The organism is Rhodococcus sp. IEGM 1372, assembly GCF_030056835.1.
Taxonomy (GTDB): Bacteria; Actinomycetota; Actinomycetes; order Mycobacteriales; family Mycobacteriaceae; genus Rhodococcoides.
This window is the reverse complement of record NZ_JASHKS010000030.1, coordinates 1-57,671: the sequence shown is the minus strand read 5'-3', so window position 1 is coordinate 57,671 and position 57,671 is coordinate 1. Positions and strand designations below refer to the sequence as shown.

The window sequence follows — 57,671 nt, the reverse complement described above, 5'->3', positions numbered from 1 at the left end:
AGTACGGCAGACCCGAACATGTCAGTGCCTACAGCTGTCAGGACATGATCAACAAGATGCTGATCTCTCAGCTTGCCAGCGTCGAACACTACGGTTTCCCAACGCGTTGGATGCTGCAAGGCCTAGATGGAACAAAGAGTGACCTAGTAGACGACAACGACGAGCCGAATCCGCTCAGCGGTGCACCAGGGGTCGTATGGGACCTTGCGGGAATCGTGAAGGTCGGACAGTTCACACCAGCCGATCCGAAGTCGTACATCGAGCCCTATCGAGAGTACGTACGTGCCATGGCATCCGTTACAGATACGCCGCTGCACTATTTTGAAAACACTCAGACCAACGTGTCCGGTGAAGCTCTGAGAGCATCCGAGGCACCTCTGGTCAAGAAGTCACGTACCCGACAGCTAGCAATCGGCAACACGTTACGTCGTGTCTTCATGTTCGTGCTGAAGCTCAATGACATTGACGAGGACGTACAGATTCAGTGGCGACAGCTCGAATCGATCGACACAAAAGAGCAGTGGGAGATTGCATATAAGAAGCTACAAGCCGGTTTGCCAGTCGAGCAGATCCTTATTGAACAAGGCTATGACGCTGAAGTAGTAGCTCAGTGGAAAGCAAACGGGCTATTAGTACAACCACAACTGAATACCGAAACTAACCCAATAGAAGGAGATAACGCCGCATGAGCGACAACGAGAACGAAAATGAAGTACAGAACAACGAGGAAACCGTAGACGTAGAAAGTCTACGAGCAGCACTGAAGGCCGCGAACACCGAGGCCGCTAGTCATCGTCACAAGGCATCCGAGCTGGAAACGCAGCTAGTCGAGGCCAGTAAGGCGGGGGATAGGTTCAAGTCGGCCTATGTCACCAGCAAGGCCGCTAACACGCTATCGAGTCTAGGAGTAGCGAATACAAATGTATCCAAGTTCCTAGACTTCAACAAGATCGATGTGGATGAATCGGGGGAGCTGGTAGGACTAGACGAACAGATTACTGAGCTACAGACAACTCTGCCGGAACTATTCGATCCTAAGCGTCGTGCACCGAAGATCGATGGTGCCGACAAGCCAGTTCAAAAGAAAGCACTGACAAGCGCCGAGAAGCTAATCCAGCGCGCACGATAATCGATAAATTGATACAATATAGTTACAAAGCGGGATGCTTTCTCACGGATGAAGCGAGATGCCTAATTCGTACACAGTCTATGCAAGACTCTAAACTGTAAATTCATTTAGAAAGCAAGTGTTTCAAATAGCAAGAGTAAATGCAGATAGCTGGGTGCCGGAAGAGTACGGTTCCGAAGTTATCCAGACAGTAGAGCAGTTTTCCGCTGTAGAAGCGGTAGGCCGTAGGGTCAATATGACCTCAAATATCTTCTCGACCCCACGATTGGGCGATGTAGATGTGGTGGTCATTCCCAAGGGTGGAACATACCCAGAAGATCAGCCACAGATGGACGATGTAGAGCTAAAGGCAGCCAAGTTCGCTAACCGCGTGATCGTTGCCGAAGAGGATCTAGCCGATGCAAACGTAAATGTCATCGTAGAACTTCAGAAGGGTTGGGCAACCAACTATGCACGAAAGTTCGACAATGCATGTCTAGGCACGACAGCCGTAGCAAATGGGGTAACAGTTCCGTTCACCTCTGTCTACAAAGAAGCAGGTACAGCAGTTATTAAGACTGCCGGTGCACTGACCTACGCCGATGTATCCGAGGTTCTAGGCCTAGCCGAGAACGGACGCTACTTTGCCGATCCCGACACAATCGTGATTGCGCATACCAGCTTCAAGGGCCAGCTACGAGGACTCGTTGACGGCAATGGTCGTCCACTGTTCATCGATCAGGTTTCAGCAACTCAGCCAGCAACCCTGTTCGGATATGAGATCCGATTCTCAGACGGTGCCAAGACGAGCGCTACAGCGCAGTGGAACCCAACCGGTAATCCGTTGCTGATCGTAGGCAACCGTAAGCACCTAATCGTGGGTGATCGTTCACCAATCGAGTCATTGATTAGTTTCGATGCCGGATACGGTACCGATGAGCCGCATATCAAGATGCGTACCCGTAAGGCGTTCGCGGTAGGTCGTAAAGAAGCGTTCGGCGTGCTGGAAGTTACATCAGCCTAAGTAGTACCCCTAAATGAATAGTTCATATTTGAGATAGCGGCTAGGTTCAAATCGAGCCTGGTCGCTATTCTCATATGAACATGTATAGCAAATTTGATAGATGAAAGGATTTAGATGTACGCAACTATAGAAAGAGTATTGGAACTAACCGGCTACACGGTAGATTCCTCTGACCTCTTGCAGGCACAAGCAATCGTAGAACTTGCCAGCGGCAGACCGGAATCAGCAGTATCGAAAGAGTCGGATCGAGGTTGGTTGGAATACGCCGTGTGCTGGCAAGCTGCCTATATGCACAACACAGATGTATTCGAGCAAGCAAATGTATCCAAGGTTACTCAGGACAGAAGTACTGTCGAGTTCGGTGATCGAGTGTTCGCACTCAGTCCACTGGTGGTGGAGGCAGTCAAGCGATTGTCATGGAACAAGTCGAGAGGCATTCAGCTGCGAGGCTGGAACTTCAGAAAGAACACACTTCCCGATTGGTGGTACTGGTGAAGCTGATTACCAAACGATATCCGAGTCTGGTCGATATATACGAGAAGATTGAGGTATTCAACGAGGAACTGGGTACATATGACTCCTATTGGGACTACGACAACCCAATAAGCGTGGCGTGCAATGTCACAAGCCTAGAGCCCGATAATTCGTTGGAACAGTTCGGTGCCGAATACACCAACAAGATATTTGTTAAGATCGAGTATGCGACGAACGATATAACACTCAGGCACCAGGCGGGAAACCTCCGAAGTAAAGATGGACTATCTAAGTACTACTACATCGATGACGATGCGCCGGGAAACTACTCATTTAATGTATCGGGCGTCAATGCACAAATCGATGCGCTCGGTAACTTGGTCTGCCATGTGGCGTATCTGGAACTTGCCGGAAACTGAAAGCGGAGTATCGTAGAAATTGCTATAATTTAGTGGAACGGTTTTGCTACTCTCTTTTCCCGTTCTCTTCAAGTAAATGTATTTGTGCAGAATGATCCCCCGATGAGTTATGGACGATTGGTAGCGTCTTCATCGGGGGATCGTCTCGTTCGGCGGTAGAAACGGCGTTTGGTGCTCATTTTCGTTTCGAGACGAATTGCGTCGATTAGATCAATAGTCGTCTGAGCTAGGCCATTAAAGTCTAGTCCGGTCACAATGTACTTCAGTTCCCCAAGGTCGACCTTCTCGATCTCGCCCTCGAAGTCGAGATGCATTCGGTACAGCTTGTTTGCAATTTCATAGAGATGGTCTGATCCATGTATTTGTATTCTGATCAGCTCGAACTTCATTTCGTGTCGCAATTTGAGTAACGAGTTCGTTAATTCGTTGTCCATATCGTATGTTCCATTGTATCGCCCGTTTGTGGCGACCAAGCTATTCACGGTCTCGGACTTCTCGATAAGGCTTGTGACCGCACTGGAAAGTATCTCACGACGAGTCTTCTCGATTTCGCGCTTATCTGCACGGCGATTCGTTATGTAGGCGACTGTGATTGCTACCGCACCGGCAATGATCGCGGTGAATACCAAATATGAGGGGTTGCTTGTGGGGCTAGAGAGATTTTGTGCTGTGGTTTGAGTCAGATAAATACGCATCTCTACGGGGACTTCTTTCGTCTATCACGCTGAATAGGATTGTTTCGTTTCTCGAATCGTTCCTCTAATATCTTCGCTGCGTATTGGTGTAATCGATCAGTTCTGCTCTTTTGTAGCTCTCTCCGCGCCGACAGGATCAGCTTGCTTTGTAGCTGATTGATTCTATGTGTTCGTTTCTCGTTTATATCCGTTGTCATTTTGACGGGTACTGCCATTTCTTCGATTATGTCGATGACGGTTGCAGCGAACCAATCCGACGATACGAGCTGTATCCGGTACACATCATCTGTTGTGGAGCGCAGCAACGTGAGTAGCTGATCTCTGTTGAGATTCGGCAGGTGGTCTATGCCCCGTTTGATCTCTGCGAACTTGTCGTGAACGGACGAAACTGCCACGCCGAGCTGTTCTCTACGCCAGCTCTGGTACTCACGTTGGTCGGCCCGTCGATTGGTGATCAGGGCGATGATCAGAGCACCCACGGCACCGATAGCCGCGCCGATGAGCAGATAGGTTGGATTGCTAGTCGGCACAGTTACCGAAGGATCGACGGCAAGTAGGTACATGCGGGTATGTTGCCACAAGCAAGAGATACCCTTCAGAGGACCGTAAGAGGATCCGCGGGAACGGGGATACCCCGCGCTTGCCGTCGGGCTGGTGGTGTTGACCGTCGCTTTCGCGCTCATGGCGCTGGCAGTGAATGCTCTCGGACGGCTCGCGGGACGGTGGAGGCACGGATCGGTCTCGAGCGAAACGGACTCCACTACTGTGTAGCGCATGTCTTCCGACCTCGATCCAGCGGCCACCACACACTCCTCCGCGCTGTGGCACGGCTTCGCCGACATGGGCAACGTCACTGCCAGCGGGCCGTTCGTCGTCTCGCGAGGCGAGGGTGCGTACATCTTCGACAACAAGGGAACGAAGTATCTCGACGCGACCGCCGGTCTGTGGTTCACCAACGTCGGTCACGGCCGACGCGAGATCGCCGATGCCGTTGCCACACAGCTGAGCTCGATCGCTCACTACTCGAACTTCGGCGACTTCGTACCCGAGACCACGCTGGCCTTGGCCGATCGTCTCGCTGCCATCGCGCCGGTTCCGGGTAGCAAGATCTTCTTCACCTCCGGTGGCTCGGACTCCATCGACACCGCCGCGAAGCTCGCGCGCCGCTACTGGGTCGAAATGGGGCAACCGGCCAAGAAGATCATCGTCGGACGGCAGAAGGCCTATCACGGCATGCACGTCGCCGGCACCGCGCTGGCCGGTATCCCGGTCAACAAGGAGAACTACGGTGAGCTGATGCCCGACGCCAGGACAGTGGCGTGGGACGACGCGAAGTCGCTGCTGGCGCTGATCGAGGAGGTCGGTGCCGAGAACGTGGCCGCATTCTTCTGCGAGCCGGTCATCGGTGCCGGCGGAATCTACCTGCCGCCGGAGGGCTACCTGCGCGAGGTGCGGCAGATCTGTCGCGACAACGACGTGCTGTTCGTCGCGGACGAGGTCGTCACCGGATTCGGTCGTATCGGCGGCAGCTGGTTCGCCTCCACCCGGTTCGAGCTCGAACCCGACCTGATGACGACCGCCAAGGGGTTGACGTCCGGGTACGTACCGATGGGTGCTGTCTTCATCGCCCCGAAGATCGCCGAGCCGTTCTTCGCGGGCGGCGTGTGGTGGCGCCACGGGTACACCTACGGCGGCCACGCCGGAGCGGCCGCGGCAGCGATGGCCAACCTCGACATCATCGAGCGCGAAGAGCTGCTCTCGCACTCCAAGCGCATCGAGGCGGCCCTGCACACCCACCTCGCGCCACTGGCCGCACACGAACGAGTATCGGAGATCCGCAGCGGAATCGGTGCTGTTGCCGCAGTGCAGCTCGCCGACCCGGCCGAAGCATTGCCTTTCGTCAAAACGCTTCGGGCACACGGGGTCTCCGGCCGCGCCGCCGGCCAGGGTGCGATGCAGATCTCGCCCGCATTCGTCATGACCGACGCCGAGATCGAAGAGCTGGCCGCGCGGATCCTCAGCGCGCTCGGCTGAACCGAAGTCTGCCGAGCAGCTGCTTCCCTCGCGACAGCGGGGGAGCGGGTGCCGGTATCGGCTCGTCGGAGACAGCCGCGAAACGACGGTGCAGCTGCTCGCGCACTTCCTCGGGCGCGTAGGCACGACGCTTGCGCTCGGATCGAACCACCAACGCCCCGGTGGCCGCGACACCGACCATCCCGGCGAGACCGACAGCCTTCCACACGTTCATCCGGCCACCGTACCGTCACGAGATCTAGGGTGTGGACCATGAATCCGTCGCGAATCAGCCTCGATACCGCAGTCGAGGCCACCAGAACGGGGGACATCTGGATCTTCCGCGGACAGTCGAACGCCGATCGCGCAATCCAGGCACTGACCAACAGTCCGGTCAATCACGTCGGCATGTCCGTCGTGATCGACGACCTGCCTCCGCTGATGTGGCACGCCGAACTGGGGAAGTCGTTGCAGGACATGTGGACCGGCAACTTCCAGCGCGGAGTGCAGCTGCACGATCTGCGAGCGGCCGTGACCCAGTGGGCCACGAAGTACGAACAGCGGTGCTGGCTGCGACAATTGGACGGATACGCGGGTCGTTCCGCAGGCTCCACCCCGTCCGTGACGAAAGAGCAGGAGGACGCCCTGCTTCGCACCATCGCCCGCTTGGACGGCACAGCCTTTCCGACCACCGCTTCTCTCGCCGGTCGTTGGTTCCGGGGCCGAGTCCCCACACTGCGTCGCAGCCAACGTGAGGGAGCAGCCCTCGAAACCGCCTACTGCGCAGAGGTGGTGGCCATGACCTACGACGCGATGGGTCTGCTCACCGGCAACAAGAAAGCCAACTGGTTCGACCCAGGAAAGTTCTGGAGCGGCGATCGACTCCCACTCGCCGACGGTGTTCGTCTGGGCGAGGAAATCGAGGTGGACGTACCCGTCACAGGCTGATCGACGCGTCCGCCGCGGTACGTCCGCCCAGCTCCACCCATCCGGCTTCGAAGGTGGTGTGCAATCGAGACCCGGCTCCCTGCACGATGTTCAGGCCCCGGCCGAGTTCGCCGGTCAGCCGGACGGCGGCAGCGCCGGTCGCTTCGTCCTCGGCGATGCCCATCATCGGTGCGAACATGCGCGATCGCAGCGCGCCGTGCTTCTCGTCGGTCCAGGCCCAGACGTAGTGGTGCCCGCTGTCGTACGCACTCGGGTCCGCTGCCGTCACCTCGGCCGCCTCCTGGACCTGGTGGAAGGTGAAGTGCGGAGTCCAGTCGGCTCGGGCCCGAACCCAGGTGTGCTCGCCCTCGTAGCGGATGTTCAACGGTGCGGCAGGAACTGTGAGTACTTCGACCGGGTGTCCCTGCTCGCGCAGCCACCACGAGAGTCCGACCGTGGGATGCCCGGCGAAGGGCAATTCCACGGCGGGGGTGTAGATGGTGGCCGAGGCCGTACCGGAGCCGGTGAGATCGACGAACACCGTCTCGCTGAAGCCGAGGTCGGTGGCGAACTGCTGTCGGTCCGCCTCGGCGACGTCATCCGCGGCCACGATGCCGAGGGGGTTGCCGAACCTGCCGTCGGCATCGGTGAACACTCGGACGACGGACACGTCGGTAGCCATGCCCGGACGGTACCAAACGCCGAACGAGGGACCCGCGGTCGCGGATCCCTCGTTCGGTGATCAGGTCGGGTCGACGCTCAGACGGCGGCACCGTCGAGGATTCGCCCTGCTTCGATCGCTTGCGCGACACCCGCGACGATCGACGCGGCGCGGATGGCCTCGAAGATCTTCTCGCGGTCGACGCCCTCGGCGCGCAGCGTCTTCTCGTGTGCCTCCAGGCAGTGGTTGCACCCGTTGACGGCCGAGACCGCGAGCGACCACAGCTCGAAGTCGGCCTTGTCCACACCGGGGTTGCCGATGATGTTCATGCGCAGACCGGCGCGCAAATCGTCGTACTTGCCGTCCAGGTATCCCTTGGTTCGGTAGAAGACGTTGTTCATGCCCATGATCGACGCGGCACCGAGGGCGGCGTTGTACGCCTCGGCCGACAGTGAATCGGCTGCGTCCTCGGCAATCTCCTTCAACGTCGTCGCGGACTTCGACGCTGCGGCCACCGACAGCAGGGTGCCCCACAGCTGCTGCTCGCTGAGCACCGTGGAGCGGGCGATGGAACCGAGATTGAGCTTGAGGTCCTTGGCGTACTCGGGGACGGCGTTCTTGAGGTTGTCGATCGTCATGTCAGACGCTCGCCGTCAGCAGTTCGCCTGCGTCGATGGTGGGATCACCCTTCTTCCAGTTGCAGGCGCACAGCTCATCGGACTGCAGGGCATCGAGAACTCGCAGGACCTCGTCCACGTTGCGCCCCACCGAGCCTGCCGTGACCGACACGAACTGGATCTCGTTGTTGGGGTCGACGATGAAGGTGGCACGGTCGGCCACACCGTCGGCATTGAGAACACCGGTGGCAGCTGCCAATTCGCGCTTGAGGTCCGACAGCATGGGGAAGGGAAGCGTCTTGAGCTCGTCGTGCTGTGCCCGCCACTGGAAGTGAACGAACTCGTTGTCGACCGACGCGCCGAGGACCTGTGCGTCGCGGTCCTCGAACTCCTCGTCCAGCTTGCCGAACGCGGCGATCTCGGTGGGGCACACGAACGTGAAGTCCTTGGGCCAGAAGAAGACGATGCGCCACTTGCCCGCGTGATCGTCACTGGTGACGGTGGTGAAGTAGTCGTCGGGCTGCTGGGCGTTCACCTTGGAGAGGTCTCCGCCGATGACGGCGGTGAGGTTGTATGAAGGGAACTGGTCGCCAATTGTCAACAGTGCCATGTGGTCTCCTCGTGTCGAATGATCGCGTCGGTTCCGTATGTGGGCGGTTCGGATCGGTGGCGTGAATGCAGCCGTACGAGCCCGGCCGACCGGTACGAGTGTGCCAAAAATGTGGTGAAAGGTAAACGTGATGAGTGGCACTAGACTGATAGGCGTGACCGATCGAAGCTATCAGCCGACCCTGTCGCATCTGCGTGCCTTCGTCGCGATCGCCCGACATCGCCATTTCGGCAGTGCAGCAACGCAACTGAACATCACTCAACCGTCTCTGTCGCAGGCTCTCGCCACGCTGGAGCAGGGGCTGGGGGTGCAGTTGATCGAGCGCAGCACCCGCAGGGTCTTGCTGACGTCGGCCGGCGGTCAGTTGCTCGGTCGGGCGACTGCGGCACTCGACGCCGTGGACGGATTGGTCGCTACCGCAGCAGGATTGGGCGGTCGCCTGACCGGTGGTATGCGGCTCGGGATCATTCCCACCGTGGCACCCTACGTGCTGCCCGCAGTGCTCCCGGCCGTGCGCGTCGAGTACCCCGACCTCGTTCCGAGAATAGTGGAGGATCACACTGCTCGACTGCTCGACGGACTCCGGTCCGGTGCACTCGACGTCGCCGTTCTCGCGCTGCCCCTCGCCGATCCGGGTTTGATCGAAACAGCCATGTACACCGAGGATTTCGTGCTCGCGCTCCCTGCCGAGCACCCTCTCGCGGGGCGTCGGGATCTGACGGTCGCCGACCTCCGCGGTCTTCCTCTGCTCCTCCTCGACGAGGGGCACTGCCTGCGCGAGCAGACCCTGGATCTGTGCCGCTCGGTCGACACCGCACCCGATGCGAGCGATACCCGGGCAACGTCGCTGACCACGGTGGTGCAGTGCGTTGCAGGAGGACTGGGTCTGACGCTGCTGCCGCGCAGCGCCGTCGAGGTCGAGGTCGCTCGTGCGGGCTTGTCCACCGCAGAGTTCGCCCACCCTGCTCCCGGCCGCACCATCGGTCTCGTGCACCGAGCTTCGAGTGCGCGCGCCGCCGAATACAGTGCGCTCGCAGGTCTTCTCGCCGCAGAAGTCCTCGCCGACAACGCACGTGGACTCAGCCGGGCGTGATCACGATCTCGTCGAACACGATCTCGCCTGCCGCATCGGACTCCGGCACATCGACGACGGCGTCGAGCGACCAGCCGTGGTCACCGTCGGGATCCTCCAACACCTGACGCACCGTGGTGGACTCCGCACCGACGTTCAGCGTGAACAGCGCGGGGCCGCGGGCCGATGGTCCGGTTCCGATCGAGCCGTACTCGGCGAAGAACGGTTCCAGTTCCGTCTCCCAGTCCGGGCCGTCGTCGAGGTCGTCGAGGGCGTTCCATTGTCGGCGCGCCGCCAGATCGACTCGGCGGAAGATCGCATTGCGCGCGATAATTCGGAAGGCCCGCGGGTTGGCCGAGATCGGACGCGGCACATCGGATCCGTACGCCTCGACGAGCGCCTCCGGCTCGGCACCCGGGTCCGTCAGGTTCTCCCATTCGTCGAGCAGGCTCGAATCCACCTGCCGCACGAGTTCACCCAGCCACTCGGTGATGTCCTGTACCTCTTCGGTTCGAGACTCCGGCGGAACCGTCTGGCGCAGTGTGCGATAGGCGTCGGCGAGATAGCGGAGGACGAGCCCCTCGGACCGCATCAGACCGTAGTGGCTGATCAATTCTGCGAACGTCATCGCACGCTCGACCATGTCGCGTACCACGGACTTGGGGGACAGGCCGACCTCGGAGAGCCACGGATGCGTGCCGCGATAGATCTCGAATGCCGGAACGAGCAGCTCTGCAAGAGGTTTCGGCCACGTGACCTCCTCGAGCAGTTCCATTCGCTCGTCGTACTCGATGCCGTCGGCCTTCATCTGCGAGACCGCTTCGCCGCGCGCCGCGTGCTGCTGGGCCATCAGGATCTGACGCGGATCGTCGAGGGTCGATTCGATGATCGAGACGACGTCGAGGGCATGGGTCGGTGATTCGGCGTCGAGCAGATCGAACGACGCGACCGCGAACGTCGACAGCGGCTGATTGAGCGCGAAGTCCGGCTGCAGGTCCACGGTCAGTCGAGCGTGTCGACCGTCGGCATCCGGCTCGTCGAGTTGTTCGACGATGCCCGCATCGACCAGACCGCGGTAGAGTGAGAGTGCCCGCAGAATGTGCTTGCGCTGAGCGGGCCGGGTCTCGTGATTGTCCTCGAGCAGGTGACGCATGGCATGGAAGCAATTGCCCGGCCGGGCAATGACATTGAGCAGCATGGCGTTGCTCACCGAGAACCGTGAGGTGAGCGGCTCAGGACTTGCGGTGATGATCCGTTCGAACGTCGGCTCGCCCCACGAGACGAAACCGTCGGGTGCCTTCTTGCGCTGTACGCGTTTGAGCTTCTTCGGATCGTCGCCGGCCTTGGCCACCAGACGGGCGTTCTCGATGTCGTGCTCGGGGGCCTCGACCACGACGGTGCCGAGGGTGTCGTATCCGGCTCGCCCCGCGCGGCCCGCGATCTGATGGAACTCGCGGGCTCGGAGCTTGCGGGTGCGGACGCCGTCGTACTTGGTCAGTCCGGTGAACAACACGGTGCGAATGGGGACGTTGATGCCCACACCGAGGGTGTCCGTTCCGCAGATCACCTTGAGCAGCCCGTCCTGCGCCAACTTCTCGACCAACCGTCGATACTTGGGCAGCATGCCTGCGTGATGCACCCCGATGCCGTGCCGAACCAACCTCGACAGCGTCTTGCCGAACCCGGTGGTGAAGCGGAAGGCACCGATGGCCTCGGCTATCTCGGCCTTCTCCTGCTTGGACGCAACGTTCACGCTCGTCAATGCCTGAGCGCGTTCGAGTGCCGAAGCCTGGGTGAAGTGCACGACGTAGACCGGCGCGAGGTGCGTCTGCACCAACTCTTCGATGGTTTCGCTGATCGGGGTGGTGACGTAGGAGAACATCAAGGGAACCGGACGCTCGGTGCCCGAGACCACGGTGGTCGTGCGTCCGGTGCGTCGGGTCAGATCGTCCCGGAAGAACGAGACGTCGCCGAGAGTCGCCGACATCAACAGGAACTGAGCGTTCGGCAGCTCGATCAACGGAACCTGCCAGGCCCACCCCCGATCGGGCTCGGAGTAGTAGTGGAACTCGTCCATGATCACCTGGCCGATGTCGGAGTCGGCACCCTGGCGCAGAGCGAGGTTCGCGACGATCTCGGCGGTGGCGCAGATGATCGGAGCACCGGAATTGACCGACGCGTCGCCGGTCATCATGCCGACGTTCTGAGCGCCGAAGATCTCGCACAGGGCGAAGAACTTTTCGCTGACGAGTGCCTTGATCGGCGCGGTGTAGAAACTCCGAACGCCTGCGGCCATCGCGGCGTAGTGGGCTCCGATGGCCACCATCGACTTGCCCGATCCGGTCGGCGTGGCCAGGATGACGTTGGAGCCGGAGACCAGCTCGATGAGAGCTTCCTCCTGCGCGGGATACAGGGTCAGACCGCGATCGGCAGTCCAGGTGGTGAACGTGTCGAACAGGACGTCCGGGTCGACGCCGTCGGACCGAGCGGCGGCGGCATCGGGAATCAGTTCGGTGAGAAGCACCTCTACAGGCTATGTGGGATCGACGGCCGAACCCGCATCGATACCGAGCGGCCGTCGCGACGCCTCAGGTGGCGCTGCGCTCGTCGGAACCCATCGCACCGAGAACGGCCATCCGGGTGCTGGCGCTTCCGGTGATCATGTCCTCACCGACACCGGTGATGAGCAGGTTGCGCCACCGCACCTCGTCGAAGGTCAGTGACGGTGTGGAATCGATGAAGTCCTCGACGACCTGCAGAAAGCGCATCGGATCGTCCCGGAACGGGAAGTGTCCGGAATTCTCGAACACCTCCAACGTGGAACCGGGCATGGCCGAGTGGGCGAGGCGCGCATGACTGACCGGAATCACCGAGTCCTGGTCACCCCACACGAGCAGAACGGGGAGATTCTCGGTGAGATAACAGCGGTCCAGCATCGTGACCACCTGGCCGCGCCAGTCCACGACGGCGCGCAGGGTCCGCAGATACGCCTCGTACGTCGTCGGGGCCGGGAGCTCGCTCAGCACGCGGATCAGATCCGGAGTGTCGTGTAGGAGCGATCCGGGTCGCAGGGGAGAGCTGTGCAGTTTGCTCAGCAGGCCGCCCGCCAGCTTCACCGCCGGGATCGCGCCGGGCAGGCGGAGCAGTTTGACGGCCTCGCTCAGAAACGGCATGGACGCCAGTCGAAGAATGGGATGTACGTCCTTGGTGACGCCGCCGGAGGACACCAGAGCCAACCTGTCGACCATGCCCGGGAACTGGTACGCGAACTGCATGGCGACGCCGCCGCCCAGTGAGTGCCCGACGACGGTGACGTGTTCGATGCCCAGCACCGAGAGCAGGTCGCGCATGCCGTTGGCGTACGCGGCGACGGAGTAATCCGCACGCGGCTTGTCCGAGCGACCGTGACCCAGCAGATCCGGAGCGATGACGGTGTAGTTCTTCGCGAGGTGCGGGATGACTTCGTTCCACGTCTCGGAGTTGTCACCGATACCGTGGATCAACAGCAGCACCGGCCCTTCGCCGGCCATGCGGAATGCCCGCCGGTATCCGTGAATGGTCCGGAAGATCAGCCGTGGTTCTTCGTCGGGAACCGGGCGGAGCTTGCGACTGCGCGGATTGGTGCTCATCTGCGCCTCCTGAAATTCCCTGGTGCGCCGCGCGATGCGGCACACAACGGCGACGCCGTGCACGAGTGTGTGGACGTACGTACCGGAGTACGTGTTGCTACGACTCTTGCACGAGATGACGCTCGGGGCAGAACATCGAGCGTATTTGCGGTTACAGGTATGTTTCGATCGGCCCGGACTGTCCTATATTCCCGCCGAATCGATCATGTTCTGTGACCACTCACACTGTCACTGCTCGGTGTTGCCCTCACCCTCGTCGAGATTTGCCTGCTCGGCCAGGAAGCGCTCGAACTCGGCCCCGAGTTCGTCGCCGCTCGGCAGTGGCTCGTCACTGGCCAACAACGTCGACTGCTGCTCCTGCGCGGCGACATACGTGTCGTACTGCCGCTCCAGCGCCTGCACCACCGATTGGACCTCTTCGTTCCCGGTGATGTGCTCGTTCACCTGTTCCCGAACTCGCGCCGCGGCCTCACCCAGGGCGGCAAGCGGCAGATCCAGGTCGGCCGCCTCACCGACGTTCTCGAGCAACGTCTCGGCCGCACCGGGGTAGTCCGTCTGTGCGAGGTAGTGCGGGACGTGCACAGAGAAGCCCATGGACTCGTGACCGTGCTGCGCCATCCGAAGCTCGAGCAGGGACGAGGCGCTGCCCGGCACCTGCAGATCACCTGCCCAGCTGTTGCCCTCCTTGACCAGCTCCTTGTCGCTGGCGTGGGCCGTCACACCGAGTGGCCGGGTGTGCGGAATGGCCATCGGGATCGAGCCGAGACCGATGGTGCGGCGTACACCGAGCTGTTCGGCGAGGAGCCTGACAGCGGTGGTGAACTTCTCCCATCGCAAATCCGGTTCCATACCGGCGAGCAGCAGGAATGGAGTCCCCGACTTGTCTTTGACGGCATAGAGGTTCAGTTCGGGAGCGTCGTAGTCCGAGAAATGATCGGACTTGAACGTCATCGTCGGCCGCCGGGACCGGTAGTCGATCAACTCGTCGACGTCGAACGACGCGACCAGCTCCGACTCCAGACTCTCGCGCAGGTGGGTGGTGGCCAACTTCACCGCGTGACCCGCGTCGGAGAAACCCTCCAGGCCGTGCACCAGGACGGGTCCGACGCCGTCGTTGGAGAAGATTTGCGGTGCCGGAAACTCCAGCTCGTACATCTTCGACTGTTCGGTCATGGCCTGGCCCCTTTCGGATCGACTCGTCGGTACCTCGACGCGAGATTCGAGCCAGAATACGCCGACCCTCGGCTCGCGCCGTGTACGCGCCGACGTCGAACGTGGCGAATCACTACCGACAAGAACAACCGGTTGCCCGCCGTTCATTCCCGGACGGTCGCCCATCCTGCGCCGAGGGGCTCTCGGTGACTCGAGACGATCAGCGGTCGAAGTTGGCCAGCGCGCGAATCTTGTTGGTGACGTCGAGGGCTGCGACCTTGTACGCCTCGGACAGCGTCGGGTAGTTGAACACGGCATCGACGAGATAGTCGACGGTGCCGCCGCACCCCATCACCGCCTGCCCGATGTGCACCAGATCCGTCGCACCCGAACCGAAGATGTGCACGCCCAGAATCGACCGATCCTCGGTGGACACGAGCAACTTCAACATCCCGTACGAGTCGCCGGCGATCTGACCCCGGGCGAGTTCGCGGTACCGCGATACCCCGACCTCGTAGGGGATCGATCCTTTCGTCAGGTCGACCTCGGTGGCTCCGACGTACGAAACCTCGGGGATGGAGTAGATGCCGATGGGCTGAACGTCGGTCAACTTCGCGTCGGACTCGCCGAACGCGTGATACGCGGCCAACCTGCCCTGATCCATCGACGTCGCGGCCAACGCCGGGAACCCGATGACATCGCCGACGGCATAGATGTGATCGACCTTGGTCTGGAAGTGCTCGTCGACGAAGATCCGACCCCTGGCGTCCGCCTCGAGACCTGTGTTCTCGAGATCCAGCGCCGTGGTCAGCCCCTGCCGACCGGCCGAGTACATCACCGTCTCGGCCGGGATGCGCTTGCCGCTCGCCAGCGTGGTCACGGTCCCGTTCGGCCCGACGTCGACCGCGGTCACAGCCTCGCCGAATCGGAACGTCACCGCGAGATCGCGGAGGTGGAACTGCAACGACTCGATGATCTCTCGATCGCAGAAGTCGAGCATCGAATCCCGCTTCTCGACGACGGTGACCTTCGTTCCCAGGGCAGCGAACATCGACGCGTACTCGATTCCGATGACGCCGGCCCCGACGACGACCATCGACGCCGGAATGAATTCGAGATTGAGAATTCCGTCCGAGTCGAGCACTCGATAGTCGTCGAACGCGACGTCGGCCGGACGGGCAGGAGCGGTGCCGGTGGCGATCACCACGTTGGCGGCCGCGACGGTGATGCGCTCGCCCCGCGTCTCGTCCTCCACGACGATGGTGTGCGCGTCGAGAAACTTGCCGACGCCGGTGATCAGCTCGATGCGGTTCCGGAGCAGTTGCGAACGCACCACCTCGATCTCCTTGCCGATCACGTGCTGGGTTCGGGCCAACAGATCGGCAGGAGTGATATCGGCCTTCACCCGGTAACTCGCCCCGTACAGCTCCCGTTGATTCATGCCCGTGAGATACAGAACGGCCTCGCGCAGCGTCTTGGACGGAATGGTCCCGGTGTTGACGCAGACCCCGCCGAGCATGTGGCCCTTCTCCACGATCGCCACCCGCTTGCCGAGCTTCGCAGCCGCAATGGCCGCCTTCTGGCCACCGGGGCCGGAGCCGATGACCACCAGGTCGTACTGCATGGGTTCAGACATTCGTCATAGTTACCGCTCGCACGCAAAGACTGCGTGCCCACCCGGTCACAACCTTGTGAACTCCACGATTCGGTGCGTCGAACCCATGCAGATGTCGCCACGTGCTGATGCGTTGTGCGAGGCTGAACAGAGCACGAAACACCCGATTTTCAGTGGAGGAACACATGCCGCAGCAGGTCCGCGCCGTCGTCGCCAAGAGCAAGGGCGAGCCCGTCTCCATCGAGACGATCACCATCCCCGATCCCGGGCCCAACGAGGTCGTCGTGAAGATCCAGGCCTGCGGGGTGTGTCACACCGACCTGCACTACCGCGAAGGCGGCATCAACGACGAATTCCCGTTTCTGCTCGGACACGAGGCGGCCGGAATCGTCGAGACCATCGGCGACCGCGTCGAGCACGTCGAGGTCGGAGACTTCGTCGTACTGAACTGGCGCGCCGTGTGCGGCGAATGTCGAGCCTGCAAGCGCGGCACTCCGTGGTACTGCTTCGACACCCACAACGCAGCACAGAAGATGACCCTCGAGGACGGTACCGAGTTGACCCCGGCGCTGGGCATCGGCGCATTCGCCGAGAAGACCCTGGTCCACGAGGGCCAGTGCACCAAAGTCGCCGCAGACGCCGATCCCGCCGTGGTCGGACTGCTCGGCTGTGGCGTGATGGCCGGTCTGGGAGCGGCGATGAACACCGGCAACGTCTCGCGCGGAGATTCGGTGGCCGTGATCGGCTGCGGCGGTGTGGGCGATGCCGCGATCGCCGGAGCACGCCTGGCCGGCGCGTCGACGATCATCGCGGTCGATCGTGACCCGGGCAAGCTCGAATGGGCACTCGGACTCGGAGCCACCCACACCGTCGACTCGTCGGTGGTCGACGCCGTCGAAGCGGTCCAGGAGCTCACCGGAGGCTTCGGTGCCGACGTGGTGATCGACGCCGTCGGTCGCCCGGAAACCTGGAAGCAGGCGTTCTACGCCCGCGACCTCGCCGGAACCGTGGTGCTCGTCGGCGTGCCGACACCCGAGATGACCCTCGAGATGCCGCTGATCGATTTCTTCTCCCGCGGCGGATCGCTCAAGTCATCCTGGTACGGAGACTGCCTGCCCGAGCGCGACTTCCCGCAGTTGGTCGATCTGTATCAGCAGGGCCGTCTGCCGCTCGAGAAGTTCGTCACCGAACGCATCACCATCGACGACGTCGAAGCCGCCTTCGAGAAGATGCATCAGGGCACCGTCCTGCGTTCGGTGGTCGTCCTGTGAGCGGGCAGTTCCGCGTCCAGAACGTCGTCACCTCGGGAACGTTCAGCCTCGACGGTGGCACCTGGGACGTCGACAACAACATCTGGCTGATCGGCGACGACGACGAGGTGGTGATCGTCGACGCAGCGCACACCGCGGCCCCGATCGTCGACGCGGTTGCCGGCAGGACGGTCAAGGCCGTCATCTGCACCCACGGTCACAACGACCACGTGACCGTGGCACCGGAACTGGCCGAGACCTTGGACGCGCCGATTCTGCTGCACCCCGCCGACGACATGCTGTGGGAGCAGACGCACCCGGGCGTCGGGCATTCGACCCTCGAGGACGGTCAGCGCATCACCGTGGCCGGAACCGACATCCTGGCGCTGCACACACCCGGGCACTCACCCGGGTCGACGTGCCTTTACCTGCCGGAAGCGGGGGAGTTGTTCAGCGGCGACACCCTCTTCTCCGGCGGCCCGGGTGCCACCGGACGGTCGTACTCGGATTTCCCGACCATCATCGGGTCCATCCGCGATCGGCTCTTCGCCCTGCCTGTCGACACCCGAGTCAACACCGGCCACGGTGACGGCACACGCATCGGCGACGAAGCACCGCACCTCGAGGAGTGGATCGCCCGCGGCAGCTGAATTCGCGACACTGCGGTGAGTCGCCTGCCGCGTTCGAGGTGGTCGGAATGAGACAGTGGTGGGACGCCGAAGCGTGTGCTTCGGCGTCCCATCGACCCGAAGAGGACGTCTTGTGAGCCCCGCACGCAGAACCCGCCTGTCCATCGCCGTGACCTCGGCGGCGAGCGCAGCTCTCGTGCTGGCCGGCTGCAGCTCGACCGTCACCGGCTCTCCCGAGCCCAGTGCGGGTGCCACCACCTCGTCGCCGCAGTCCGGCGTGGATCTGAACACGCTGCTGATCGACCCGTCCAGCTTCCCGGCACCGTACGACGCCCTGGTGCTGCCCCAGCAGGCGATCTCGCAAGCCGCACCCGATCTCAGCGGAATTCCTGCCGGTGCCGAGGTCAGCCCGGCGGGATGCAAGCCCGCCGACCAGGATTTCGGCCCGACGGGCACGGCCATGATCGTCGGCACCGACAACGACAGCCGGTCCACCATCTCGATCGAGTTGACCGCGGTGGACGAACCGCTCTCGGCGCGCAAGGAGCAGCTCGAACAGTGCGGCGAGGTGACCGCAACCAAGTCCGGCGCGACCTCGACGGTGACCTCCACTCTGACGCCTGCACCGCCCATCGATGCGGACGACACGTTGGCCGTCCGGCAGACCGTCGCATCGGGAGCAGGCGGCGACGCCGTCACGCAATCGATGCTGACACTGATGGCGCAGATCGACGGCGTGCGAGTGTCGGCCACGTTCATGTCGTTCGGCTCGGGCACGCCCGATGCGATGACCCTCGACGAGCTGTTCACCGCGGCAGTCCAGAAGGTCGGCCAGAGCTGACGCAGCACTAGCAGACGACACCGACACGAATCGGTCGGACACAGCGCCGGCGACGCGATTCATCCACAGCACGGCAGTTCTCCACAGGGCAGTACGAAAGCCCAGGTCGAGACTCTTTCGATCCTCGGGACCCCGGCCAGGATTCTCCGGTATGTACACACCGACGAACTCTCACGGCAACTTCGACTCCCGCCATCGCGTACGGCTCGGTCACCCGAGCGACCTGATCACAGCGGTACCGGCCATGCTCGGGTTCCACCCGCACCGATCGATGGTGCTCATCGCGGTCAAGGACGGCGGTGCGAGCGTCGGACCCACGATGCGTCACGACCTCGTCCTGGCCGGCGATCACATCGATCGGCGCGCGGGCAGTCACACCCGCGCGACCCCGGAGATGCTCGACGTCATCGCCTACCTGGCCGGCTACTGCGCGATGGAGAACATTCCCGCGGTCATGGCGGTGTTCGTCGACGACAGGCTCGATCGAACCGTCCGGACACCGCATCTACTCGACGTGGAAGCACTGGTGACCGAACTCGACGCCACACTCGCCTCGTTCGGAGTGCAGCTCGGTGAGGCCCTTGCGGCGTCGGAGATCGCCGAATCCGCCGAGTGGTGGACGTTGCGCGGACCACGGCGGCACGGCCTGATGTCCGATCCGTCGGCGTCGCCGATGACCGTGGCCCGCGTGCTCGACGGCTACTCCGTCCGACGATCCAGGTCCGAGCTGGCCGAGACCATCGTGCCGGGCCCCGACGCGACCGTGCGGGCCGTTGCCGCCGAGATCGCGCGACTACGACGGGACGGGGTTCGATCTCGTACCGACGAGCTGACGTCGGTGCTGTCGTACGTCGCGCGAGCGCCGTACGACACCGAATTGGATCCGACCGACATCGCTCGGATCGCACTCGCGATCGGTCATGTCCAGGTGCGAGACGCACTGCTGGCCCTGACTCTCGGTGACGACGCGGGATTCGTCGAAGAGTTCTGGGCGAGGATGTCCCGCGTCCTGCCGAAGGCCGAACGAGCCATCGCCGCAACACTTCTGGCCTTCAGCGCGTACGTCCGCGGAGACGGACCGATGGCCCGCATCGCGATCGATGCGGCACTGGAAGCCGACGAGAACTACTCGCTGGCGCGACTGTTGGACCGGTCGCTCAGCGCCGGCGCAGGTCCCGAGCTCGTTCGGGAAGTGGCCGAGAGCGGCTTCGCGTGTGCTCGCGCCTGCGGAGTTCGGCTCCCCGGCGACCCCTTCGGGCGACGGTGACAGCAGTCGAGCACATCGATGATCGGCAGGCGAGTGGGTCAGCGCGCCGCGTGCGACCGATCGCCGAGCTGTTGCAGGAATGTCCACGCATCGGCCACGATCCGATCGAGATCGGTCAGCTCCGGCGTCCATTTCAGCTCCTCGACTGCGCGCGAGCTCGAGGCGATCAAGACGGCAGGGTCACCGGCACGACGGGGAGCATGTTCGACGGCGATGGGCAGACCGGTGACGCGCTCGCAGGACGAGATGACCTCGTGCACGGAGAATCCGGTGCCGCTGCCGAGGTTGTAGATGGTGTGCTCGCCCGGTTGTGCGGCATCGACAGCGAGTATGTGCGCCTCGGCGAGATCGGCAACGTGGATGTAGTCGCGAACAGCCGTACCGTCCGTAGTGGGCCAGTCGGTGCCGAACACCGAGATCTTCTCGCGCTGCCCGAGTGCGACCTGGAGCACGAGCGGAATCAGGTGGGTCTCGACGACGCGATTCTCTCCGAAACCGTTGTAGGCACCGGCGACGTTGAAGTACCGAAGGCTCGTGGCGGCGAGGCCATAGGCCGCGGCGTACGACGTGATCGCGTGATCTATCGCGAGTTTGGTGGCACCGTAAGGATTGGTGGGGCGGGTGGGTGCGTCCTCGGTGATGGGGGTCTTCTCGGGCTCGCCGTACGTGGCGGCGGTCGAGGAGAACACCAGCTTCGCGGTACCGGATGCTCGAATGGCATCGAGCAACGCCAGCGAGGTGACGACGTTTCCGCTCCAGTACTTGTCGGGCGAGACCACCGACTCGCCGACGAGAGATTGCGCGGCGAAGTGCAGGACTGCATCGAACCCACCGCCGATCAGTACGTCCGCAGCGACGTCCTTGATGTCGCCTTCGACGAATGTGGCACCACCGGGCACGGCGTCCCGGTTACCGGTGGACAGGTTGTCCACGACCACGACCTCGTGACCGCGCTCGACGAGCACAGCCGCGCAGACGCTGCCGACGTAGCCAGCACCACCGGTAACCAGAAGCTTCACTGTTCGTTCTCCCTCACACGCGTCCGACGCCGTCGTCGGTGTGAGGTCAGACCTTCTTCACCTGGACGGCGTGCGCCATTTCCTCGGATATGTCGACACCACTGTGTCCTGGCACCGTGATCGTGACCGACCCGGGCTTGGCTTCGACTGTAACCCGAGCATCGGGGACCACGCCTGCTTCGCGAAGCTGAGCGATGACCTCCGGGTCGGACTGAACGTGCTCGGCGAGGCGTCGCACGACGACAGCGGTCGGCTGGCCGACGGGCACATCCGTGAGACGGATGAGAGCTTCCGGTGCCAGAGTCGACTGGCCGAGACCGAGTTCCTCCAGACCGGGGATCGGGTTGCCGTACGGCGAAGTGGTCGGGTTGTTCAGGACGGTGACCAGACGTCGCTCGACCTCCTCGCTCATCACGTGTTCCCAACGGCACGCCTCGGCGTGCACGTCTTCCCAACGCAGACCGATGATGTCCACGAGCAGACGCTCGGCCAAACGGTGTTTGCGCATGACTGCGACCGCCAGGCTTCGGCCCTTCTCGGTCAGCTCGAGGTGTCGATCGCCTGCGACGGACAACAGCCCGTCTCGCTCCATCCGAGCAACGGTTTGGCTGACGGTGGGACCACTCTGTTCGAGCCGTTCGGCGATTCTCGCGCGGAGCGGAATCACGCCCTCTTCTTCCAAATCGTAGATCGTCCGGAGGTACATCTCCGTGGTGTCGACCAGATCCTTCACACTCAACCCCTTCGTCGGGCTCGATCCTACCGTCAGCGCCCCGAAATGAGCGCTGCACCCAGCCGCAGCGGGCGCGGCGCACCACAACGGCGTACGCCGTTTCCCATGGCTTCTCACAAGGGGACTGTGGGGACAACACCGGAACCCGGCAACACCATCCCGTCCGACAACGTAGTTTTGTCCGTATGTCTGATCAGGCGACACGCGCCGCCGCGTCCATCCCGAACCGCCCCGAGGACATCGTCGTGTGGAGCGCGGATTACCTCGGCTACCGGTGGAGCGACGACCACCCGATGAATCCGACTCGACTCGATCTGACAATGGCACTCGCCACCGACATCGGCCTGCTCGCGGGCGTCGAACTCGTCGAGCCCACTGCCGCGCCCGATTCCGAGCTCCTCCGATTTCACACCAGCGCCTACATCGAGGCCGTCAAACAGGCACCGTCGCAGGGCCCGGCTCTGCGAGATCCGGACGACGTCGTCCACGGACTGGGTTCCGACGACAACCCGGTGTTTCCGCAGATGCACGAGGCGAGCGCAATGCTCGCCGGTGGCTCTCTGGCCGCCGCCCGCGAAATCGCGTCGGGACGTGCTCGACGCGCGGTGAGCATCGGCGGCGGCATGCACCACGCGATGGCCGACTGGGCCTCCGGCTTCTGCGTCTACAACGACGCCGCGATCGCCATCTCGTGGTTGCTGGACAACGGGTTCGACCGGATCGCCTACATCGACGTCGACGCTCACCACGGAGACGGCGTTCAGGCGGCATTCCTCGGTGACCCGAGAGTGCTCACCGTCTCGTTGCACCAACATCCGGCGACGCTGTGGCCGAACACCGGATGGTCGACCGAGGTGGGAGCCGAACGCGGTGAGGGAACCTCGATCAACGTTCCATTGTTGCCCGGCACCGCGGATCGGTTGTGGCTGCGTGCGTTCCACGCGATCGTGCCGGGTGCGATCGCCGCGTTCGCGCCTCAGATCATCGTCAGCCAGTGCGGTGTCGACAGCCACCGCGAGGATCCCCTGGCGGACCTGGCCCTGACCGTAGACGGCCAGAATGCGGCATTCCTGGCCATGCGTGATCTGGCGGACAAACATTCCGAGGGTCGGTGGTTGGCCGTCGGCGGCGGAGGGTACGGCTTGGTGCGCGTCGTTCCACGGGCCTGGACCTACCTCATCGCTGCCGCGCTCGGTCGCGACATCGACCCGATGTCGGCGTTGCCGGACACGTGGCGGGAGCGAGTACGGACCATGGCACCGAGTGTCGACCTCCCGCAGACGATGGGTGACGGGGGAGACGTCGACTATCCCGCCTGGGACGGGCCCGGGGGCTCTCTCGCCGGGACCGACGGCACCGACAGGGCGCTCGAACGCGTCGACTCGGCCATCATCGCCACCCGTCGAGCAGTGTTTCCACTGCTCGGACTCGATCCGGAGGACCCGCGTGACTGATCCGACCGACAGCCCCTCGGACGAGGAGCCGGCCGTTGCGGCGTCGGACCCGAGTGACAGGGAACCGCGCGAACAGGAACCGAGCGACCAGGAACCGAGCGACAAGGACCTGGCCAGGGAGCGAGCGGAAACATCCTTTCCGCGGCACTGGGTTGCCGACGTCCTGACCTCCGACGGCGGTGTGGTGCACCTGCGTCCCATCGTCCCGTCGGACTCCGAACGGATCGTCGCATTCCACGGCCGGTTGTCCGAGCGGACGAGATACCTGCGGTATTTCGGCCCGTACCCCACGATGCCGCAGCGTGACGTGCTCAACTTCACCACGGTCGATCACCACGACCGGGTGGCGTTCGTCGCAGTGCTCGGTGACGACATCATCGCGGTCGGCCGCTACGAGCGACTGCCCGAGGGAGACGGCAACTCCGCCGAGGTGGCCTTCGTCGTCGCCGACGCGCACCAGGGCCGCGGGCTGGGTCCGATCCTGCTCGAACACCTCGCGGGAGCGGCCGCCGAGAACGGGGTGAACATGTTCGTCGCCGAGGTGCTCGCCGAGAACCGGAACATGGTCACCGTCTTCCGGGAGGCGGGGTACCAGGTCAGCAGGTCCTTCGAGGGTGGTGTGCTGCGACTGGAGTTCGCCATCGACCCCAGCGAAGCTCTGCTGTCGGTGCGCAATTCCCGTGAGCGTGCCGCCGAGGCCCGCAGTGTGCGCAACGTACTGAGCCCACGATCGGTGGCCGTGATCGGAGCGTCGACGGACAGCTCGAAGGTGGGCAACGCCGTTCTCGCGAATCTGCTGGCGGGCAACTTCACCGGGCCCGTCTATCCCGTCAACGCCGACCATCGTTCGGTTCGCGGGGTCCGCGCCTACGCCACGGTGCACGACATCCCGGATCCGGTCGATCTTGCGATCGCCGCGGTACCGGCCGATGCGATCGACGCGGTACTCGACGACTGCCTCGACAAGGGCGTCAAGGCGTTGCTGGTGGTGTCGGGTGGATTCGGCGAGACCGGACCTGCGGGGCAGGAGAGCGAGCGACGGCTGGTGCTCGCGGCGAGGGCGCACGGAATGCGGTTGATCGGGCCCAACGCGCTCGGTGTGGCGAACACCGATCCCGAGTTCGGTCTGAACGCCACTCTGGCTCCGCATCTGCCCACTCCGGGCAACGTCGGGTTCTTCTGTCAGTCCGGTGCCCTCGGCATCGCGATTCTGGACGAGGCCGCCAACCGCAGGCTCGGACTGTCGACCTTCGTCTCGGCCGGAAACCGCGCCGATGTGTCCGGTAACGATCTATTGCAGTACTGGGATTCGGACCCGGCCACCGAGGTGATCCTGCTGTACCTCGAGAGCTTCGGTAATCCCAGGAAGTTCACCAGGATCGCCCGACGGGTGGCGCGCAGCAAGCCCATCATCGCGGTCAAGAGCGGCCGCGGGGCCGTGCCGCCCGCACACGCGATCGGTGCCGACATCGACGACTCGATCGTGCGCGCACTGTTCGCTCAGGCCGGAGTCATCCAGGTCGACACCATCTCGGAACTCTTCGATTGCGCGGTGCTCTTCGGAAATCAGCCGCTGCCCGTCGGACCGAGGGTTGCCGTGGTGGGAAACTCGACTGCGCTCGGGGTGTTGGCGGTCGACGCTGCGCGGGCCAAGGGCTTGCATGCGAGCAGCCCGATCGATGTCGGTCCGCAGGCCGGTCCCGAGGATTTCGCCGCGGCGGTGTCGTCGGCACTGGCCGCGTCGGACATCGACGCTGTCATCGTCGTGTTCGTACCCCCGGTGGCGGTGGAGGTGGAGCCGTTCGCGACCGCGCTCGGCAACGCCGTCCGTGGATCCGACAAGCCCGTACTCTCGACGTTCCTCGCTACCGAGGGCATTCCGGACGTCCTGGCGGTCCGCGGGCCGGGTGGATACCCCATCCGCGGTTCGGTGCCCTCGTACTCGAGCCCGGAGCGAGCGGTTGCTGCCCTCGCCGCCGCGTGGCGCTACTCCGCGTGGCGGTCGCGACCGGTGTCGAACCTGGTCCGCCCCAAGAGCATCGATTCCGAACGCGCCAAGCAGCTGGTCGAGGGCTGGCGTTCGGCAGGCAGTCACGGACGGTGGCTCTCCGATTTCGAAACCGCCGAGTTGCTGGGCTGCTACGGCCTCGACGTCGTCGCTTTCCGGACGGTGACCGACGAGGACGAGGCCGTCGCAGCGGCAGACGAACTCGGCTACCCGGTGGCGGTCAAGGCGACCGGTGAACGGTGGCGGCACCGGCCGGATCTCGGCGGAGTGCGACTGGACATGGCGGACGCGTCCGCGGTGCGGGTGGCGTATCGCAATCTGGCGGCAGACTCGGGCGAGCCGTTGTTGCACGTCCAGCGCATGGCGGTCAAGGGAATCGGCTGCGTCGTACGCGTACAGGACGACCCGTCGTTCGGATCGCTCATCTCGTTCGGTCTGGCCGGCGTCATCTCGGACCTGCTGGGCGACCGTGCCTATCGGGTACTTCCGCTGACCGAGGACGAGGCCGCGCAGCTGATCGACGCGCCCAAGGCGGCTCCGCTGCTGTCCGGATATCGCAATGCGGTGCCCGTCAACAAGAACGCATTGATCGATCTCGTGCAACGAATATCTGCACTGGCAGAAGACATCGCCGACATTCGTGAGATCTCCTGCGAGCCGGTTCTGGCGTCCGCCGACGGCGCACAGATCACCGATGCTCGCGTCCGCATCGGTCCGGAACCGACCAAGGCCGATCTGGGCCCGCGTCGATTGCGCTGACCGAGACCGGCTTCGAAAAGGCAGAAGCCGAGTCGACGTCCCAGGGGGAGAGGACGTCGACTCGGCTACCGCACGAGGTGACGCGAGCGGGGATGGTCACCGCTGCGCCACCGGTCGGTGGTGACGTTCAGCTGGCGTAGGACCGCAGCTTCTCGGCGCGGTCGCCCTGCCGAAGCTTCACCATCACCTCGCGCTCGATCTGACGGACACGCTCACGGGAGAGCCCGAAGAGCTTGCCGATCTGATCGAGGGTGCGGGGCTGTCCGTCGTCCAAGCCGTAACGGAGACGGATGACCTGCTGCTCCCGCTCGTCGAGAGTGCCGAGAACCACGCGAACGTCGCTGTGCAACAGTCCGGCGATGACGGCATTCTCCGCGGACGTCGCCTCGGAGTCCTCGATGAAGTCGCCGAGGGGTGCTTCCTCGTCGCTGCCCACCGGCATGTCCAGGCTCACCGGGTCGCGGCTGTGGTCGAGCAGGTCGGCGATCTTCTCCACCGCGATACCCGATTCGCTCGACAGCTCCTCGTCCGTTGCCTCGCGGCCGAGCTGCTGATGCAGTTCACGCTTGATCCTGGCCAGCTTGTTGACCTGTTCGACCAGGTGGACAGGCAGCCGGATGGTGCGGCTCTGGTCTGCCATTCCGCGGGTGATGGCCTGACGAATCCACCAGGTCGCGTAGGTCGAGAACTTGAAGCCCTTGGCGTAGTCGAACTTCTCCATCGCGCGGATGAGTCCGAGGTTGCCCTCCTGGATCAGGTCCAGCAAGGGCATCCCGCGCCCGGTGTAGCGCTTGGCAAGAGACACGACCAGGCGAAGGTTCGCTTCGAGGAGATGGCTGCGGGCGGCACTGCCGTCGCGAACGATGATGGCGAGGTTGCGCTTCTTGACCGCGCTCAACCTCTTCGTGTTCTCGAGAACCTGCTTCGCGTACAGACCAGCCTCGATCCTCTTGGCCAGATCTACTTCCTCGGCAGCCGTCAGCAACGCGGTGCGGCCGATTCCGTTGAGGTACACGCGAACGAGATCGGCTGCTGGGCTCTGGGCGTCCAGATCGGCGTCGGTCGGCCGTGGACGAATCGTGGTGCTGGGGCTGGTCATGACTTGCCTCCTGGTCGGTGGTGTCTCACAGGGTTCAACGCTCGGGAGACTCCGATAAGTTCCCACGCCGATCCGGTGGATACCCGCGTGACCAGGGATTACGTCATGTTCGTCCTGAGAAGTTGCTGAGAAGTGAAACCGCCGGGAACGGTCGCTCTCGTGGGGTGACGTCCGGGACTCATCGGGCCGGCAGAACCAGGCCGTGCCGGACGAGCCCCTGCATCATCGTCACCGCATGCTGTGCCAGTTCCTCTGCGTCCTCGTCGTGCGCAGCAGCGAGCAACTCCACCAGTTCACCGACCGGTAGGCCATCGGGTCGCAGCCCGGCGAGCAGAGCCGCACCGAGTTCGTCGACGTCGTGCTGCCACTGCGGGCCGTTTCCGCGATGGACTCGCACCGCTACCGGAGCCCAGCCCTCGTCGCCGGGGAGATAGACGCGTTCGAGTGCGGTGTTCGGTTCCAGAGTCAGCACCGAGTCGAGGATGTCGTGCTCTCGCAGCCAGTCCAGCCGCGCGAAGTACTCGATCGCTTCGTTGCCCAGCGGGTCGGAGAAGCCGTGCGTGAGCTCCTCGGCGAGAAGGTCGGTCGGCGCATCGGTACTGCGGAGATAGACGAACCCGAAACCGATTCCTTCCACGTCGGCGGCGGCGAAGTGATCGAGCCAGGACTGTGCCACCGCGGCCGCGTCGGGATCGCGGGGATCGAGTCCGCCGTCGCGCATCCACGTGCCCACGTACAGAGCGGGATCGGCGACGTCACGCTCGACGACCCAGGCGTCGATCCCGTGCGCGGGAAGCCACGACGCCACGCGAGCACGCCAGTCCTCGCCGCGGACGTGCACCCACGAGGCCAGGATGGCAGCGGTACCACCGAGCGTCAAATGGTCCGGGGCCCGGCCGATCATCAGAGCGCTCGCGCCGTCGAGATCGAGGCCGGAATCGCGGTACGAATGCAGCACTTCGGCGCGGCCGACGACGAACGGCGGGTTGGCGACGATGCGATCGAATCGACGCCCGGCAACCGGTTCGAACCACGAACCGTGCAGAAACTCGACGTCGAGGCCGTTGAGCGCCATCGTCGCCGCCGCGAGGTCCATCGACCGCGGACTGATATCCGTTGCGGTCACCTGCGCCGCATAGTCGCAGGCGTGGACGGCCTGGACGCCGCAGCCGGTACCGACGTCGAGAACACTGGTCACCGGGGACGTGGGGGTTCCCCTCAACAGCGACAACGAGGCCTGGCCGACGCCGAGCACGTGGTCGCGAGCAGTCTCCGCGACGCGCATGCTGCCGTCCGGATCCGAGACGATCCATCGGGTTCCGTGTCCGGCGTCGAGCGGTCGAATGTCGAGCAGCGTCCGCACCGTGGACCCGGAACGGGTCAGAATCCCGGCCGAGACGGCGTCGTCGACCGTCAACGGCGCGATGGCGTCGGCGACGTCGGACTCGGCGCAGTCGTCGACGAGAAGGAACAGGCGTACCAGAACACCCAGCGCGCCGCCGTCCCGACTGGCGTTGCGGACCGGCACCGGTTCGCTGCGACCGAGGGCAGCATGGGCGTCGTCCCCGAGCAGCGTCAGCACGCCGTCGGCGTCGTACCCCGCCCGCTCGAAGGCATCACGAAGATCGGAGCAGGCGAGGACGAGCGGGGACGTGGAGTTCGGTGCAGTCACGACGCAAGTGTCGCATCGGCGAGAGCCGGTGCGTCAGTCGTCGCCCGCTTCGATCACCCGGTGGTTGCTCGATTCCAGTTGCGGCCTGTCGACGGTCCGGTAGTCGTACCGGCTCATCTCGTCCTTGGTGCGGGGCGGCCGATCGTTGGCGATCAGCACAGCCATCCACGGCAGAGGAATGGACGCTCCGACTATTGCCATGGAGATCCACGGGTTCATCCACATCCCGTACGCGATGGCAGCCAACACCAACGCCGGGATGCGGAACGACATGATGAACATGTATTTGCGGACGCGAGCTTTGTGCTGCTCCTCGACCGACTGCTGCGCCTCGGTGATAAGGACGGGCCCATCCGGCGAGTCGCTGTACGCGCTTCCGTCGAACCCTGGGGTTCTCGTCATACCTCCACTGTGGCACTACTGCTCACAGAATGCTTGCAACGAGCTTGTGCAACCGGTTACCCCTCGATGGGGATCCACGGATTAATCTGTGTCCATGAGCACTCAGACGAAGGACCGTCCCGATATCGCACCGGACGAAACCACGGAAGACGACCGGCCGAAGTTCTTCCATTACGTGAAGAAGAACAAGATCGCCGAGAGCGCGGTGATGGGTACGCACGTCGTCGCGCTGTGCGGTGAGGTGTTTCCCGTCACCAAGTCGGCGAAGCCCGGATCACCGGTGTGCCCGGACTGCAAGAAGGTCTACGAGGGCCTGAAGAAAGGCGACTGAGCACCGTCTCCCGGGTGTCGGTCGGGGGTCGGCTCGGGACGCCCCGAGCGGGCGCGGTCGCCGGACAGTTTGATCGGCCCCGTGGCCAGCCGTCGGGCGACAGCGGTCACCGGCCCCGACGGCTTGTCGTCGGTTGCGGTCTGCGCTGCGATCCACTCGCGCATCTGGTCCATTCGTGTTGCCCGTGCAGGCGAGAACTCCTGGATCGTCGCGTTGAACTCGGCCCCGAGCACGACGGCGAAGCCGAGGAAGAACGTGAACAGCAGAAACGCGATGGGTGTCGCCAGGGCGCCGTAGGTGTACCCGGTGCTCGTCACCCAGCCGAGGTATCGACGCAGGACCGCGCTCGCGATCATGAAGAACACCCCGGCCAGCAGAGCGCCGCCGAGGAGACGATGCCACGGCAGCGAGGTGTGCAGAGCAACCTTGTACAGCGTCGTCAAACCCATGATCAGCAGTAGACCGACGGCCGGGTAGTAGAAGAAGTCGACGAGCTCGCTGCCCACCGTGATCCACGAATCCGGCAGGATCTGCTGCACGTACACCGGTCCGAGGGCGACGAGCGGAAGCACGAAGACCGCGATCACCAGGAAACCCACGTAGAGAAGTAGCGCGAAGAACCGCTGCCAGAGGGGGTTTCGCGCGTCGGCCTGGCCGTGCGCTTCCACGATGGAATCGACGAACGTCGAGATTGCCGACGACCCGGCCCACAACGAGAGCAGAAAGCCGACGGACACGATCTCTCCGCTGCCCTGAGCGAGGACGTCCTTGACCGTCGGAGCGATGATCTGGTCCACGACGCTGCCGCTGAAAAGGGTGTTGCTGAACGTGATGATCTTGGACTCGATGATCTCGACGGTGTTGGGTCCGAACCATCCGCCGACGAGTCCCAGACTGCCCAGCACACCGAGCAGCAGCGGTGGCAGCGACAGCGTCTGCCAGAACGCGGCCGTTGCAGCCTTGCTGAAGATCGAATCGTCCCACGCTTTGCTCAGAGTGCGCACAGTCACTTTCCACACCGCGTGTAGCGGTTTTCTCGCCGACAATCGTTCCGGTGGTGGAGTTCCGCCTGCAGACTCGCTCATGGTTCCTCCAGCATTCCTGACGAAAGGCGTCTTCGCCTAACAGCCGACTCGCCGTGTCGCATCCGACTCGCCCCAGCGATGCGGGATCGGTCGGTGCGGAGCGATAGGCTCCTCCGCGGACACTGCAGGGCTACCGAGAGCGCGAGGAATTTACATCGATGCCAGGAACCGGCGGCCAGTGAGCGCTGACATGTTCGATCCGACACCACCATCGACCGAGCAGCCCGCCGCTCCCACGAGCGGGGGAGCACCGCTGCGCGCGTGGCAGCGACGGGCGCTGACGAAGTATCTCGTCGCCTCGCCCAAGGACTTTCTCGCGGTCGCAACGCCCGGCGCAGGCAAGACGACGTTCGCCCTTCGGGTGGCTGCCGAACTGCTGGCCCATCGCACCGTCGATCAGGTCACCGTCGTCGCGCCCACCGAGCACCTCAAGCACCAGTGGGCGGAGTCGGCGGCCAGGGTCGGCATCGCATTGGACTCGCGCTTCTCGAACTCGACCGGGCAGACCTCGAGCGACTATCACGGCGTGGTCGTGACGTACGCGCAGATCGCATCGCACCCGTTCAAGCATCGGGTGCGCACCGAATCGCGTAAGACTCTCGTGATTCTCGACGAGATTCACCACGGCGGCGACGCGAAGAGCTGGGGTGAAGGCATTCGCGAAGCGTTCGGAGACGCCACGCGACGGCTCGCACTGACCGGTACGCCGTTCCGCAGCGACGACAGTCCCATTCCGTTCGTCAACTACGAACCGGATCAGGACGGGCTGATGCGGTCCAAGGCCGATCACGCGTACGGCTACTCCGATGCTCTTGCGGACGGCGTCGTCCGTCCGGTCGTGTTTCTCGCGTACTCCGGAGAAGCGCGCTGGCGGGACAGTGCCGGTGAGGAGTACACCGCCCGGCTCGGTGAGCCGCTCAATGCCGAACAGACGGCGAGGGCATGGCGCACCGCACTGGATCCGCAGGGCGACTGGATGCCGGCCGTGCTGTTGGCGGCGAACACGCGTCTCGCGCAACTGCGGGCAGGCGGCATGCCCGATGCAGGCGGTCTGGTGATCGCGACCGATCAGACGGTGGCGCGGGCCTACGCGAAGCTGATCGAGGTGATCACGGGGGAGACACCGGCGATCGTGCTGTCCGACGACCCCACGTCCTCGGCTCGCATCGCCGAGTTCGGAAAGAGCGATCAGCGTTGGATGGTCGCGGTTCGCATGGTGTCCGAGGGCGTCGACGTTCCGCGACTGGCCGTCGGTGTCTACGCGACGAGCGCGTCGACCCCGCTGTATTTCGCGCAGGCCATCGGCCGCTTCGTGCGGTCTCGGCGCAAGGGGGAGACCGCGAGCGTCTTCCTGCCGTCGGTACCGGTGCTGTTGGATCTCGCGTCTCAGCTCGAGGCGCAGCGCGATCACATTCTCGGAAAACCGCACCGGGAGAAAGACGGTTTCGACGACGAGCTGTTGGCCGACGCCAACAAGCAGAAGGACGAACTGGGCGAGGAAGAGAAGGCGTACACCTCGCTGGGTGCGGATGCGGAACTGGACCAGGTGATCTACGACGGCTCCTCGTTCGGTACCGCGACGTTCTCGGGCAGCGACGAGGAAGCCGACTATCTCGGTCTGCCCGGCTTGCTCGACGCGAAGCAGATGCGCGACCTGTTGCGTCAGCGTCAGCAAGAGCAGATCGACAAGCCTGCTGCGGGCCCTGCGGTGTCGGCTCCTGCCGTCGTCAACGACAGGGCCACCAGTGCGGGCCAGTTGGCCGGCCTGCGGCGTGAATTGAACAGTTTGGTCGCGGTGTACCACCACCGCACCGGGAAGCCGCACGGGGTGATTCACGGCGATCTGCGTCGTATCTGCGGCGGCCCGCCGACGGCGATGGCGTCGGCCGATCAGTTGGGTGAGCGAATCGCGCAGTTGCGGAAGATGTAGCGCCTCGGGCGGAACCGGGCACGAAAAAGACGGACGGTCTGATGACCGTCCGTCTTCTTCGTGTTCGTCGATCGTGGCGAACCTGTTTCCCCCGACACAAAAGGTGGGTTACACCGTGGAGTCCGATTCGGTCATCACCGTTGCGTTCACTTCACGCAAACGGGCTTCGTGCTCGGTGGCGTGGTGACCGCAGAAGAGAAGTTCTCCACCGGTCGAGAGCACGACACGCGCGCGAGCCCCTGCACCGCACCGGTCGCACCGGTCCGCTGCTGTCAATTGTGGGCTGGTCAATGTTCCGGGCATGACTCCTCCGTACTGGCTTGCGGGTTGTCCCGTTCGCCTGGGGCCGGTCCGCCGCGTCGGTATGGCGCGGTTCGTTCACTCTGTCAGACGTATGGCGGTCACGCGTTGTTCCCGAGCGCGTTTCTTTGTGTTGTCACTAACACGAAACATGTCCCACGAGCAGGAACATCTCCCAGAGTGTTCGCTGAGAGCTGATACCGGTTCACGCGAGCCACGGCAGTAGGGTCGCCGATGTGTCTTCGACTTCCACTTCGCTCTCCGGCGCATCGAAGCTCGGTATTCCATCCCTGTTCGTCATCGGCGCGGTGTGTATGTACGTCGGTGCGGCGATCGGTGTGTTCCTGTTCGACGTCGTCGATCCGGCCGCGGTGGCGTGGCTGCGCGGCTTCGGTGCGGCGCTGGTGCTGGTGCTCTGGCGACGGCCGTGGCGGCGCAGGGCTGGCACCGGCGGTGCGTGGACCGTGCGTCGGGCGATCACGGCCGCCGCGTTCGGCGGTGCGACGATCGGCATGAACGCAATGTTCTACGAGGCGATCGCCCGGCTTCCCCTCGGCGCGGCGGTGGCCATCGAGTTTCTCGGGCCGATCGCGGTCGCTGCTGCCGGGTCGAGAAGGCCTGCCGATGTGTGCGCGTTGCTCCTTGTGGTGGCCGGTGTCGGGGCCATCGCTTCCGCGCAGTTCGAGGGCGGTGAGGTGGGGCTGGCCGGGATCGCGTTCGCGCTGGGCTCGGCGGCCCTGTGGGCTGCCTACATCGTGCTGGGCAAGTCGGTTGCCGACGCAGGCCAGGGACTCGACGACATGGCTGCCGGGTTCGGAATCGCATCCGTACTCCTGGCCGTGCCGTTGTTCGGACCGTTCGCGGCCGCGCACTCGAATGCGTTGGGAGACTGGCGGATCTGGGTTCTCGGATTGGGCGTCGGGCTGCTGTCGAGTGTGGTTCCCTACGTTCTCGATCAGTACGTCCTGGTGCGAGTGGGCCGGGCGCGCTTCGCATTGTTGTTGGCGCTGCTTCCGGCGACGGCGACGGTGGTCGGTGCCGTGGTGCTGACCCAGATTCCGACGGCTCTCGAGGCTCTGGGAATCGTGGTTGTCATCGCTGCCGTCGTCGTCGGTGGCCTGCCGGCCCGCAGAGATCGTGGCGTTGCCGACATTCCACCGCCCTGAGCCGCACTCGACACTGCAGAATGGAACGGTGACCAGCAAGCAGGACGACCTCGTTCACATCTGCACGGCAGGGGAGTGGCTCGCGATGCGCGGTCGGGCCGACTACACCCCGGACTCGTACGATTCCGTCGGGTTCGTGCACCTGTCCACACCCGAACAAGTGCACCTGCCGGCGAATCGGCTCTTCTCCGGGCGCACGGATCTGGTTCTGCTGCGCATCGATCCCGCTCGTCTGACGGCACCCGTTCGGTGGGAACCGGGGGTACCGACAGATCCGGAGTCGATGGTCTTCCCGCACCTGTACGGACCGCTACCGATCGCGGCCGTGACCGCGGTCGTCGACTATCGGCCGGGGCCGGACGGAACGTTCGGGGTGCCGCAGGTGTGACGGCATCCACGCCGCAAAAGAACAACGACCGCCGATCACTGTGATCGGCGGTCGTTGTTCGAGATGGAGCGAACGAATCAGTCCAGGTAGTCGCGCAGTACCTGAGAACGCGACGGGTGACGCAGCTTGGACATGGTCTTGGACTCGATCTGACGGATTCGCTCGCGCGTCACCCCGTAGACCTGACCGATCTCGTCGAGGGTGCGGGGCTGACCGTCGGTGAGGCCGAATCGCAGACGAACCACGCCTGCCTCGCGCTCGGACAGAGTCTCCAGGACAGACTGCAGCTGATCCTGGAGCAGAGTGAACGACACGGCGTCCACGGCAACGACGGCTTCGGAGTCCTCGATGAAGTCACCGAGCTGGCTGTCGCCTTCGTCACCGATCGTCTGGTCGAGCGAGATGGGCTCACGCGCGTACTGCTGGATTTCCAGCACCTTCTCCGGCGTGATGTCCATTTCCTTCGCGAGCTCTTCGGGAGTGGGTTCGCGACCCAGATCCTGGAGGAGCTCACGCTGGATGCGTCCGAGCTTGTTGATGACCTCGACCATGTGCACCGGGATGCGGATGGTGCGGGCCTGGTCGGCCATGGCCCGGGTGATCGCCTGACGGATCCACCACGTGGCGTACGTGGAGAACTTGTAGCCCTTGGTGTAGTCGAACTTCTCGACCGCGCGAATCAGACCGAGGTTGCCCTCCTGGATGAGGTCGAGGAAGGCCATGCCGCGACCGGTGTAGCGCTTGGCCAGGGAGACGACGAGTCGAAGGTTCGCCTCGAGGAGGTGGTTCTTGGCGCGGTTGCCGTCACGGCAGATCCACGTCATGTCGCGACGCTGCGCAACGGGAAGCTTCTCGCCCTTCTCCGCGGACTCTCGCATCTTCTCGACCGCGAACAGGCCGGCCTCGATGCGCTTGGCCAGTTCGACTTCCTCCTCGGCGTTGAGGAGTGCGACCTTGCCGATCTGCTTGAGGTAGGCACGCACGGAGTCGGCGGACGCGGTGAGCTCGGCGTCCTTGCGGGCCTGACGCAGCGCCTCGGATTCCTCTTCGTCCCAGACGAAGTCGCCGGACGCCTTGTCCTCGGCAGTCGGCTCGGCGGTGGCGTCTTCCTCGGTGTCGTCACCGGCGGCGACCACCTCGACGACATCGTTGGCGGCAGCGGCGAGGTCGCCCTCGGAGATGTCGATGTCCTCGATCCCGGGAGTGCTCTCGTCGGCGTCGTCGGAAGCCGGAGCAGCTGCTGTCTTCTTCGCTGCGGCCTTCTTCGCCGGGGCCTTCTTGGCTGCGGCACGCTTGGCCGGTGCCTTCTTTGCCGGTGCCTTCGCAGCGGGTGCCTTGACAGCAGGTGCAGGTGTCGCAGACTCGGTTTCGGAATCTACGGTCTGACGGATATCGGTGGCTGCCACGTACGCCCTTTCGTGACGAAGTCGTGCGGCGTCACGCCAGAGTTGTTTCCGGCGGAGAGGTCTTCGGATTCGGCCGGCTGCGTACCGGCACACACCATTGTAACGACCTCTCAGGAGTTTGTTACCGACCCTCGCCCTACGCAGGTGGCAACCCGCGTGTCAGTCCAGCGATCCCGCGGACGTACCGGTCTCGGCGGACGGTACGGCGGAGTCCGCTGCGAGTGCGGCACCGACGATCCCGGCAGTGTTCAGCAGGGTTGCCGGAACCACGGGTGTGCGATTGGTCAGGTGCGGAATCCACTTCTCGCTCTTGCGGCTGATGCCGCCGCCGGCGATGAAAAGATCCGGCCACAGCAGCGCCTCGAACGTCTCGAGAACCTTCGAGACCTCCTTGGCCCACTCCTTGTAGGACAGGCCCTGGTTCTCCTTCACCGACGACGCCGCACGATGCTCGGCCTCCTTGCCGTCGATCTCCATGTGGCCGAATTCGGTGTTGGGAAGCAGAACGCCGTTGTGCAGCACGGCCGAACCGATCCCGGTGCCGAACGTCAACAGCACGACGACGCCGTCCCTGCCCTTGCCGCCGCCGTACTTGTCCTCGGCCACTCCGGCTGCGTCCGCGTCGTTGAGCAAAGTGACGTTCTCGGTGCCGATGGCCTTCGCGAACAGCGCGCGGGCGTCGGTGTCGATCCAGGACTTGTCGATGTTGGCGGCCGAGCGAGCGACACCGTTGGTCACCACTGCAGGCAGGGTGACGCCCACCGGGCCGGTCCACTCGAAGTGTGCGACGATCTCGGCCACGGTGCGCGCGACGGCATCCGGGGTCGACGGTTGCGGCGTCTCGATCTTGTAGCGGTCGCCGACGAGCTCACCGGTGCTCAAGTCCACGATTCCGCCCTTGATGCCGCTGCCGCCGACGTCGACGCCGAACCCGTGGCGCGCTGCCGCAGCGGTGGTGTTGTCCGAACCTGCCTGTGTCATGTGGATGCCGCTCCTGGCGTGATCGAATCCGTGTGATGCCGTCGGTTCCGAACAATAGTGTGTTTCGGCGTTCGCGGGACGGTGACGTCACCGGCGGTCGCTGCGGTGGTGCTCGAACGTCGGTGTGTGTTGCGATGTACGTGTGCCGAAACCAGACCGATCGCAGACCGACACCGCCAGTACACAATTGCCGGAAGAGCAGGTGGCAGCAGAGGGATCGAACACCCGCGAGGTGGACGTGCTGCGCGAGGTCGCCGTACGGGTCGCGACGCGAGCCGCCGAGCACGTCAGGCGACGCCGCCCGGAGGTCTTCGGCGGTGAACCGATCGAGGGTGACGGCGCGGTGCAGTCGAAGAGCACGCCGACCGATCCGGTGACGATCGTGGACACCGAAACCGAGAGCGTCCTCCGTGAGTTGCTGGCGCGGCTTCGGCCGCAGGATGCCATTCTCGGCGAGGAGGAAGGCAGCGAGAACGACTCGCTCGACGGCGTGCGGTGGGTGCTCGACCCGATCGACGGAACCGTGAACTTCATGTACGGAATTCCGGCGTACGCGGTGTCGGTCGCGGTCCAGATCGACGGTGTCAGTGTTGCGGGGGCCGTGGTCGACGTCGCCCGCGAGCTCGTCTACTCGGCCGCTCTCGGGCGCGGGGCGACGGTGGAGCGAGCCGACGGTACCCAGGAGCAGCTGCACTGTTCGGGAGTCACCGATGTGTCGATGACGTTGTTGGCCACCGGATTCGGCTACGGATCCGGTCGTCGCGCGGTGCAGGGCGCGATCATTTCCGAACTGCTGCCTCAGGTGCGTGACATCCGCCGGATCGGTTCGGCTGCGCTCGATCTGTGCATGGTCGCGTCCGGAGTTGTCGACGCACACTTCGAGCACGGGCTCAGTCCGTGGGATTGGGCGGCGGGTGGGCTGATCGCAGCCGAGGCTGGCGCGACGGTCAGGCTGCCTGCTGCCGACAGCACCAGCGCTCAGGGTGCGGTGACGGTGGCCGCTGCCCCAGGGGTCTCGAACGCCTTCCTGGCGGTACTGCGCAGCGCGGGTGCACTCGATCCGATCCCCGGCTGACGCGCCGCCGGTCCGTCAGCAGCGCGATTCGCGTGCTGCCGAGAGCAGATCGGCGTCGAGTGGCGCAGGGGCGGCACCGGGTGCGGTACCGGCGAGCGTGCGCAACACTTCCTCGGCGTCGTCGTTGGGCTGGATCTCGCTGAAGTAGGTACCGAGAGCCAGATCGACCGAGTCGTCGGCGCGGGCATCCTGAATGAGTTCGGCGCACGGCGCGACCAGTGACACGGCACTGGCTGCCGCCAGGCCGGCCGGGCCGAACCGAATCTGGCCCTGGCACTGCATGTTCTGATCGACGTAGACCGGATCGTTGCCGACCTGGACGTCCGGTGCGCTGGCGAAACCGTAATCGATGAGCTGGGCGGCGACGAGAGCTGCCTGTCCGCGCTCACCGTTCGCGTTGAAGACGCGCACTTTCGACGCGGACAGGGCGGCAGGCTCGACGTCGAGCAGTGTCGTCGGGTCCACTTCTTCGCCGAGAGGTGCCGGCTGCGTCCCGTCCGTCGCGGCGGTGGTGGTGGGCACGTTGCATTCGGCCGTTGCCGAGGCGGCTTCGGAGGTGGTGAACACCTTGACCCACACCAGCACTCCGAGCAGGGCCAGCACGGCGAAGACCGCGATCATCGGAAACGCGCGGCGTCGACGGAACGGACGACCTCGACCGTCGACCGAATGGCCTTCGGTGATCAGAGAAACCACGGTGATCTTCGCCTTTCCGTCGGCAGTTGCCGAGACCGGTCCACAGAGTCGGTTCACACCGACGCGGTGCCTACTGTAGATGCCCGCGGTCGGTGGGGGCGGCACACTCGGCCGGCACCTCCTCCGATCCCGTGCGCGACGCCCGATTCGGAGCCCGAAACCGGCGGCGAGAAGTGTTCTGCGATGCAAGGAATGAAGCCGCACATCCCGGTGTTGATGCGGCGTGCAGCCAGGTGAAGGACCAATCGGCGATTCGGTTTCTGCTTTGCGACCGGCTTCGGCTATTGTCTGGCGGCCGCGGTGCTTCAAGAATCGGACACCGGTGCACGATCGATCAGGTGAGCGAGGTCTCGATCGGGTTTCAACCGGCGAGTTCTGGGAACTACCCGGTGTAGTTTCGGGCACCGCGCGACGACGAACGGTTTGAACAGATACGAACATCGGTGGGAGCGAGCAAGCGCCCTCTTCACAGCCGACGGCCACAAGCCGACCACATCGGCAGCTTTCACCACACACACGCACGAAGATGAGGGGTACGAAGACAATGGCAACCGACTACGACGCACCGAGAAGAACAGAATCCGACGATGTGTCGGAGGACTCGCTGGAAGAACTGAAGGCCCGACGCAACGAGGCTCAGTCCGCCGTGGTGGACGTGGACGAATCCGACACCGCGGAGTCGTTCGAGCTGCCGGGTGCAGATCTGTCCGGCGAGGAGCTTTCGGTTCGGGTCGTTCCCAAGCAGGCCGACGAGTTCACCTGCTCGAGCTGCTTCCTGGTCCATCACCGCAGCCGGCTGGCCAGTGACGCCAACGGTGTACTGATGTGCCGCGACTGCGCGGCGTGACCTTTTCCACACAGACCTGATCCAGCGGGTCAGGTCTGTGTCGACGGCTCCGACCGTCGATCGATGGGGTGGATCAGCGCGCTTCGACGCCGTGCGCGGTCAGGACTGACAGCAGCTCTTCGGGGCGCTTGGTACTGACGAGCCAGTAGGGCGTCGGATCGTCCGGGTCGTCGAGGACCACGATCACCATCTGCTTCACCCAGGTGCGGTGCTGCACGAAGGCCAGTGGATCGAGTTGCCTTCCCAGCGCCGCACTTTTTGCTGTCGCGGGAACGATCGCGGCCTTGGATGCCACATCGAGTGGCAGATGAGCAGACCCGACGCGTAGCTCGGTGCCGGTCGCACCGGTGCCCACCTCGACGCGCAGCCTGCTGAAGGCGAACAACGCCCAGGCGATCAGCGGGAGCAACACGACGTAGGGCAGCCAGGCCCGGATGCCCGGCGCCCCCATGTGGATCTCGGCAGCCAGCAAGACCGCCACGGCCGCACCCGCCGCCCACCACCAGATCGGCACCCAGAGTCGCTCCGAGTACAGCACGGAGTTCACGGGCGCTGTGGAACCCGTGTGGGGAGTGGAGTCGCCGGACTCCGACGCGTGTTCGGCCTGTCGATCTGCAGTCACGAGTCCCAGGGTAGTCGCCACACCGAGACGGAAGCCGGCCAGCGTAGTCTCGTACGACGTGAGCGACGAAGTCACCGAGTCCGGCAGCGAACCATCCGTCGATCGACCCCCCACCCCGCGCCGGCCTTCCGATCCGGTGTCCGAGGTCCTGGTACGCCGACTCGATCCCGAGCTTCCGGTGCCTACGCGTGCGCACGACGGTGATGCGGGCGTGGATCTGCGAATCACGGCTCCGGTGACCATCGCACCGGGTGAACGCGTCCTGGTGGGGACCGGAATCGCGATCGCTCTCCCGTTGGGAACCGTCGGGCTGGTGCATCCGCGATCGGGGTTGGCGGCGAAGTCGGGCCTGTCGGTGGTCAACACCCCGGGCACCATCGATGCCGGCTATCGCGGGGAGATCAAGGTCTGTCTGATCAACCACGACCTGCACACTCCGATCGAACTCGAGCGCGGCGACCGCGTCGCCCAACTGATCGTGCAGCGAGTCGAGTTGGTGACGTTCGTCGAGGTGGACGAGTTGGACGACACCGTTCGAGGGGCCGGTGGTCACGGTTCGACCGGTGGCCATGCGAGTCTGAAGCAGTGAGTTCCGCCACGACGTTCACCGGTGGCAGGCACAGTGGAAGCAACCGAGAAGAAGAGAGCTGAACATGTTCGGACGGCGTAAGAAGAACGACGCCGGCAGTGCCTCCGCGCCCGGTGCGGAGCCATTCGTCGACAGCGTCGAAGACGAAGACGACGATGTCGAGGCCGCGGACACGACCGCAGACGGGCCCCACGATCTCGAGGACCTCGACGACGATCGCGAGACCGTCGCCAAGACGCGACTCGACCTCGGCTCGGTGCTGATTCCGCTGCCGGAGGGCGGTCAACTCCAGGTCGAGATGTCGCAGGCCGGTAGCCCGCAGGCAGTGCACATCGTGACGCAGTTCGGGCGCATCACCATCGCTGCCTACGCGGCACCCAAATCGCCCGGTCAGTGGCGCGAAGTGGCAGCCGATCTGGCGTCGTCTCTGCGCAACGACAAGGCCGAGACGACAGTCGAGACGGGTCCGTGGGGACGCGAACTCCTCGGTGTCACGGCCAACGCCGACCTGCGCTTCATCGGAGTCGACGGCTATCGCTGGATGGTCCGCTGCGTGCTGGCGGGTCCGTCGGGTGCGGTGGGAGAGGGCCAACCGCTCGTGCGGCTGGCGCACACGATCCTTCGGCAGACCGTGGTGGATCGGGGTACCGAGCCGCATCCCGTTCGGACCCCGTTGCCGGTGGTGTTGCCGCAGGTACTGGCCGAGCAACTTGCTGCAGCCGCGCAGCAGCAGGCGGCAGCGCAACAGAACGCTGCGCAACAGAACGCTGCGCAACAGGCCGCGCAGCCCCAGGCCGCGGTACCCACCGCCGAACCTGTTGTGCCGCAGCAGGATTCGACGCCGCAGCCGACCGCCGCCGAGCGTGACCGTGCGCCGCGTCGGGGCGCGTCGGGATCGGCGATTCAGCAGCTGGGCGGCTGAGCCTGCGGACCGTCGAGACCGTCGAGACCGTCGACCGCCGCTCGGCCGAGGCATCCCGGGTCGCTGCCGATGTCGTCCAGGGTCACGGTGCGCAGCGCGCAGTTCGGTAGCGCCCGCGCCCACTGTCGAGCCACCTCGATCGGATGGACGGCGTCGTCCACTGCGCCCACGACGACGGCAGGCAGCTCCAGCCGAGCGAGCTCGTCGAGTTCGGGGCTGCGGTGGCGAGCCGCCTCGTCCAGCGCGTCCGGAAGCGCGGGCCACTGGGCAGCCCATGACCTCCGCAGCGTGCGCGCGAGCCACGGCGGGCTCGACGTTGCCATTGCCGCGGTGACGGCGTCGAGCCCCTGTTCACGCAGGGATCGAGCGGTGAACTCCGCGCTCAGGGCCGCGGGGGAGCCGGCCGGGTCTCCGGTCCACGCCGGGAGCGCGAGTGCAACAGCCGCAGTGTTCGATGCGTGGTCTGCGGCCCATCGAACCGCTACCGCGGCCCCGAGGGATATCCCCGCGATCACGATGCGTCCGTGTCGGTGCGCGGCGTCGTCGAGGGCGTTCAGGTAGCTCTCGACCACCGCGGCCGGGTCGGGTTCGACCGCGATGGTGGTCAATCCCACACTCTCGAATGCGGCCGAGAACGCGTCGGCGGCGAACCGGGCATCGGACCCCGTTCCCGGTAGAACGATCGCGGTGCGGGTGTCGAATCGGCTGTGCACGACACGATTGTGCACGCCTTCCGACACCTCCGTAGCGGCGGTTGGTCAGCGTGACACTTCGGGTCTACAGTGGCGAAGTACCCACCCTGACGAGGGAACGACCCCCACCGCTGGAGCGCACAATGGCACCCGCTGCCGCAGGATACTTTCGCCGCTTGACGCGGAAGTTGACAGAGGACATCGATCAGCTCGATGCCGAGGAGATGGCCGAAACCTCCGAAGCCTCCGGGGCTCGGCGAGCGTGTGACTGCTTGCGAGGCGAGGAAGTCACCATGCTCGGTCGGTTGCGCAGTGTCGAAGCCTGCTCGAAGGCGGCCAATGCGAACATCGAAGCCGAGTTCTTCGACGGCACCGACACGGTGACGCTGCTCTGGATCGGGCGCCGCAAGATCGCCGGCATCGAGCCCGGCAAGACTCTGCTCGTGCGCGGACGTGTCGGCGAACGCGACGGACGCAAGATCGTCTACAACCCCTATTACGAACTGCGCGACGACAGCTGATCGTCGCCGGTATGGCACTCTCGTTGTCGTGACCAACAGCGACGATTCCGTGCCGCCCACGCCGACATCGAACACGCCGGAACCCACGACCGACGCGTCGACCACGGACCGCGTCGAGAAGGTGGCTCCCACCGTCCTCGAACAGCTCGGCGGTCTGAGCGGGCTCGTCTACTCCACCTTGCCCGTCGTCGTGTTCGTTCCGGTGAACAGCTACGTCAACCTGTCGGTCGCCCTCTGGTCCGCTCTGGGAGTTGCCGCCGCGGTGTTGGTGCGGCGCTTGGTTCGTCGTAGCCCGATTCAACCCGCTATCTCGGGATTCTTCGGAGTCGGGATCTGCGCGTTCATCGCATACCGGACGGGAGATGCCAAGGGCTACTTCTTGTTCGGCATCTACACCTCGCTCGCCTACGGTGCGGCTTTCGTGTTGTCGGTGTTCGCGCGCTGGCCGTTGGTCGGCATCATCTGGGGATACCTCAACGGCAACGGAACGTCGTGGCGTGGCCACCGGTCGGCTGTGCGCTACTACGACGTGGCCACCATCGCCTGGGCATCGGTGTTCGGCGCTCGATACATCGTTCAGTCGCAGCTCTACGACTCCGACCAGACGGGCTGGCTCGCCGTTGCCCGCATCGGCATGGGCTGGCCGCTGACGGGAGTGGCGCTGTTGGTCACGCTCTGGGCCGTGCGTGCTGCCGATCGCGCGCTCGACGCTGCGTCGAGCGCGGACCGCAGTCGGGATCGGCTGTCGTCAGATCAGGCCGACAGCGGAGCGTAGTTCGTTCTCCACCTCTTTGGCCGCGACGAACAGCAGCTCGTCGCCGCCTTCGAGCGGATCGTCGTGCTGTGGAACGATCACTCGACCGCCGCGCAGAATCGTCACCAACGCTGCGTCCCTGGGCAATTGGAGCTTGCGGACCGGCTTTCCTGCCAGGGGAGTGTTCTCCGGCAGCGTGATCTCGACGAGGTTCGCCTGACCCTTGCGGAACGTCATCAGGTGAACGAGGTCGCCTACCGACACGGCTTCTTCGACCAGGGACGCGAGCATTCGCGGCGTCGACACCGCGACGTCGACGCCCCAGGCGGCATCGAACAGCCATTCGTTGCGTGGATCGTTGACCCGGGCCACCACGCGATTGACGCCGAACTCGGTCTTGGCCAGCAGGCTGAGCACCAGGTTCGCCTTGTCGTCACCGGTGGCAGCGATCACCACGTCGTAATTCTCGAGGTGGGCGGCTTCGAGCAGACTCAACTCGCACGCGTCGGCCAGCACCCATTCCGCTTCCGGGATGGCGGCCTGATCGACGTGGTCGAGTTTGCGTTCGAGGAGCATCACATCGTGTTCGCTGCGGATCAACTCGCGTGCGATGGATCGGCCGACTGCGCCGGCTCCGGCGATAGCGACTTTCATGGCTTCCCGTTCGGGTCGATGGGGGAGGTGGGGAATGTGCGCGCGTGCATCAGTCGTCCGAGGGCGGCGGATTGCCCGCCAGTGCAATGGCTTCGGCGACGGTTCCCGAGACAGCGGCGACGTACACCTCGTCACCGGCTTGGATCACGGTTCGTTTGTCCGGTAGCAGTCCGCTGCCGAAACGGATGACGAACGCGGCCCGCGAGTTGGTGGCTTCCTCGAGTACCGAGAGCTTCTTGCCGATCCAGGCGTCGTGGAAGTCGAGCAGGACGACGGCGACGCTGCCCGACGGATCGCGCCACTTGGTGGTGGGGTCGTCGCGCAGCAGGTTGTGCAGAAAGCGGTCGGTGGCCCAGGGGACGGTGGCGACGGTCGGGATGCCGAGGCGTTCGTAGACGGCGGCGCGCTTGGCGTCGTAGATCCTCGCGACCACTTTGTCGACGCCGAACGTCTCTCGTGCGACGCGGGCGGAGATGATGTTGGAGTTGTCGCCGGACGACACGGCCGCGAAGGCCTCGGCTTTCTCGATTCCCGCGCTCACCAACACATCTCGGTCGAACCCCATGCCGACGACGCGATGGCCGGCGAAGTCGGGGTCCAGACGCAGAAAGGCTGTTTCGTCGCGGTCGATGATCGCTACCTCGTGTCCGATGCGTTCGAGCGCCCCGGCCAGCGATGCGCCGACGCGGCCACATCCCATCACAACTACGTACAACGCCCAGCTCCGTCCCGATCTCGATGGTCGACCACTGCCGACCGACACTGCCATGACCGGCAGGCGTGCACCAACGTATCGGGGGATCGGCCACCGTACGGATCGAGGGTGCGCTCCGACGCAGTTTCGGGCGCGTGGTTGAGACGACCGTAGGAGGACGGCCTACGCTTCTGTGCGTGTCCAAGGTCTCGACTGCCGCCAAGCGGCTAGTGCTCGGTAAGCCGTTCCGCAGCGACAAGCTCGGTCATACGTTGCTTCCCAAGCGGATCGCGTTGCCGGTGTTCGCCTCGGACGCCATGTCGTCGGTTGCGTATGCACCCGAGGAGATCTTTCTGGTGCTGTCTGTCGCGGGCATCTCGGCAGTCGCGTTCACCCCGTGGATCGGTCTCGCCGTCTGCGTGGTGATGGCCGTCGTCGTGGCCAGCTACCGACAGAACGTGCATGCCTATCCCTCCGGTGGTGGCGACTACGAGGTCGCGACCACCAACCTTGGCCCCGCAGCCGGATTGACGGTCGGCAGCGCACTGTTGGTCGACTACGTGTTGACCGTGGCCGTGTCCATCTCGGCGGCCGCGTCGAACATCGGGTCTGCGGTGCCGTTCGTGGCCCAGCACAAGGTGCTGTTCGCTGTCGTGGCCATCGTCCTGGTCACCTCCGTCAATCTTCGTGGCATCCGGGAGTCCGGAACTGCGTTCGCCATCCCGACGTACGCCTTCATGGGTGGCATGGTCCTGATGCTGGGGTGGGGCCTGTTCCGGGTCTACGTTCTCGGCGACGACATCCATGCCGAATCGGCAGCCTTCGATCTGCGGGCCGAGGATTCGCACCTGTACGGCATCGCGTTCGCATTCCTCATCGCGCGAGCGTTCTCGTCCGGTTGTGCGGCACTGACCGGGGTGGAGGCGATCAGCAACGGGGTACCGGCATTCGAGAAGCCGAAGTCGCGCAATGCCGCGACGACGCTGCTGCTGCTCGGAGTCATCGGGATCACACTGCTGATGGGCATCATCCTGCTCGCGCAGAAGATCGGCATCAAATACGCGATGGATCCCGAATACCAACTCGTCGGAGCGCCGGAGGGCTACCAACAGAAGACGCTCATCGCTCAGTTGGCGGAGGCGGTCTTCAGCGGATTCCCCATCGGGTTCTTCTTCATCACCACCGTCACGGCCCTCATCCTCGTTCTTGCGGCCAACACTGCGTTCAACGGATTCCCGGTGCTCGGTTCGGTGCTGGCACAGGATCGGTATCTGCCGCGCCAGCTGCACACTCGCGGTGACCGCTTGGCCTTCAGCAACGGCATCCTCTTCCTGTCCGGTGCCGCGATCGCCTTCGTCGTCGTGTTCGGCGCCGAGGTCACCAAACTCATTCAGCTCTACATCGTCGGTGTGTTCGTCTCGTTCACCCTCAGTCAGACCGGCATGGTTCGGCACTGGACGCGGCTGTTGGCCACCGAGACCGATCCCGAGCAACGCCGGCGCATGCAGCGCTCGCGGGTGGTCAACGGGGTCGGTCTCGGCATGACCGGAACGGTGCTGGTCATCGTGTTGATCACCAAGTTCGCCGCCGGTGCGTGGATCGCGATCGTGGCGATGGTGGCGATCTTCGTCCTGATGCGCATGATCAGAAAGCACTACGACACCGTGGCCCGTGAACTCGAGAACGAGGAATGGGACGGAGTGCTGCCCAGCCGGACGCACTCGATCGTGTTGGTCTCGAAGCTGCACATGCCGACCCTGCGCGCGTTGGCGTACGCCAGGGCGACCAGGCCCGACACACTCGAGGCGGTGACCGTCAACGTCGACGAAGCCGACACGCGCGCGCTGGTCAGGGAGTGGGAGGCGAGTGACGTCACGGTGCCGCTCAAGGTCGTCGAGTCGCCGTACCGAGAGGTCACCAAACCGGTTCTCGATTACGTCAAGCGAGTTCGCCGCGATTCGCCTCGGGACGTCGTCACGGTCTTCATTCCCGAGTACGTGGTCGGTCACTGGTGGGAGCAGGTTCTGCACAATCAGAGCGCGCTGCGACTGAAATCCCGACTGCTGTTCCAGCCTGGCGTGATGGTCACCAGCGTGCCGTGGCAGCTTCGGTCGTCCGAGAAGGCCAAGCGTGAGGTGCTCGGCAATGCGCCCGGTGCGTCGCGTCGCGGCTACGAGCCTCCGGCCGGCAAGTGAGCGAGAGTTGGTTCGGGCTCCTGCTCGAGGTCGAATTGGGCGCGCCAGGGCACGGCGGGTTCTGTGTGGCCCGCCACGACGGCCGGGTGATGTTCGTGCGTCACGGATTGCCCGGTGAACGGGTCCTGGCCAAGGTGACCGAGGACCGGGGCGGATCGTTCTGTCGCGCCGATGCCGTGGAGATTCTGTCTGCCTCTCCGGACCGGGTGGACGCGCGCTGTCCCATCTCCGGACCCGGCGGCTCGGGCTGTTGCGATTACTCCCACGCGAGTGCCGATGCCGGACGGCGACTGAAGTCCTTCGTCGTCGCCGAACAACTTCGCCGCGTCGCCGGAATCGAGCGTGAGGTGCACGTCGAGGAACTACCGGGGTCCGGCGACGGCACCGGGTGGCGAACCCGTGTGCGACTCGCCGTCGATTCCGGCGGACGGCCCGGCTATCACCGCTATCGCAGTAGCTCGATCGTCACCGAACTGACGTGTCCGCAAATGGATTCCGCGGCCTTCGAGGGTCTGGCGGATCAGCAATGGCGGCCGGGTGCCGAGCTGCAGGTGGTGCTCGACGGGGAAGGTGAGCGGCACGTGGTGGAGATCGCGCCCGCGCAGCTCTCGCCCACCGGACGCCGATCGCCGGGGCGTCGTGGCGCGGCCGCGCGTCGGGCTGCGTCGTCGCGGTCCCGGCCGGAGAAGGCCGTGATCGGATCGGGTCGGGTCACCGAACAAGTCTCGAACAGGGCGTGGACCCTCGACGCCACCGGATTCTGGCAGGCCCACCGCGGCGCGCCGCAGGTGTACACCGATGTGGTGGGCGACTGGGCGGACGCCACAGCCGGTGACGGTGCGTGGGATCTGTACGGCGGTGTCGGTGTGTTCGCCGCCGCGCTGGCCGATCGGGTGGGTCCGAGCGGCCGAGTCACCAGCGTCGAATTCTCCCGTCGCGCCGCCGAGGACGGCCGTTCGGCGCTGCAGGATCTACCGCAGGTCTCGTTCGTGCCGGGTCGGGTCGAGCGGTCGTTCGAGACGTTGACCGAGCCGGTAGCGGTTGCGGTGCTCGATCCACCTCGGGCGGGTGCCGGACGGGACGTGATCGACGCCCTCGCCGTCAGGTCTCCGCGTTCGGTGGTGCACATCGGATGTGATCCGGCCTCGTTCGCACGGGATGTGAGCTTGTATCGAGCTGCGGGATACGAACTGGTCGACATGCGCGCGTTCGACGCCTTTCCTTCGACCAGCCACGTCGAATGCATCGGCCGTTTCGTTCGTCGGTGAGGGCGGCGACCGATCAGGCCCGGTACGCAACTTCGGCGACTGGGACGAAGGTGTGCGTGGGAACGGTCACGATGCGCTGGGCGCCGCATGTGCACCCCTGATATCCGACGAGTCCCTCGCTCGTGTCGTGGGTGGAGTGGGTGGTCCAGGTGTGTGTGGTGTGTTCGGTGTGCATGCGTCCATCGTGATGTAATGGTCTTGTGCACATCAACCCTTACGGCGAATATGCGGTGAAACTCGGTATCGACCTGCTCAATTCACCGCCCACGTCGGCAACCGAACTGGGCAACCGCTGCGTCGACGCCGGCCTCGTACCGGACTGGACAGCAACCGACGCCGATCTTCTCGACACCCTCGAGTTCCTGCGTGACTGGGCCCGTGTGGTGGATGCAACCACCGAGAACGATCGGGCCGACGAGCTCAATGCGCTGTTGGCACAGGCGTCGGCGTACCCGCGGCTGACCAACCATGCCGACGACGGCTGGCACATGCACTATCGCGATCCCAACATCGAACTCGGCGGCGTCATCAGGGCCTTGGTGAGCGTCGGCACAGCGTTGCATCTGACCGGACGCGGAATGTCTCGCCTCGATCGCTGCGCCGCCGCCGACTGCACGCTTGCCTTCGCCGACACCTCGAGGACCGGCAGGCAACGCTACTGCGGAACGGTGTGCTCCAATCGCGACGCGGTCCGCAGACATCGAGCACGCGCGGCCTCGTGATCGAGGCGATGCGCACCGTGTCCGCTAGGACTTTCGGTTGTACAACCGCATCGTGATGGGCCCGAACACCGCCAGCAACACCGCGCACAGCACCAGCGTCACTCCCAGCCGACCGGTGTCCACATCGCCCTGCATCAGTCCGCGCAGTGACGTGACGAGGAAGCTGACCGGGTTGACGTCGACAAATGCGCGCAGCCAACCGGGCATCGTGCTGGGGTCGACGAAGATGTTGCTCGCGAAGGTGAGCGGAAACAGGATGAACATCGACACGCCCATCACCGCGGCCTCGGTGCGCACGATCATCGCGATCATGGTCCAGATCCAGGACAGGCAGAACGAGAACACCAGCAGCAGGGCGATGGAGGCCACGACGCCGAGGACACCACCTTGCGGCCTGAAGCCGAGGACCAACCCGAGGATCAGCACGATCACCGAGGCCAGCGTGTAGCGAACGACGTCACCGAGCAGCGCACCGACCAGGGGCGACGGACGCCAGATGGGCAGCGAACGGAACCGATCGAACACGCCCTTCTCGATGTCCTTGTTCATGGTCACGCCGGTGTACATCGTGATCATCACCACGGTCTGCACGAGGATGCCGGGGAGCAGGAACTGGATGTACGCCTCGGTCGACCCGGCCAGTGCGCCACCGAACAGGTAGGTGAAGAGCAACGTGAACATGATGGGAAAGGCCGTCACGTCGAACAATTGCTCGGGTACGTGCTTGATCTTGAGCAGCGCACGCCACCCGAAGCTCAACGACGTCGACAACGACGACGGACGCGGCGGACGAGGCCCGGCGGCACCGAGCACGTCGATGATGGTCGACGCCTGTGGCGTCGATTGCTGGGCTTCGGTCGTCATGACGCAACCTCCCGGTCGGATTCGACTGTGGTGCCGACCTGATGGGTCGTTCCTGCAGGCTCCACTCCCGCCCATAGGGTCGTTCCTGCAGGCTCCACTCCCGCCCCATGGCCGGTGAGGGCGAGAAACACCTCGTCCAAGCTCGGTTGCCCCAGCGTGAACGACGCGATGGGGATGCCTGCGGTCTCGAGTGCAGGCAGCACGGGCGCGGCCTGTGCCGGATTGTCCAAACGTGCGGTCACGGTGAACGGATCCGGGTCCTCGGTGACGTTGTCGCCGAGCAGATCTCGCAGGATCCGTGCAGCGGCCGTTCGCTGGGACGTTTCGAGAACTCGCAGGTGCAGTGAATTCGATCCCACCGATGCCTTCAGCTCGCCCGTCGTCCCTTCGGCGATGACCTTGCCGCGATCGATGACTGCGACACGCCCGGCCAGTTGATCGGCCTCGTCCAGATACTGTGTCGTCAGTAACACCGTCGTTCCGCCCGCGACCAACGCACGGACGATCTCCCACACGTGGTTTCGGCTGCGGGGGTCGAGTCCCGTGGTGGGCTCGTCGAGGAAGATCAGTTCGGGAGTGACGATGATGCTGGCGGCGATGTCGATGCGACGGCGCATGCCGCCGGAGTAGGTCTTGACCTGCCGCGGTCCGGCATCGGCGATGTCGAACGCCGTCAGCAACTGCTCGGCTCGTGATCGGGCGGCAGGCCGTGAGTAGCCGAGCAGTCGAGCGAGCAGCACCAGATTCTCCGTACCGGTGAGATCCTCGTCCAGAGAAGCGAATTGTCCTGTCAGAGCTACCTTCTGCCGTACGGCCTCCGGTTCGTTCGCGACGTCGTGACCCAGGACCCGGGCGCTGCCTCCGTCGATCGGAAGCAGGGTGGCCAGCATCCGGATGGTCGTCGTCTTCCCTGCGCCGTTGGGCCCGAGCACGCCGTAGACACCGCCGGACGGGATGGACAGGTCGACTCCGTCGACAGCGATGTTCGTGCCGAAACGTTTGATCAGACCGTGTGTCTCGATCGCCGCCATGTCTCTCTGTCCCTCCGGTGGGCCGGTCGCCCGATTCCCCACGATTGTCCGATTCTCCACCAAGGATGAAACGCGGTCCACAACTCCGCAAACGAATTTCGGTTCCGAACCATCCTCCGGTCGGTTTGTTCCGAATATGTACTGCGGCGGGAAAACGCGGAGGTTTCGATATGAGAGCGATATGACCACTAGTGTCGTGATCGATGAACTCGATCATGAACCCGTCTGTTGGGACGACCTTCCGATGAGCGCGCCGTTGTCGGATGCGTCCGGATCGTCGGATGCCGGCCGTGACCGGCCGACGTCCGATGCCTCGGAGAACTACGCGGCAGAGGATGCGGTGTGCGCTGTTCCCAGTCCACAGCTCAAGAACCTGCGCGCCGACGAAACGGATCGTCTCCGTCGGTTGATGGCGTCGGTCGCACAGGGCGATCGGGCAGCGTTCGCCGAGTTGTACGACGCGACGTCGTCGCGGGTCTACGGCATGGTGCTGCGGGTGCTTCGCGACCCGGGGTACAGCGAGGAGACCGCGCAGGAGGTCTTCCTCCAGATCTGGCGTGCGGCACCGAACTACGACCCGAACCAGGGCAGTCCACTGGCCTGGATCATGACGCTGGCTCACCGTCGCGCCGTCGACCGCGTTCGGAGCGAGCAGTCCGGTACCGACCGTGAGGCCGCGTACGGCGCAGTCAGTCACACACCGGAGCACGACGAGGTACTCGAAACGGTGACGCAGCGGCTCGAATCGGAGGCCGTGGTTGCCTGTCTCGACACTTTGACCGATACGCAGAGCGAGTCGGTCCGAATGGCCTATTACAGCGGTTACACCTATCGCGAAGTTGCGGAGCGGCTCGGGGTCGCGGTTCCTACCATCAAGTCGCGCATACGAGACGGATTGATCAAATTGAAGACATGCCTGGGGGTGATCCCGCAATGAACGAATCGTCACGACAACGACTGCTCGACGACGCGGAGGTCTATGCCCTGCACGCGACCACCGAAGCCGAACGACGCGACATCGAGACCGAACGGTTGCGTGTCGACGAGACCGCACGCGCCCAGTTCGACGTCCTCGTGGGCGAGATCCACGAGACGCTGGCCCTGGCAGCGGCGGCCGACGCCGCTCCTGCACCCGAGCGCCTCCGGCAACGGGTGCTCGATCAGGTCGCCGTCAGCGATCAGGAGCCCACGGTCCACAAGCTGCCACCGAACGTCACGCCACTGCACCGGCATCGGCGGGAACGCTCGAAGGCCTGGCGGTACTCGATGGTCTCGGCTGCGGCCGCGGTGGTCGTCGCCGTCGGCGGCGTAGTGGTGGTCAGCCAGACCATGGGCAACGATGCGCAGCCGTCTCAGGCGGATCAGATCGTGGCCGCGCCCGATTCACGACAGGTGACGGCGGAGTTCCCCGGTGGCGGCTCGGCGACCGTGGCGTACTCGCTGTCCCAGAACGCGGTCGTCGTCGATCTCGACGGAGTCCCGCAGCCACCGCCCGGCCGCGTTTACCAAATGTGGTTCGTGGACGGTTCACCTCGCTCTGCCGGCGTGGTGACCGAGGATCAGCTCACCTCCGAGGACGGCACGGTGGTCGACGGTCTCGGGTCGTCGACGAACTTCGCGTTCTCGCTCGAACCCGCGGGCGGGTCTGAGCAGCCCACCGAGGTGCTCACGATGCTGACGCTGGGCGCCTGAGAACAGCACACGCACAGTCGCCTCGGGCGGTTCGACGTTCGGTCAGAGGCCGATGTCGAACCGCCCGAGCGTTCTGATCACCGCTGCCATCTGGCCGTAGGCTCCGGTGGCGAGATTTTCCAGCAGCGCCAGCTTGATCTCCGGTGCGTCGCGTGTGAGCGCCCGGAAGTGCGCCGCCGACACCACCACGAGATCGACCGGTGTGTCGGCGACCATGTCGAGCAGGAACGGTACCGACATCAGCAGGGGCATCTCACCGAAGCTCATCCCGGGGGAGAGTGTGGTGATGCGGTGCTTGCCACCGTCGGCGGCGACGGCCGTGGACGTCACCTCACCACGCAGCATCAGGAACAGGCCCGCAGCCGCATCTCCCTGGCGAACGATCACATCTCCGCGCGCGTAGTGCCGCTTCTCCAGATACGGAGTCACCGCCTCGAACTGCGCGGCGGACAGCCCGGCCAGCAACGGATGCTCGGCCGTGGTGACCACGGTCGGTTGTCGCACACCCGCGCAATGACGATCGAGCAACAGATTCTCGGCCCACTGGATGGCCGCACCCAGGCTCGAGTAGGTTCGGCCCGCGGGGTCCGCCGGGTCGAGACTCGACGTCGTGTGACCCATGATCGCTCTGGGATCCACCAGACCCACCACACAGCCGTGCTCTGCGAGATCCTGGCGTAGATCCTCGAACATCGTCCGGGCGATGTCACTGACCTCGTCGACGCCGCGCACATCGATGACGAGGGCATCGAGTTCCCGATCGAGGTCGCCGATCTCACGGACGGCAGTCTCGGCACCGGAGAACAGTAGATCCCCGTGCAGTTCGTAGACGCGGGCGCGATCGCCCACGGCAGCCAAGGTGGCCTGTTCCACCTCCGATCGCCGTTTGCGTGAGGGTGCCTCGGTGACCACGTATCGGCGCCGTATCGAGGATTTCGCCGCTCGGGTGACGTGCAAAAAGTGCAGTTCGAGCCGTGTCGAGAGTTCTCGGCAGGCGGCGACTCCGCGCACGCTGTTCCCGTGCGAGTCGAGCCGCGGAGAGTAGACGGCGATGCCCATCTGCCCCGGAAGTACCGCCAGGATCCCGCCTCCCACCCCACTCTTGGCCGGCAGGCCGACCCTCGCGACCCAGTCGCCTGCGCCGTCGTACATCCCACACGTGGTCATGACCGACAGCACTCGTTCGACAAGGGCAGGTGCCAGTGCGCGTTCACGCGTGCGTGGATTGACGCCGTTGTTGGCCATGGTTGCCGCCATCATGGCGAGGTCCGCGGCGGTGACGTCGATCGAGCACTGGCGGAAGTACAGATCGACAGCGGCGTCGGGATCGTGGTCGATGATGTCGAACGAACGGAGCATGTACCCGATTGCGCGGTTGCGATTGCCGGTGCGGGCCTCCGACCGGTAGACGGCGTCGTTGAACGTCAGAGACCGTCCCGCATACCGCGAGTACGAGGCTCGAATGCGCTCGAATCGATCCTCGGCATTTCGCCCGACGATCAGCGACGCCGACGTGATGGCACCGGCGTTGATCATCGGGTTGCGTGGTCGCTCGGTGACGGGGTCGAGACTGATCTCGTTGAACGGTTCACCGGACGGCTCGACGTCGATCTTGCTCGCCACGACGTCCAGGCCCCGGTCGGCCAACGCCAACGCGTAGGTGAACGGCTTGGAGATCGATTGGATCGTGAAGGGGAGTCGAGTGTCGCCGACCTCATAGACGTAACCGTCCGTGGTCGTCAGCGCGATACCGAACCCGTCCGGCGTGACGGCAGCGAGCTCGGGAATGTAGTCCGCCACCTGCCCGGACGTATCGTCGCGGCACAGTTCGTGAACTCGGCGCAGGATGGCATCGACCACGTTGCTCATAGGCCACACTGTATGTGTGATGTCCGTTTCGTCACTGCCCAGGTTAGGGGCGGCTGACCCAGGGCATCTCGACGTTCGACGGTACTGTCGGCGTCACGATGCTGGGCGGAGCAGCAGTGCTCGATAACTCCGTAGACTGAAATTTCCATTGTGTTTTCCGGCCGGAGGGAGCGATCTCGTTGGGTGTCCTAGCTCGAATTCAGACGCCCGAGGACTTGCGCGACCTCGGCAGTGCGGAGCTGGCCGAACTGGCCCGCGAGATCCGTGCGTTCCTCGTCGAGAAGGTGTCCGCTACCGGCGGCCACCTCGGTCCCAATCTCGGCGTGGTGGAACTGACACTGGCGATTCATCGCATCTTCGACTCCCCGCGCGATCCCGTCATCTTCGACACCGGTCATCAGGCATACGTGCACAAGATGCTGACCGGGCGCACCGGTCTGTTCGACACGCTCCGTAAGCAGGGTGGCCTGTCGGGCTACCCGTCACGAGTCGAGAGCGAACACGACTGGGTCGAGTCCTCGCACGCGTCGGCCTCTCTCTCCTACGCCGACGGCCTGGCCAAAGCGTTCGCCCTCAAAGGCGAGACCGACCGCCACGTCGTCGCCGTGGTCGGCGACGGTGCCCTGACCGGCGGAATGTGTTGGGAGGCCCTCAACAACATCGCCGCAGGCCGCGACCGATCCCTGGTGATCGTCGTCAACGACAACGGTCGCTCCTATGCCCCGACCATCGGGGGTCTGGCCGATCATCTGGCGGCCCTACGGCTCCAGCCCGGGTACGAGAAGGTGCTGGACAACGGTCGTCGTATCGTTCGTCGCATTCCGATCGTCGGGCCCACGGCCTACGCGATGTTGCACGGCATGAAGGCCGGGGTGAAGGACGCCATCAGCCCGCAGGTGATGTTCACCGATCTCGGTATCAAATACCTGGGTCCTGTCGACGGCCACGACCAGCACGCGATGGAATCGGCTCTGCGCCGAGCCAAGGCATACGGCGGTCCGGTCATCGTCCACGCGGTGACGCGCAAAGGCATGGGCTACGTGCACGCCGAGAACGACGTCGCAGACCAGATGCACGCCACCGGGATCATCGATCCGTTGACCGGACTGGCGCGATCCAAGTCGGCACCGGACTGGACCTCGGTGTTCTCGGCGGCATTGATCGAGCAGGGTGAGCAGAACGAGGACGTCGTGGCGATCACCGCAGCGATGGCCGCGCCCACCGGTCTCGCCGCGTTCGGAGTGCGGTTCCCCGACCGATTGTTCGACGTCGGAATCGCCGAGCAGCACGCGATGACGTCGGCTGCTGGGCTGGCGCTGGGCGGCATGCATCCGGTGGTCGCGATCTACTCCACCTTCCTCAATCGAGCGTTCGACCAGTTGCTGATGGACGTGGCGCTGCTCGGACTGCCGGTCACCGTGGTGCTGGACCGCGCCGGTGTCACCGGGGCCGACGGTGCCAGCCACAACGGCATGTGGGACATGTCTCTGCTCGGCATCGTCCCCGGCATGAAGGTGGCGGCACCGCGAGATGCCGAGACTCTGCGAGAAGAGTTGGCCGAGGCCATCGCCACGTCCGACGGACCCACTGCCCTGCGCTTTCCGAAGGGCGCAGTGACCGAGACCGTGCCGGCAGTACGCAGACTGGACGGAATCGTCGACGTACTGACCGAGCCGTCCGGTGCCACGGGCGACGTGCTGATCGTGGCCGTCGGAGTGTTCGGTCCGCTGGCCGTGCACGCCGCGGAGAAACTCCGACAGGACGGCATCTCGGCGGCCGTGGTCGACCCCAGATGGGTACTGCCCATCCCGCAGGCGCTGCTGAAATTGGCGGAGGACTACCGGATGGTGGTCACCCTCGAAGACAGTGGCCTGCACGGTGGCATCGGTTCGACTCTGTCCGCGGCTCTTCGCGCGGCAGGCGTCGACACCCCGTGTCGCGATCTCGGTGTGCCACAACGATTCCTGGACCATGCATCGCGCGAGCAGCTTCACCACGAACTCGGTCTCACCTGCGAGGACGTCGTGCAGCGGGTTTCGCACTGGGTCAAGAGCCTCTGACGCCGGCTTCTCGCCGGACGTCGACGCCGTAGAACGCGCGGCGTCCGGCCACCGCGCCCGCGACTGCCATCGGTACCGTCATCACGAGTAGGAACAGCACCGACGGTTCCCACCGTTGCGTTGCCGAGTGCACAGCGCCGCACACCAGCGGGCCGCAGGCTGCCAAGACGTAGCCGACCGTCTGTGCCATCGAACTCAGCGATGCGGCATCCCGCGCCGTCGCGGCCCGAAGATTCATCAACGTCATCGCCAGAGACAACTGCCCACCTTGGCCGAGTCCGAGCAACACGGCCCACAGCAACGCCCAGGAATCGGCCGAGGACAGCACCCCCAGCAAACCCACAACCGTCGGCAGCACCACTGCAACGGCCAGAACGCTCTGTCTCGGCAACCTGGTGGCCACATTGGGCACCGTCAGCGCAGTCACGACACTGCTGACCGACAGAGCTGTCAACAACAGACCGGCCGCGGCGGCGTCCACTCCACGATCCTGGTAGATCGTGGGCAGCCACGCGATCAACGAATACGCCATGAGTGACTGCACACCCATGAACGCCGTCACCGCCCACGCAACGGGGGAGCGCAGCACGCCCGAACCGCCGTGTGATCCCACGGCACCGGACATCGCCGGCGACGAGCCTGCCCTCGCGAACATCCGGGACAGCAGTGCCATACACAACACCGCGATCACCACCGGAACCGCCCACAACCCGAGCACCCACCGCCACGCGCCGTCGAGCGACTCCGTCAACGGAACCGAGAACCCCGACGCAACACCGGCGCTGGCACTGATCACGGCAGTCAACACACCGGTCAACAACCCCAACCGCCGAGCCGACACCGCCGGACTCTCCTGCCAATCGGGTCGTTCCTGCGGGCTCCACTCCCGCCCATCGGGTCGTTCCTGCAGGCTCCACTCCCGCACGATCACGCGCACCAGAACCGGACCCAACACATTTGCCACCGCAATGCCTGCAGCCGCGACGAGGGTTCCTGCCACCAGTACCGGCCAGGACGGCACGGCGCGCACCGCGGTGCCGAACGCGACGACAATCAAGCATCCGACGAGCACGTGTGTCACCCGCGCGCGACGCAGCAAGTAGCCCGCCCACGGCGGGAGTGTCAGATTAACGGTGGATCCGACCTTGGCGTCGGTTAGTTTCCGTTC

57 protein-coding genes (1 of these 57 running past the window's edge) are annotated in these 57,671 nt (G+C 64.5%); 29 read left to right on the top strand and 28 right to left on the bottom strand.

Annotation, left to right across the window (positions count from 1 at the left end):
- From QM590_RS19960 to QM590_RS19945, 4 genes are all read left to right on the top strand, one after another.
- Window positions 1-689, top strand: partial view of a phage portal protein gene (locus QM590_RS19960; RefSeq protein WP_269596132.1) — the 3' portion only. 202 nt of this gene lie to the left of the window's left edge; only the last 689 of its 891 coding nucleotides appear in the window; the start codon falls outside the window, past its left edge; it ends in the stop codon at window positions 687-689.
- Window positions 686-1,129, top strand: a complete 444-nt coding sequence (locus QM590_RS19955) for a phage scaffolding protein (protein WP_269596131.1) — start codon at window positions 686-688, stop codon at window positions 1,127-1,129. Before QM590_RS19960 ends, QM590_RS19955 begins: the two co-directional genes overlap by 4 nt.
- Window positions 1,130-1,283: 154 nt before the next feature.
- Complete coding sequence (locus tag QM590_RS19950) at window positions 1,284-2,132, top strand: phage major capsid protein (RefSeq protein ID WP_269596130.1); 849 nt, start codon at window positions 1,284-1,286, stop codon at window positions 2,130-2,132.
- A 416-nt stretch (window positions 2,133-2,548) separates the two neighbouring features.
- A complete protein-coding gene (locus tag QM590_RS19945) occupies window positions 2,549-3,025 on the top strand; it encodes a hypothetical protein (protein ID WP_269596129.1) in 477 nt (158 codons plus the stop codon).
- A gap of 107 nt (window positions 3,026-3,132) precedes the next feature.
- Here QM590_RS19945 and QM590_RS19940 read toward each other — a convergent pair whose 3' ends face one another.
- A complete protein-coding gene (locus QM590_RS19940; protein ID WP_269596128.1) occupies window positions 3,133-3,720 on the bottom strand; it encodes a hypothetical protein in 588 nt (195 codons plus the stop codon).
- A 2-nt stretch (window positions 3,721-3,722) separates the two neighbouring features.
- A complete protein-coding gene (locus tag QM590_RS19935; protein ID WP_269596127.1) occupies window positions 3,723-4,283 on the bottom strand; it encodes a hypothetical protein in 561 nt (186 codons plus the stop codon).
- Between the two features lie 211 nt (window positions 4,284-4,494).
- Between QM590_RS19935 and QM590_RS19930 the strand changes: the two genes are divergently transcribed.
- Entirely contained in the window at window positions 4,495-5,754 is a 1,260-nt protein-coding gene (locus QM590_RS19930) for an aminotransferase family protein (RefSeq protein ID WP_269596126.1), read from the top strand.
- Here the strand turns inward: QM590_RS19930 and QM590_RS19925 are convergent.
- A complete protein-coding gene (locus tag QM590_RS19925) occupies window positions 5,738-5,968 on the bottom strand; it encodes a hypothetical protein (protein ID WP_269596125.1) in 231 nt (76 codons plus the stop codon). The genes QM590_RS19930 and QM590_RS19925 overlap by 17 nt on opposite strands.
- A 38-nt stretch (window positions 5,969-6,006) precedes the next feature.
- On the opposite strand from QM590_RS19925, the gene QM590_RS19920 reads away from it, so the two are divergent.
- On the top strand, window positions 6,007-6,681 hold the full coding sequence (locus tag QM590_RS19920) for a hypothetical protein (RefSeq protein WP_269596124.1): 675 nt from the start codon (window positions 6,007-6,009) through the stop codon (window positions 6,679-6,681).
- Here QM590_RS19920 and QM590_RS19915 read toward each other — a convergent pair.
- From QM590_RS19915 to QM590_RS19905, 3 genes are all read right to left on the bottom strand, one after another.
- The gene (locus tag QM590_RS19915) at window positions 6,671-7,342 is read right to left on the bottom strand and encodes a PhzF family phenazine biosynthesis protein (RefSeq protein WP_269596123.1); all 672 of its coding nucleotides are present in this window, start codon (window positions 7,340-7,342) and stop codon (window positions 6,671-6,673) included. The genes QM590_RS19920 and QM590_RS19915 overlap by 11 nt on opposite strands.
- Before the next feature lie 77 nt (window positions 7,343-7,419).
- Entirely contained in the window at window positions 7,420-7,959 is a 540-nt protein-coding gene (ahpD, locus tag QM590_RS19910) for an alkylhydroperoxidase, AhpD family (RefSeq protein ID WP_037189489.1), read from the bottom strand.
- Window position 7,960: 1 nt separating this feature from the next.
- Complete coding sequence (locus QM590_RS19905; RefSeq protein ID WP_269596122.1) at window positions 7,961-8,548, bottom strand: peroxiredoxin; 588 nt, start codon at window positions 8,546-8,548, stop codon at window positions 7,961-7,963.
- 154 nt (window positions 8,549-8,702) lie between these two features.
- Between QM590_RS19905 and QM590_RS19900 the strand changes: the two genes are divergently transcribed.
- Window positions 8,703-9,641, top strand: coding sequence for a hydrogen peroxide-inducible genes activator (locus QM590_RS19900; protein WP_269596121.1), 939 nt, complete (start codon window positions 8,703-8,705; stop codon window positions 9,639-9,641).
- On the opposite strand, the gene QM590_RS19895 is transcribed toward QM590_RS19900, so the two are convergent.
- The 4 genes from QM590_RS19895 to sthA form a co-directional block, all read right to left on the bottom strand.
- The gene (locus QM590_RS19895) at window positions 9,628-12,144 is read right to left on the bottom strand and encodes a DEAD/DEAH box helicase (protein WP_269596120.1); all 2,517 of its coding nucleotides are present in this window, start codon (window positions 12,142-12,144) and stop codon (window positions 9,628-9,630) included. The two genes, QM590_RS19900 and QM590_RS19895, sit on opposite strands and share 14 nt — an antisense overlap.
- A gap of 64 nt (window positions 12,145-12,208) precedes the next feature.
- A complete protein-coding gene (locus tag QM590_RS19890) occupies window positions 12,209-13,249 on the bottom strand; it encodes an alpha/beta fold hydrolase (protein ID WP_037190102.1) in 1,041 nt (346 codons plus the stop codon).
- A 228-nt stretch (window positions 13,250-13,477) separates the two neighbouring features.
- Window positions 13,478-14,422 carry a proteasome assembly chaperone family protein gene (locus QM590_RS19885; protein WP_149405904.1) on the bottom strand — a complete coding sequence of 315 codons (945 nt, stop codon included), beginning with the start codon at window positions 14,420-14,422 and terminating at the stop codon, window positions 13,478-13,480.
- A 199-nt stretch (window positions 14,423-14,621) separates the two neighbouring features.
- A complete protein-coding gene (sthA, locus tag QM590_RS19880; protein WP_269596119.1) occupies window positions 14,622-16,037 on the bottom strand; it encodes a Si-specific NAD(P)(+) transhydrogenase in 1,416 nt (471 codons plus the stop codon).
- A 164-nt stretch (window positions 16,038-16,201) separates the two neighbouring features.
- Between sthA and QM590_RS19875 the strand changes: the two genes are divergently transcribed.
- The 4 genes from QM590_RS19875 (at window position 16,202) to QM590_RS19860 (ending at window position 20,003) form a co-directional block, all read left to right on the top strand.
- Complete coding sequence (locus tag QM590_RS19875; protein WP_068050661.1) at window positions 16,202-17,287, top strand: S-(hydroxymethyl)mycothiol dehydrogenase; 1,086 nt, start codon at window positions 16,202-16,204, stop codon at window positions 17,285-17,287.
- Window positions 17,284-17,916 (top strand): MBL fold metallo-hydrolase, encoded by a 633-nt coding sequence (locus tag QM590_RS19870; protein ID WP_149405902.1) that lies wholly within the window; start codon window positions 17,284-17,286, stop codon window positions 17,914-17,916. The genes QM590_RS19875 and QM590_RS19870 overlap by 4 nt, the downstream gene beginning before the upstream one ends.
- A gap of 112 nt (window positions 17,917-18,028) precedes the next feature.
- A complete protein-coding gene (locus QM590_RS19865; RefSeq protein ID WP_269596118.1) occupies window positions 18,029-18,736 on the top strand; it encodes a DUF5642 family protein in 708 nt (235 codons plus the stop codon).
- Window positions 18,737-18,887: 151 nt separating this feature from the next.
- The gene (locus tag QM590_RS19860; RefSeq protein WP_269596117.1) at window positions 18,888-20,003 is read left to right on the top strand and encodes a DUF4192 domain-containing protein; all 1,116 of its coding nucleotides are present in this window, start codon (window positions 18,888-18,890) and stop codon (window positions 20,001-20,003) included.
- Window positions 20,004-20,041: 38 nt separating this feature from the next.
- On the opposite strand, the gene galE is transcribed toward QM590_RS19860, so the two are convergent.
- On the bottom strand, window positions 20,042-21,022 hold the full coding sequence (galE, locus tag QM590_RS19855) for a UDP-glucose 4-epimerase GalE (protein ID WP_269596116.1): 981 nt from the start codon (window positions 21,020-21,022) through the stop codon (window positions 20,042-20,044).
- A 46-nt stretch (window positions 21,023-21,068) separates the two neighbouring features.
- Window positions 21,069-21,755, bottom strand: coding sequence for an iron-dependent transcriptional repressor DtxR (locus tag QM590_RS19850; protein WP_068050657.1), 687 nt, complete (start codon window positions 21,753-21,755; stop codon window positions 21,069-21,071).
- Between the two features lie 185 nt (window positions 21,756-21,940).
- Between QM590_RS19850 and QM590_RS19845 the strand changes: the two genes are divergently transcribed.
- The gene (locus QM590_RS19845; RefSeq protein WP_149405898.1) at window positions 21,941-23,209 is read left to right on the top strand and encodes an acetoin utilization protein AcuC; all 1,269 of its coding nucleotides are present in this window, start codon (window positions 21,941-21,943) and stop codon (window positions 23,207-23,209) included.
- A gap of 109 nt (window positions 23,210-23,318) precedes the next feature.
- Entirely contained in the window at window positions 23,319-25,976 is a 2,658-nt protein-coding gene (locus QM590_RS19840; protein WP_094642396.1) for a bifunctional acetate--CoA ligase family protein/GNAT family N-acetyltransferase, read from the top strand.
- A gap of 127 nt (window positions 25,977-26,103) precedes the next feature.
- On the opposite strand, the gene QM590_RS19835 is transcribed toward QM590_RS19840, so the two are convergent.
- From QM590_RS19835 to QM590_RS19825, 3 genes are all read right to left on the bottom strand, one after another.
- Entirely contained in the window at window positions 26,104-27,075 is a 972-nt protein-coding gene (locus QM590_RS19835; RefSeq protein ID WP_032377730.1) for a sigma-70 family RNA polymerase sigma factor, read from the bottom strand.
- 178 nt (window positions 27,076-27,253) lie between these two features.
- Window positions 27,254-28,747 (bottom strand): DUF7782 domain-containing protein, encoded by a 1,494-nt coding sequence (locus tag QM590_RS19830; protein ID WP_269596114.1) that lies wholly within the window; start codon window positions 28,745-28,747, stop codon window positions 27,254-27,256.
- Window positions 28,748-28,780: 33 nt separating this feature from the next.
- Window positions 28,781-29,149 carry a DUF3099 domain-containing protein gene (locus QM590_RS19825; RefSeq protein WP_068050653.1) on the bottom strand — a complete coding sequence of 123 codons (369 nt, stop codon included), beginning with the start codon at window positions 29,147-29,149 and terminating at the stop codon, window positions 28,781-28,783.
- A 94-nt stretch (window positions 29,150-29,243) separates the two neighbouring features.
- Here QM590_RS19825 and QM590_RS19820 point away from each other — a divergent pair, with 94 nt between their 5' ends.
- Window positions 29,244-29,480, top strand: a complete 237-nt coding sequence (locus QM590_RS19820; RefSeq protein ID WP_068050652.1) for a DUF3039 domain-containing protein — start codon at window positions 29,244-29,246, stop codon at window positions 29,478-29,480.
- On the opposite strand, the gene QM590_RS19815 is transcribed toward QM590_RS19820, so the two are convergent.
- The gene (locus tag QM590_RS19815; protein WP_269596113.1) at window positions 29,453-30,565 is read right to left on the bottom strand and encodes a YihY/virulence factor BrkB family protein; all 1,113 of its coding nucleotides are present in this window, start codon (window positions 30,563-30,565) and stop codon (window positions 29,453-29,455) included. The two genes, QM590_RS19820 and QM590_RS19815, sit on opposite strands and share 28 nt — an antisense overlap.
- Before the next feature lie 190 nt (window positions 30,566-30,755).
- On the opposite strand from QM590_RS19815, the gene QM590_RS19810 reads away from it, so the two are divergent.
- A complete protein-coding gene (locus QM590_RS19810) occupies window positions 30,756-32,495 on the top strand; it encodes a DEAD/DEAH box helicase (protein WP_269596136.1) in 1,740 nt (579 codons plus the stop codon).
- A gap of 108 nt (window positions 32,496-32,603) precedes the next feature.
- Here the strand turns inward: QM590_RS19810 and QM590_RS19805 are convergent, their stop codons facing one another.
- On the bottom strand, window positions 32,604-32,798 hold the full coding sequence (locus QM590_RS19805) for a DUF7455 domain-containing protein (RefSeq protein ID WP_027496884.1): 195 nt from the start codon (window positions 32,796-32,798) through the stop codon (window positions 32,604-32,606).
- Between the two features lie 233 nt (window positions 32,799-33,031).
- On the opposite strand from QM590_RS19805, the gene QM590_RS19800 reads away from it, so the two are divergent.
- Window positions 33,032-33,961, top strand: coding sequence for an EamA family transporter (locus tag QM590_RS19800; protein WP_269596112.1), 930 nt, complete (start codon window positions 33,032-33,034; stop codon window positions 33,959-33,961).
- A gap of 28 nt (window positions 33,962-33,989) precedes the next feature.
- On the top strand, window positions 33,990-34,349 hold the full coding sequence (locus QM590_RS19795; protein ID WP_269596111.1) for a DUF952 domain-containing protein: 360 nt from the start codon (window positions 33,990-33,992) through the stop codon (window positions 34,347-34,349).
- Between the two features lie 77 nt (window positions 34,350-34,426).
- On the opposite strand, the gene QM590_RS19790 is transcribed toward QM590_RS19795, so the two are convergent.
- Both QM590_RS19790 and ppgK read right to left on the bottom strand, forming a co-directional pair.
- Window positions 34,427-35,755 (bottom strand): RNA polymerase sigma factor, encoded by a 1,329-nt coding sequence (locus QM590_RS19790; RefSeq protein WP_068050647.1) that lies wholly within the window; start codon window positions 35,753-35,755, stop codon window positions 34,427-34,429.
- Between the two features lie 159 nt (window positions 35,756-35,914).
- Entirely contained in the window at window positions 35,915-36,736 is an 822-nt protein-coding gene (gene ppgK / locus QM590_RS19785; RefSeq protein WP_269596110.1) for a polyphosphate--glucose phosphotransferase, read from the bottom strand.
- Between the two features lie 187 nt (window positions 36,737-36,923).
- Between ppgK and QM590_RS19780 the strand changes: the two genes are divergently transcribed.
- Window positions 36,924-37,811, top strand: a complete 888-nt coding sequence (locus QM590_RS19780; RefSeq protein ID WP_373455163.1) for an inositol monophosphatase family protein — start codon at window positions 36,924-36,926, stop codon at window positions 37,809-37,811.
- A 15-nt stretch (window positions 37,812-37,826) separates the two neighbouring features.
- Here the strand turns inward: QM590_RS19780 and cei are convergent, their stop codons facing one another.
- A complete protein-coding gene (gene cei / locus QM590_RS19775) occupies window positions 37,827-38,507 on the bottom strand; it encodes an envelope integrity protein Cei (RefSeq protein WP_068050645.1) in 681 nt (226 codons plus the stop codon).
- A 544-nt stretch (window positions 38,508-39,051) separates the two neighbouring features.
- Here cei and QM590_RS19770 point away from each other — a divergent pair.
- Window positions 39,052-39,354, top strand: coding sequence for a DUF4193 domain-containing protein (locus tag QM590_RS19770; RefSeq protein WP_027496891.1), 303 nt, complete (start codon window positions 39,052-39,054; stop codon window positions 39,352-39,354).
- A gap of 73 nt (window positions 39,355-39,427) precedes the next feature.
- On the opposite strand, the gene QM590_RS19765 is transcribed toward QM590_RS19770, so the two are convergent.
- Window positions 39,428-39,892, bottom strand: a complete 465-nt coding sequence (locus QM590_RS19765; protein WP_269596135.1) for a DUF3093 domain-containing protein — start codon at window positions 39,890-39,892, stop codon at window positions 39,428-39,430.
- A 220-nt stretch (window positions 39,893-40,112) separates the two neighbouring features.
- Between QM590_RS19765 and dut the strand changes: the two genes are divergently transcribed.
- A complete protein-coding gene (gene dut, locus QM590_RS19760) occupies window positions 40,113-40,565 on the top strand; it encodes a dUTP diphosphatase (protein ID WP_094642394.1) in 453 nt (150 codons plus the stop codon).
- Window positions 40,566-40,629: 64 nt separating this feature from the next.
- Window positions 40,630-41,487, top strand: a complete 858-nt coding sequence (locus QM590_RS19755) for a DUF3710 domain-containing protein (RefSeq protein WP_269596109.1) — start codon at window positions 40,630-40,632, stop codon at window positions 41,485-41,487.
- Here the strand turns inward: QM590_RS19755 and QM590_RS19750 are convergent.
- Window positions 41,469-42,200, bottom strand: a complete 732-nt coding sequence (locus QM590_RS19750) for an alpha/beta fold hydrolase (protein ID WP_269596108.1) — start codon at window positions 42,198-42,200, stop codon at window positions 41,469-41,471. The genes QM590_RS19755 and QM590_RS19750 overlap by 19 nt on opposite strands.
- 122 nt (window positions 42,201-42,322) lie before the next feature.
- On the opposite strand from QM590_RS19750, the gene QM590_RS19745 reads away from it, so the two are divergent.
- Entirely contained in the window at window positions 42,323-42,700 is a 378-nt protein-coding gene (locus QM590_RS19745; protein ID WP_068050637.1) for an OB-fold nucleic acid binding domain-containing protein, read from the top strand.
- A gap of 121 nt (window positions 42,701-42,821) precedes the next feature.
- On the top strand, window positions 42,822-43,475 hold the full coding sequence (locus QM590_RS19740) for a DUF3159 domain-containing protein (protein WP_269596134.1): 654 nt from the start codon (window positions 42,822-42,824) through the stop codon (window positions 43,473-43,475).
- Here the strand turns inward: QM590_RS19740 and QM590_RS19735 are convergent.
- Both QM590_RS19735 and QM590_RS19730 read right to left on the bottom strand, forming a co-directional pair.
- A complete protein-coding gene (locus QM590_RS19735; RefSeq protein ID WP_068050636.1) occupies window positions 43,449-44,108 on the bottom strand; it encodes a potassium channel family protein in 660 nt (219 codons plus the stop codon). The genes QM590_RS19740 and QM590_RS19735 overlap by 27 nt on opposite strands.
- 49 nt (window positions 44,109-44,157) lie before the next feature.
- Window positions 44,158-44,823 carry a potassium channel family protein gene (locus tag QM590_RS19730; RefSeq protein ID WP_037190085.1) on the bottom strand — a complete coding sequence of 222 codons (666 nt, stop codon included), beginning with the start codon at window positions 44,821-44,823 and terminating at the stop codon, window positions 44,158-44,160.
- A gap of 176 nt (window positions 44,824-44,999) precedes the next feature.
- On the opposite strand from QM590_RS19730, the gene QM590_RS19725 reads away from it, so the two are divergent.
- From QM590_RS19725 to QM590_RS19715, 3 genes are all read left to right on the top strand, one after another.
- A complete protein-coding gene (locus tag QM590_RS19725) occupies window positions 45,000-46,997 on the top strand; it encodes an APC family permease (RefSeq protein ID WP_068050635.1) in 1,998 nt (665 codons plus the stop codon).
- Window positions 46,994-48,265 carry a class I SAM-dependent RNA methyltransferase gene (locus QM590_RS19720; RefSeq protein WP_068050634.1) on the top strand — a complete coding sequence of 424 codons (1,272 nt, stop codon included), beginning with the start codon at window positions 46,994-46,996 and terminating at the stop codon, window positions 48,263-48,265. The genes QM590_RS19725 and QM590_RS19720 overlap by 4 nt, the downstream gene beginning before the upstream one ends.
- Before the next feature lie 200 nt (window positions 48,266-48,465).
- Entirely contained in the window at window positions 48,466-48,987 is a 522-nt protein-coding gene (locus QM590_RS19715) for a CGNR zinc finger domain-containing protein (protein WP_176460467.1), read from the top strand.
- A 24-nt stretch (window positions 48,988-49,011) separates the two neighbouring features.
- On the opposite strand, the gene QM590_RS19710 is transcribed toward QM590_RS19715, so the two are convergent.
- Entirely contained in the window at window positions 49,012-49,851 is an 840-nt protein-coding gene (locus QM590_RS19710; RefSeq protein WP_269596107.1) for an ABC transporter permease, read from the bottom strand.
- Entirely contained in the window at window positions 49,848-50,882 is a 1,035-nt protein-coding gene (locus QM590_RS19705) for an ATP-binding cassette domain-containing protein (protein WP_269596106.1), read from the bottom strand. Before QM590_RS19705 ends, QM590_RS19710 begins: the two co-directional genes overlap by 4 nt.
- 181 nt (window positions 50,883-51,063) lie before the next feature.
- Here QM590_RS19705 and QM590_RS19700 point away from each other — a divergent pair, with 181 nt between their 5' ends.
- Together QM590_RS19700 and QM590_RS19695 are read left to right on the top strand one after the other, a co-directional pair.
- Window positions 51,064-51,819: a sigma-70 family RNA polymerase sigma factor gene (locus tag QM590_RS19700; protein WP_094642013.1), complete on the top strand. Its 756-nt coding sequence runs from the start codon at window positions 51,064-51,066 to the stop codon at window positions 51,817-51,819.
- Window positions 51,816-52,574, top strand: a complete 759-nt coding sequence (locus QM590_RS19695) for an anti-sigma factor (protein WP_269596105.1) — start codon at window positions 51,816-51,818, stop codon at window positions 52,572-52,574. The genes QM590_RS19700 and QM590_RS19695 overlap by 4 nt, the downstream gene beginning before the upstream one ends.
- A gap of 42 nt (window positions 52,575-52,616) precedes the next feature.
- On the opposite strand, the gene glsA is transcribed toward QM590_RS19695, so the two are convergent.
- Window positions 52,617-54,443, bottom strand: a complete 1,827-nt coding sequence (gene glsA / locus QM590_RS19690) for a glutaminase A (RefSeq protein WP_269596104.1) — start codon at window positions 54,441-54,443, stop codon at window positions 52,617-52,619.
- 179 nt (window positions 54,444-54,622) lie between these two features.
- Here glsA and dxs point away from each other — a divergent pair, with 179 nt between their 5' ends.
- Complete coding sequence (gene dxs / locus QM590_RS19685; protein ID WP_269596103.1) at window positions 54,623-56,503, top strand: 1-deoxy-D-xylulose-5-phosphate synthase; 1,881 nt, start codon at window positions 54,623-54,625, stop codon at window positions 56,501-56,503.
- On the opposite strand, the gene QM590_RS19680 is transcribed toward dxs, so the two are convergent.
- On the bottom strand, window positions 56,490-57,671 hold a 1,182-nt coding region (locus QM590_RS19680), incomplete at its 5' end, for an MFS transporter (RefSeq protein WP_269596102.1). The genes dxs and QM590_RS19680 overlap by 14 nt on opposite strands.

Bases quoted from the DNA above. Each gene is read 5' to 3' on its own strand.
- QM590_RS19955 (WP_269596131.1), top strand. From the start codon at position 686: ATGAGCGACAACGAGAACGAAAATGAAGTACAGAACAACGAGGAAACC.
- QM590_RS19945 (WP_269596129.1), top strand. From the start codon at position 2,549: ATGGAACAAGTCGAGAGGCATTCAGCTGCGAGGCTGGAACTTCAGAAA.
- QM590_RS19940 (WP_269596128.1), bottom strand. From the start codon at position 3,720: ATGCGTATTTATCTGACTCAAACCACAGCACAAAATCTCTCTAGCCCC.
- QM590_RS19935 (WP_269596127.1), bottom strand. From the start codon at position 4,283: ATGTACCTACTTGCCGTCGATCCTTCGGTAACTGTGCCGACTAGCAAT.
- QM590_RS19930 (WP_269596126.1), top strand. From the start codon at position 4,495: ATGTCTTCCGACCTCGATCCAGCGGCCACCACACACTCCTCCGCGCTG.
- QM590_RS19925 (WP_269596125.1), bottom strand. From the start codon at position 5,968: ATGAACGTGTGGAAGGCTGTCGGTCTCGCCGGGATGGTCGGTGTCGCG.
- QM590_RS19920 (WP_269596124.1), top strand. From the start codon at position 6,007: ATGAATCCGTCGCGAATCAGCCTCGATACCGCAGTCGAGGCCACCAGA.
- QM590_RS19915 (WP_269596123.1), bottom strand. From the start codon at position 7,342: ATGGCTACCGACGTGTCCGTCGTCCGAGTGTTCACCGATGCCGACGGC.
- ahpD (WP_037189489.1), bottom strand. From the start codon at position 7,959: ATGACGATCGACAACCTCAAGAACGCCGTCCCCGAGTACGCCAAGGAC.
- QM590_RS19905 (WP_269596122.1), bottom strand. From the start codon at position 8,548: ATGGCACTGTTGACAATTGGCGACCAGTTCCCTTCATACAACCTCACC.
- QM590_RS19890 (WP_037190102.1), bottom strand. From the start codon at position 13,249: ATGAGCACCAATCCGCGCAGTCGCAAGCTCCGCCCGGTTCCCGACGAA.
- QM590_RS19885 (WP_149405904.1), bottom strand. From the start codon at position 14,422: ATGACCGAACAGTCGAAGATGTACGAGCTGGAGTTTCCGGCACCGCAA.
- sthA (WP_269596119.1), bottom strand. From the start codon at position 16,037: ATGTCTGAACCCATGCAGTACGACCTGGTGGTCATCGGCTCCGGCCCC.
- QM590_RS19875 (WP_068050661.1), top strand. From the start codon at position 16,202: ATGCCGCAGCAGGTCCGCGCCGTCGTCGCCAAGAGCAAGGGCGAGCCC.
- QM590_RS19860 (WP_269596117.1), top strand. From the start codon at position 18,888: ATGTACACACCGACGAACTCTCACGGCAACTTCGACTCCCGCCATCGC.
- QM590_RS19845 (WP_149405898.1), top strand. From the start codon at position 21,941: ATGTCTGATCAGGCGACACGCGCCGCCGCGTCCATCCCGAACCGCCCC.
- QM590_RS19835 (WP_032377730.1), bottom strand. From the start codon at position 27,075: ATGACCAGCCCCAGCACCACGATTCGTCCACGGCCGACCGACGCCGAT.
- QM590_RS19825 (WP_068050653.1), bottom strand. From the start codon at position 29,149: ATGACGAGAACCCCAGGGTTCGACGGAAGCGCGTACAGCGACTCGCCG.
- QM590_RS19820 (WP_068050652.1), top strand. From the start codon at position 29,244: ATGAGCACTCAGACGAAGGACCGTCCCGATATCGCACCGGACGAAACC.
- QM590_RS19815 (WP_269596113.1), bottom strand. From the start codon at position 30,565: ATGAGCGAGTCTGCAGGCGGAACTCCACCACCGGAACGATTGTCGGCG.
- QM590_RS19810 (WP_269596136.1), top strand. From the start codon at position 30,756: ATGTTCGATCCGACACCACCATCGACCGAGCAGCCCGCCGCTCCCACG.
- QM590_RS19805 (WP_027496884.1), bottom strand. From the start codon at position 32,798: ATGCCCGGAACATTGACCAGCCCACAATTGACAGCAGCGGACCGGTGC.
- ppgK (WP_269596110.1), bottom strand. From the start codon at position 36,736: ATGACACAGGCAGGTTCGGACAACACCACCGCTGCGGCAGCGCGCCAC.
- QM590_RS19770 (WP_027496891.1), top strand. From the start codon at position 39,052: ATGGCAACCGACTACGACGCACCGAGAAGAACAGAATCCGACGATGTG.
- QM590_RS19755 (WP_269596109.1), top strand. From the start codon at position 40,630: ATGTTCGGACGGCGTAAGAAGAACGACGCCGGCAGTGCCTCCGCGCCC.
- QM590_RS19745 (WP_068050637.1), top strand. From the start codon at position 42,323: ATGGCACCCGCTGCCGCAGGATACTTTCGCCGCTTGACGCGGAAGTTG.
- QM590_RS19735 (WP_068050636.1), bottom strand. From the start codon at position 44,108: ATGAAAGTCGCTATCGCCGGAGCCGGCGCAGTCGGCCGATCCATCGCA.
- QM590_RS19710 (WP_269596107.1), bottom strand. From the start codon at position 49,851: ATGACGACCGAAGCCCAGCAATCGACGCCACAGGCGTCGACCATCATC.
- QM590_RS19705 (WP_269596106.1), bottom strand. From the start codon at position 50,882: ATGGCGGCGATCGAGACACACGGTCTGATCAAACGTTTCGGCACGAAC.
- QM590_RS19700 (WP_094642013.1), top strand. From the start codon at position 51,064: ATGACCACTAGTGTCGTGATCGATGAACTCGATCATGAACCCGTCTGT.
- QM590_RS19695 (WP_269596105.1), top strand. From the start codon at position 51,816: ATGAACGAATCGTCACGACAACGACTGCTCGACGACGCGGAGGTCTAT.
- glsA (WP_269596104.1), bottom strand. From the start codon at position 54,443: ATGAGCAACGTGGTCGATGCCATCCTGCGCCGAGTTCACGAACTGTGC.